Genomic DNA, 50,557 nt, shown 5'->3' with positions numbered 1-50,557 from the left:
CAAAAACGGTGGAAAGGTAAATACGAGCTTTAGAATTTCAATTTCAAGGGTTGCACCTCCGTTTTCCCATCCTTAAAGAATTCGTGCCACCACTGCCCGTCCTTTTTGTAAACCATACCCATGGGCGCATCGTCAATCGTGGCAATAAAAGTATCTTCCTGAGCGGTTTTAAGTAATTTCATGCGAACCCTGGGCGTGCTGTCTACGAGTTGGTAGCCATTCTCAGTGGGTTGTGCATACCAAATTTCCTCCCCGGCTTCACCCTGAACACCTACGGCAATCCCTGTAGCAGCAACCGCCCCGGTAGTAATCCCGGCAGCATTCCCATCCTGGGTGGGTTCCTGTACTGTTTCTTTTACTGCTGGTACGGCAGCAACCGCTGTAACTACAGTTTCTTCAGCAGGTTCAGGAGTCGCTTCCTGAGATTCCGTCGCTTTTGCCTCGGCAGCCTCCGATAGTTTATAAGCATAACCCAATTCCGTAAAGCTGAAAAATGCTTCGTTAATCGCCTGCCTGAAAGCAGTCTCGTATTCTTTTGATTTGCTTCGTCCCTCTGCCGATTCGTAAACGGTAACCCCATTACAGTCGCGCAGACCAAGGGTCACTTTGGTTGCAAGGAGCGATGAATTGTCAAGCAGTAAAACGCGAAGGCCCTTACAGGGATCTTCGGCCAGATCAGGGGTAATCTGATCGTCGTATATAGCCGTGAACCCGTTCTGTGTAAAGAGATGCTTGATCTGTGTACTGGTCCGGAATTGATTCTCATTTTTGAACCCATCGAACTTTTTGGGAACAACAATGTATTTGTATCCATCTAATTGAGCCTGCCCGGGAAGGGCAAACAGAACGATCAAACCAATAGTGCAAAAGAATTTTAACATGCTCTAAGTACCTTCATTAACGGGTCGAAGATAGTTCATTTAGCGCGAACCGTAAAGCGAAAAACCGGGTAGCAGGATGCCTATGCGGTTCGAATTCCCTGCCCAATACCCCACGAAAAGACCTGGCTTTTGAAAGCCGATGAGTGGGTTTGCCCCCGCATTATGAAAGAAATACTATAAGTAAATGCGTATTTGCTGAAGATTGAAAATCATTGGGCAGACCCCGTGCGAGGGTTCATCGTGAACATTAAAGTGAAGTGCCTGTAACCCCACGGCCCGGGCCCCTTGTATATCCGCTTCAAAATTATCCCCGATCATGACACCGGTTTCCGGTCTGATCCCGGTTACCTCAACCGCCATTTTAAAGATTCGCGGATCGGGTTTCTTTACACCCGCGCGGTCGGCATCGATAACCTCTGAAAAATAGTGATGGATTCCGCTGTTCTTAAGCTTACGAGCCTGTACTTCTTCAAAACCATTGGTAATGATGTGCATTTTATATGTCTTACTCAGGTATTGAAGGGTCTCCAGGCAATGGGGAATAAGGTGGGTATGGGTTGAAAGATTCTCGATATAAGCCAGCGACAGATGGTTGATTTGCGTATCGGATACCCCGATCCCCATCCGGTCAAAGACGGTTTTCAGGCGCTCATACCGCAGTTTTTCCTTGCTGATCCTTCCTTCCCGGTATGCCTTCCAGAACTCGAGGTTCAAAGGGGCATAAAACGCTAAAAATTCTTCAAGGGGGACCTTGACTTCAAAATCTTCAAACAACTGCTGGTACGTAAGCGCCGAATTCCTTTCAAAATCCCACAGCGTATGGTCCAGGTCGAAAAATATATCCGTAATGGGTCTTTTAAGCATGAAATCGTTTTAAAACCTTTTCGTAAAGCTTAAGCCAATCTATGGGCTGATCTCCTCCCAATAATTCATTTGAAAAAACTGCGATCATCCGTCCATTTACAGATTTCACCTTTTCGAATAAGGTATCCAGATCTTTTAAGATCTCTTGTACAGAGGAATACCGGGTCAGGGCATAATCGTGGAAAGCAAAGGGATAAATCTTTATGGGTTGCTGGGCTTCCAATGAAATATCATAGAAAAAGAATGGGAAACAGGTACTCGCTCTAAAACCGATCTCGTGGGTGTAGCCCAGGGAATAATCCCGGCTGAACTCCGCATCCACAAGGCTCCTGTATGTATTTGGAACCTCAACGCGATTGTAGCGCATCCTGGCGTAATTCACGGGACGGTGAATAACATCGGACAAGCGTCGTTTCTCATCTCTCAAGGTATCGGGTTCCTCAGCTGCGGCATAAGAAACACCCAAAGAAACGGTGCAATAGTCCGCCACCGATTTAATCAGATATTTGAATGCGTTGTTGTTGGGGGAAACGTTCTTATCGTACGTGGAATACTCCGCAAACTGAAAAAAGAACATGGTACGCGCTCCGTACTCCTGATCCAGGGCAAGGAGGCGGTCAAAATTATCGTAAGGGTCAAGGGCTGGATTTACCGATACCCTGAGTCGTTCCCAGATTCTTTTTAATTTCAATCGGGATACATCCAGAAGCAATCCGGCCATACCCCGGAAAACCCCCCGATGCGCATAACAGTGGGAAGTGGTCACATCAATGATGGGGGTGAATCGATACGGCTTCCGATCCGTTAGGATTTCAGGAAAACGCTCCCTGAGCTTCTCGAGCAGCTTATTGGCCCAGAGATCGACCAGAGGCAATCTCAGGAAATTCTTTTGAAAGGCCAGGCTTTCCGAGGGTGGAAAACGCCCATGCTGGTCGCGCACATGAGGCAGGTACTCTTCGTACCGGCTCAACAGGTAAAAAGACGCCGCAAGGATATCGAATGGAATAGTACTCCTGGGACCACTGGAAAAGAAACAGGGCAACTCATCCCAGGCCTCCAATTGGATGTCAATTTCTTCAATCCCTTTTTGAAAGAGCAAATCAGAACTCTGAATAAAAAACTCATTCTGAAGGGGTTGACGGGTATAGGTGATTTTCGGTCCCTTATGCTTGATAAAGTCCTCGACCTGTGTGGTATACCCAATCTCCACCCCGAGGATATGGGAAAATATTTGCCGGGTTATATAGGTAACCCTGGGTGTAATTTTATGGGTATAGATCAGCAGCACCTCAAAATGTGTTATAAGCGTTGTTCATCCGCAAAACTATAATATTCTGAGCCATGAACAATTAAATGATCGAGGAGCTTGATATCCATAAGGGCAGCTGCCTTCTCTGTCTTCCGGGTAATACTGATATCCGCCTTGCTCGGAAGCAGGTTGCCGGAAGGATGGTTATGCGCCAAAATAAGCCCCACCGCGCCGATTTCAAGGGCTTTCCTGAGAATGATCCGTACATCCACAAGGGTACTGGTCAATCCTCCTTTGCTGACCTGAAAGCGAAATTGGACCCGGTTCGCATTATTGAGATACAGGACCCAGAATTCTTCATGTGCCAAATCCGAAAAAAGCGGTTCTAACTGCGCAAAAGCGTCACCGCTCTGCCGAATGACCCGGGTTGCTGTCACCGGATTCTGGGTATACCTTCGTGCGAGTTCCAGAGCTGCGACAAGGGTGACGGCTTTCCCGGGACCTATTCCTTTATAGGTCATCAGCTGCTCAGCCGACATTCGGCCTATTGCCTTCAGGGGCTCAGCTGCCACTCCCAGAATGCGCCTTGCCAGAGAAAGCGCATCTTCCTTTTTTGAACCGGAACCCAACAGGATGGCCAGCAGTTCTGCATTGGAAAGACTTACCGCCCCTTTTTGAAGCAGACGCTCTCTGGGCCGTTCGGAAGCATTCCAGCTTTTAATCGATTTTGGCATTGTTCTGGGCGTCATATGTCATTTAGATACGAAAATTCCATGCAATTTTCCAGCGGGACTACTGCTGAAACCTTATTTTTATTGGAAATCGCCAAATTATGGAATCCCTTTTTGACACCGCAGCCTATACTCAAATCCTGGACCGCCTAGATAAACTTGAGGAAGGCATGACCCCCTTGTGGGGTAAGATGAGTGTTGGCCAGATGGCTTGGCATTGCCAGGTCCCACTGAGATTAGGAATAAAAAACAAGCTGTCCAAGAAGAAACCCAATCCCCTGATCAAACTGCTATTCAAAAAAAGCATGTACAGTGATAAACCCTGGCGTAAAAACCTGCCAACCTCCCCACTTGCGAAAGCAGAATCGCCCAAAGAACTCAATGCGGAATTGCCGGAACTGAGAAATCTTGTCAAGGAATTCCACTCCCTGAAAGATCGAAAAGAATGGAATCCCCATCCCTTGTTTGGGGCATTTACCCCTCAACAATGGGGACAAATGCAGTATAAACATCTGGACCACCACCTCTCGCAATTCGGGGTTTAATACCGGGGTTACCCGATTCGGGAAAGCAGTTTTTCCAGATCCAGCCCTCCGTAATTCCCGCTACTCATCAAGAGTAAGACCGTGGAATCCAGGGAAACCGCGTTTAAATGTGCTTCCAATTGATTTGCCCGGGTAAAGACCTGAAGTGTATCCCGCCCAAATGCCTCTTTAATATCATCTGGCTCAATTGGCTCCAGGCCTTTGACCGCCAGAGATTCCGGAACATAAAAGACGATGGCCTCATCTGCCCCCTTAAGACTGTCCCTGTATTGTGTTATAAAGGCGCTGTTCAGGCTACTGTAGGTGTGGAGTTCCAGACAGGCCACAAGTTTGTGATCCGGAAATTGCTCCCGAACCGCTGCCGTGGCCGCGCTTACTTTACTCGGTGCATGAGCGAAGTCTTTAAAGACAAAATTTCCTCCGCCCCGGGCGAGGAGTTCCAGACGCCTCGAGGCGCCCCTGAAACTACTCATAGCCTCATAAAAATCAATCTCGTCCACCCCCATTTGCTGACATATCCATTTGGCTCCGGCCATATTGCTCAGGTTATGGCGGCCAAATACCTGCAATGGCAATTCCCCCTCCGGGGTTTCCAGAAGCGTTATCCCATCAGCAAGGCGGTATTCGGGTGTTTTATAGGGAAATTTGCGGATTGGGGCATCCAATTCAGAAATCATTTTTTCAAGTACCTCATCCTCAGAATTATACGTAATGCTGCCTCCAGGGATAATGGTGTCCAGAAATATCTGGAATTGATCGGTATAGGCCTCAAAAGTCTTAAAGACATTGATATGATCCCAGGCGATACCACTCAGAAGGGCGATATTCGGCCTGTAGAGATGGAATTTTGGTCTCGGATCCAAAGCAGAAGAAAGGTATTCGTCTCCTTCCAGGACGATGAAATCGTTGGTTTCCGTAAGCTTTACCATCCGGTCAAAACCTTCGAGTTGTGCACCAACCATGAAATCCACGTCCCGATTCCAGTAATTCATCACATGGAGGATCATTGATGTAATGGTCGTCTTTCCGTGACTTCCTCCAATAACTACCCGGGTCTTTTCTTTTGCCTGTTCATAGATGAATTCGGGGTAGGAATACACCGGAAGATTTAATTCCCGTGCCCGCGCCAATTCGGGGTTATCTCCCTTGGCATGCATTCCCAGAATCACAGCATCCAGCTCGGGGCGAATCTTTTCGGGAAACCAGCCCTCAGAATCGGGCAACAGACCTGCAGTGTTCAGACGGGATTTTGACGGTTCAAAAATAACATCGTCACTCCCGGTGATTTGGTAGCCTTTATCGTGAAGTGCCAGGGCGAGGTTGTGCATCGCACTTCCTCCGATCGCAATAAAATGTAGTCGCATATGAAAAATAAAGTCAAAGATACACATCCTGAAACCCCAAAACCAGCGTCTCCCATTTGAGAAGTTTCCAGTACCTTAGACTACAGATAAAATTACACCTATGGATTATTCCCTCAATACGATTCCCGCTCGGGAAATTATTCCCGGGTTCCGGGGCAAACTGGTGCATGGGGCCGAAATGAGCCTGGTTTTCTGGGAGGTGGATTCAGGTTCTGAAGTACCTGAACACCATCATAAAAATGAACAGATCATGCATGTTATCGAAGGACGATTCGAATTTACACTGAACGGTGTGACCAGGGAATACACCCCTGGGGACATCGTCCTTATCCCAGCCAATGTCCCCCATAGCGGTAAGGCGCTGGAAGCGTGCCGGCTTATGGATGTTTTTAGCCCGGTTCGGGAAGAATACCGATAAAATCGTTTAAAATGCACGTATCATTAGAAGGAAAGCAAGCCCTGGTTGGAGGAAGCAGCAAGGGTATTGGGAGGGCAATAGCCCTTCAGTTGGCAGCCAGTGGCGCCAGCGTTACATTGGTAGCACGGAGTGAGACCCTTTTGAAAGAACTTAGCGATGAACTTCAGCAAAGTACAGGAAGAGTTCATCAGTATTTGGTGGCGGACTACACCGACCTGGCCGGGTACCAGACACTTATCGAAGGGTTTCTGGAGGAAAACCCCATGGACATCCTCATTAACAATACCCAGGGACCGCCGGCAGGCACGAGTCTGGAAATGACGATTGAGGACTATCAGCAGGCATTTGACCTGCTTTTTAAGACCGCTGTATTTACAACATTAAAAGCCCTTCCCCATATGCAAAAACAGGGCTGGGGGCGGATTATAAATATCGCTTCAGTTTCAGTTCGGGAACCCTTAAACTATCTGGCCCTCTCCAACAGTATCCGTTCGGGACTGGTAAGCTGGGCAAAAACCCTGGCCGGCGATGTAGGGCCTTTTGGAATTACCGTTAACTCAGTACTGACGGGGTATTTCAACACCGAACGCCTGCAGCAGCTCAACGATAAAAAAGCGGAAACTATGGGTGTTTCACCTGAGGAGGTTAGGGCGAAACTGATCGGGCAGGTCCCTGCCAGGCGCCTCGGCCGGCCCGAAGAATACGGGTATCTGGCGGCCTTCCTGGCATCGGATAAAGCGGCTTATCTCAATGGGGCTGCGATACCCCTGGATGGCGGACTTCTCCGCTCCTATTAAATCATTTGGTATTCAACATTTCCCAGAGCCGGTCTTTAAGTCCGGTCATTCCCAAACCTGAAACGGAAGAGATAAATACCGGGGTAACCCCAGGAAGTTCTTCCTTAAGCACGAGACTCATTTCGTCTATGAGCTCCTGATCGAGCATATCGGATTTGGAAATGGCGAGCAGTCGTTCCTTATCCATGAGTTCAGGATTGTATTTGCGTAACTCGTTCAGGAGGATATTGTATTCCTTCGAGACATCCTTGCTGTCTGCAGGCACCATAAAAAGCAATACGGCATTGCGCTCGATATGCCTCAGGAAATAATGGCCAAGCCCTTTGCCTTCAGCAGCCCCTTCGATGATACCGGGAATATCGGCGATTACAAAGCTGCGGAAATCGCGATATTTGACAATCCCCAAATTGGGTTTTAACGTTGTGAATTCATAATCGGCAATCTTGGGTTTTGCCGAGGTCAGGACCGAAAGCAGGGTAGATTTACCTGCATTTGGAAAGCCCACCAAACCGACGTCTGCAAGGAGCTTAAGTTCAAGGGTGACATTTGCCTCCACCCCCGGCAAACCAGGCTGGGCATATCGGGGTGTTTGGTTCGTGGAACTTTTGAAGTGCCAGTTGCCACGTCCGCCCAAACCACCGCGGGCCGGAATCTCCTGCTGCCCGTCCTCTGTAATTTCAAAAAGGATTTTACCGGATTCGGAATCGCGTACTACGGTGCCCAAGGGAACATCTATGATCACATCATCTCCATCGGCCCCGGTGCTGCGCTGCTTACCCCCATGACCCCCGTGTCCAGCATTAAAATGCCTTTTGAATTTAAAATTCAGCAGGGTCCAAAGGTTTTTGTCACCGCGAATGATTACATGTCCTCCGCGACCTCCGTCTCCACCATCCGGTCCCCCTTTGGCCACGAATTTCTCACGTCTGAGATGCGTAGAACCCGCTCCCCCATTTCCAGAAGAAATATGGATTTTGACATAATCGACAAAGTTACCTTCGGTCATGATCTGTCTTTAAACTGAATTTTATTCAGGGATTCAGAGTCCGTCAATCACCCGTCCAAGGCGATCGATAATCTCATGGATCTCCCCTACCCCATTGATACTATGGAATTTCCCCTGGTCCTGATAGAAAGATTTAAGGGGGGCTGTCTTCTGATTGTATTCCTCGAAGCGATTTCGGATTTTGGATTCGTCCTGGTCATCGGACCTTCCGCTGACCTTGCCACGCTCCAGCAAGCGCTGTATAAGGATTTCATCATCGGCTTCCAAAGCGATCGTGGCGTCGATCTGCATATCTCTCGAACTGAGAAACTGATCGAGGGCATCGGCCTGAGCTGTAGTTCGCGGAAAGCCGTCAAAAATAAAGCCTGGTGCATCACTGGCCTTTTCCACCTCGTCCTGCAACATCTTAATGGTCACCTCATCGGGCACCAAATCGCCCTTATCGATATATGACTTGGCAAGCTTTCCAAGAGGTGTATCGTTTTTAATATTGTACCGGAATACATCTCCTGTGGAAATGTGAATGAGTCCGTATTTCTCTTTAAGAAAAGCCGCCTGGGTACCTTTCCCAGCCCCGGGTTTTCCAAATAGCACTAAATTAATCATCAATGGTTTATTTATGTGATAGACATCCCTGAGGTTTCGACCGTGTTCTTTGTAATCCAAACCGTATCCGACGATGAAGGTATCCGGAATCTCCATCCCGAAATAATCGATCTGATACTCTCCATTGTAGACCTCTGATTTGTAAAAGAGCGTTGCAATCCGAAAGTCCTTTACATTTTTATTGGAAAACATATGGACGAGCTCCTGCAGGGTCCTCCCTGTATCTACAATGTCCTCCAGGATAATTACATGTTTTCCATCCACGTGGTCCGGAAGGTCGAGCAGGGTTTCCACGATCCCGGTTGAAGTGAGCCCCTTGTAAGAACCCAATTTGACAAAGGTGACCTCACAAGGATAAGGATAACACTTCAGGAAATCGGAAACGAACATAAAGGCCCCGTTCAGAACCCCTACAAAAACAGGAACCTCATCCTTGTAATCCCTGGCAATTTGGTCCGCTATATTCTGAACGGCCTGAAGAATTTCAGCTTCAGGTAAAAAGCGCTCAAACCGCCTTCCTAAAAGGCTTACCGATCTTTCCATAGTCACTTGAAGTGCGAATATAGTGTTTTGATTTTTCTTTTTGGACGGGGGCCTGTGCTTTCTGAGATTTAGCCGTATTTTTGCGTAAGCCATACTCCAAAGAACCCTTATGGCACCGTATTATGGAATATTTTTCGACCGACTTTACCCTAGGAATTCTGGGAGGTGGGCAGCTTGGTAAAATGCTGCTTTACGAAACGCGGAAATGGGACATTCGAACCCGGGTTTTGGACCCTTCTCCTGAGGCCCCGGCCAGACTTGCCTGCAATGAATTTGTCCAGGGGGACCTGATGGACTATCAAACCGTATTCGATTTTGCCAAGGATCTGGATCTGCTGACCATAGAAATTGAAAACGTAAATGTCGAGGCCCTGGAAGACCTGGAGAAAAAGGGCGTCCGGGTATATCCCTCTTCAGAAACTCTGAAAACCATACAGAATAAGGGGCGGCAAAAATTATTCTACCGGGATTCAGGCATTCCAACAGCCGGTTTCAGCAGGTTTGCATACACGAGTGAAATTCAGGACAGTGTTGAGAATGGAGGCATCACCTTTCCTTTTGTCTGGAAGAGCGCCCGGTTTGGATATGATGGACAGGGGGTAAAAATAGTCCGCAACAGGGAAGACCTCACTTCCCTGGCCAATGTGGAGTGTATTGCAGAGGAATTGATTCCGTTTGAAAACGAGCTTGCGGTTGTAGTCGCAAGGAATTCCGAAGGTGAAACCCGGACGTATCCGGTCGTGGAAATGGAATTCCACCCGGAAGCCAATCAGGTGGAATACGTTCTATGTCCCGCAAGAATACCCGAAGAAGTCGGGCTCAGGGCTCAGGAAGTTGCGCTTATGGTTTCTCAAAAGCTGGGTCATGTAGGTTTACTTGCCGTGGAACTGTTTCGTACCAGGGAGGACACCATTCTGGTAAACGAAGTTGCCCCAAGACCACACAATAGCGGTCATTACAGCATTGAAGGGAGTTATACAAACCAATTCGAGCAACACCTCAGGGCGATCCTCGGACTGCCACTTGGCAGAACAGACAGCAAGGTTTCCGCAGTCATGGTGAACCTTGTGGGCGCAGAAGGATTTGAAGGTCAGGTACATTATCGCGGGTTGGAAGACATTCTTAAGCTCCCCGGAGTTACCCCTCATATCTACGGTAAAAAACAGACTCGGCCTTTTCGGAAAATGGGGCACGTAACCATAGTGGACCCGAATATCGACATGGCCAGAGACCGGGCCAAATTGGTAAAAGAAAATATAGCAGTTGTATCAAAGCACAAAATATCATGAATAAAGTAGCCGTGGTAATGGGAAGTACCAGTGATCTTCCCGTCATGCAGGAGGCCATTGACATCCTGAAATCATTTGATATAGAAACCGTCGTGGACATCGTTTCTGCGCACAGAACACCAGACAAACTGGCTGATTTTGGAAAATCAGCCCACAAGGAAGGTATCGCCGTGATTATTGCGGGTGCTGGTGGCGCCGCCCATCTGCCCGGAATGCTCGCCGCCTATTCCCCCCTTCCCGTTATCGGGGTACCTGTAAAGAGCAGTAATTCCATCGATGGCTGGGATTCCGTGTTGTCGATTCTCCAAATGCCCGGAGGTGTTCCCGTGGCTACCGTAGCGCTCAATGGAGCCAAAAACGCAGGCATTCTCGCCGCCCAGATCCTGGGAAGTCAGCACGAACACATCCTCAAAAAGGTACAGGCCTACAAAAGCAACTTACAGGATAAAGTAACCCAGGGAGCCCGGGAAGTACAATCCCGCTTCAATTCCTGAAGGCACAACCGTTATCCGCACGACACGTTTATTCAAAGTATTCTACGATAATTCATGCCCAACATGCGCAATCCTTTACTGGAACCTTTTGATCTCACCCCTTTTGCAGAACTGAAAACCGAACACTTCAAACCTGCATTTGAGAAAGCCTTGCAGCAGGCGCGGGAAGAGATTGATGCTATTTCGAACAGTGAAACCCCTCCTACATTTGAGAATACGATAGAGGCCCTGGACTATGCCGGCTATCCCTTAGAACGGATTTCAAGTGTGTTTTTTAATCTTAATTCCGCGGAAACCAACCCGGAAATCCAGGCGTTAGCCCAGGAGATTTCCCCTATGCTGGCTGCTTTCAGCAACGACATCACCCTGAATGAGAATCTCTTTAAAAGGGTACAGGCTGTCCATGAAACTACGGACGCCAAACTTCTGAGCCCAGAACAGCAGATGCTGCTCACAAAAAAGTTTAAACATTTTCAGCGTAATGGAGCCCTGCTATCCGCCCCCGAAAAAGAGGAGCTTCGGGCTATCGACAATTCGCTCTCTAAACTAAAACTGACTTTCGGAGAGCACGTACTGGAGGAAACCCAGAAGTTCAAATTGCATCTTACCGACGCAGGAGATCTGGACGGTATTCCCGAACCGGCGAAAGAGGCTGCGCGCATGCTCGCAGAATCTGAGGGTAAAAAAGGTTGGATTTTCACACTGGACTATCCGAGCTACCTGCCTTTTATGAAATATGCTACGAACAGGGGGTTGCGAAAAAAAATGGCACTTGCTTTCGGAAGCCGGGCATTTCACGGAGATGAACTGGATAACCGGGAAGTCCTTATTAAAATCGCCTCCCTGAGACAACAGCGGGCTCGGTTGCTGGGGTATGAAAATCACGCGGAGTTCGTCCTGGAAGAACGGATGGCGAAATCTCCTCTGGCAGTACAGAAGTTTCTGGCCGATTTGCTCGAAAAAGCACTTCCTGCCGCGAGGCGCGAAATGGAGGAACTCACCGAATACGCCCGTAAAACGGATGAAATCAAAAGCCTTGAGAAATGGGATAGCGCTTTCTATTCCGAAAAACTCAAAAAGGAAAAGTTTGACCTGGACGAGTCCGAGCTCAAACCCTACTTTGAGTTAAACAGCGTGTTAAAGGGTATGTTTGAAATCGCTGGAAACCTCTTCGGACTTTACTTCAAAAAGGATACGGACATCGAGACGTACCACGAGGAAGTACAGGCATTCCGGGTTACCGATGAATCAGGAGCTCCCATGGCGATTTTTTATGCCGACTTCCACCCCCGGCCTGGAAAAAGAGCCGGGGCCTGGATGACCTCCTACAAACCGCAATTCCGGAAACATGAGAAAAATGAAAGACCTCATATTTCAATAGTGTGCAATTTTACCCGTCCGACAAAAAACACCCCTTCCCTGCTCACCTTTAACGAGGTGACCACATTATTCCACGAATTCGGGCATGCCCTGCACGGCATGCTTGCGGACAGCACCTATCCCAGTCTGTCGGGAACATCAGTGTACTGGGATTTTGTAGAACTCCCCAGTCAGGTGATGGAGAACTGGTGCTATGAGCCGGAGGCCCTTTCCCTCTTTGCGCGTCACCATGAGACCGGAGAAGTGATTCCGGAACTTCTCGTAGCGCGTATCCGGGCCAGTTCCAATTTCCTGGAAGGCATTGCCACCGTACGCCAGCTGAGTTTTGGAATGCTGGATATGGCCTGGCACGCAACGGATCCCAGCGAAATTTCTGACGTTAAGTCTTATGAAAATCAGGCGTTTGGAGATACCATGCTTTTTCCCGATCATCCAGAGACCTGTATGAGCACCTCTTTTTCGCATATCTTTCAAGGGGGCTATTCTGCAGGATACTACAGCTACAAATGGGCAGAAGTCCTCGATGCAGATGCGTTTTCGTATTTCTCGGAAAAAGGGATCTTCAATCGGGAGGTGGCAGATAAATTCAAGGAATTTATCCTTTCAAAAGGCGGCACGGAAGACCCCATGGATTTATACATCAGGTTCAGGGGTCGAAAACCTGATCCAGAGGCCCTCTTAAAAAGGGCAGGTCTTGTAGGCACTTCTTCATAAACACCTTTAGAAAGGCTCCAGAGCCAGCCCTATTCTGGCGTATCGCTGAGGGCATCCCAACCCCCGGTCAGATCAACTACGTTGTAACCCAGCGAATCAAGAACATGGGCAGCCATGGCACTCCGACCCCCTTTTTTGCAATAGAGGTATACCTTCCCCTTTTTTGGAATGGTATCCCAGGAACGGATAAAATCCTCTGACATCCAATCGATATTTACGGCATCTTCAAAATGCCCTTCTGAAAACTCCCCCGGAGTTCTCACATCGATCAGCAGGTCGCTGGCACTGAGATCCTGCTCCGAAAACTCAGTGATGTCCATTTGTTTTTTTTGTTCACAGGAAAAAATCAGGAAAGTAAAAATCAAGAGGTAAAGGATCTTTTTCATGACGACGTATCTATTGACCCTAAAGATAAATCTATTCTTCAAAAATCCCTTACTTTACAGATGTGGATTCAGAGGATAAAAAAACAAAGCTAAATCCGGAAAGCTGGGTAGACCGATACGCTGATTATCTCTTCAATTACACCATATCGCGGGTTGGATCGGAAGAAGCCGCCAAAGACATCCTCCAGGATACCTTTGTTGCCGCTTTGCAGGCTTCCGGGAGATTTAAAGGAGATGCTGCTGAACGCACCTGGCTGGTTGCCATCCTCAAACATAAGATTATCGACTACTATCGAAAATCCAACACCTTGAAAGCAAAGTCTGAAGTGCCGCTGGCCTACGATTATACGTCAGACGGAGAACTCCCGGAGCGACAAATCGCAGATCCGCTCAGCATTGGGGAAAACGACCAGATTGAGAATGTGGAGTTGGGTATGGCCATAGAAGAATGTTTATCCCAGATTCCTGAAAAGCACGCTCAGGTCTTCTCTCTGAAAACGATTGAAAACTGGAATACAGAAGACATTTGTAAAGAATTGAATATTTCACCGTCTAACTTATGGGTTATGGTACACAGGGCCCGTACTGCCCTAATGGATTGCCTGAATACCCAATGGTTTAAAAATCCCTGAGATGATATCTTGTGAAAAGGCCGCGTTAATCTGTAGTAAAACCCAGTATCGGGAGGCCGGACTGTGGGAGCAGTTTCAGCTTCGGATGCATTTATTCATCTGTAAGACCTGTACTGAATTCTCCAGGCGCAACGCGAAACTCACTGAACTTTGTTCAAAAGCTTCCGTGAAAACACTTACCCGGGAAGAAAAATACGATCTCAAAATTCGCCTGAAAAAAGAAGGCGACACGAAATCCTAGAGCTGAAAAAGAAGTAACAATCCAAGGGCGGCCAGCGGAATACCTTCCACCCAGAACGAAGCGTAATACGAAGGTTGTTTATCGGAAGCCCGGACTATGGATAGTGCCATCAGGAAGGCTATCGCAATCTTACAGGCGAATTCCCCTTTTGCCGGAGCATCCTTGAAGAAGGTGGCAAGTGCAAAAAGTGTTGCCGCTACCCAAGTAATCCGATATGTGTTACGAAGACCAAATCGCTGCGGGATAGACCGCATTTCGGGCGGATCCGCATGCATATCGCGAATTTCAAAGGGGATCATCAACAGAAAAACCCAGATCATGCGCTGAAGGCTCTCCACGCCCATGTCCCAGCTGAAATTATGCGTTTTGCTCCATAAAGGGGCCCAAACGCTGAGAATGGTCCACACCAGGGCCACAAGAAAAACCTTCAAGATTCCATAACTCCGCAGGTTCACCCCGCCGGGTCGCAAAGGGAAGGTGTACAAAGCAGTTATCAATACGGCAATGATCAACAAAACCCTGGTCTGAAGGGCAAGATGAATAAAAAAGTAGCCCGCCAGAAGAAGGCTCAGAAGACTCAGAAAGATCAGGATTTTTCCGCCCCCTGAAGCCCACATTCGTGTCGTTCCGGGATCAAAGCCATATTTAATGATATTATACCCGGCAATACTTCCAAATAAAAGGGCGAGAATGTAGTCCCCGGAAACTTCGACCTCAAAAATGAGACCGGTAAACCAGACCATGCCAAGAAGGCAGAGCGAAACGTGAATACTCGCTTTGATATACCACTTAAAAACCATCCTGAGCAACCCCACTCCGCAAAGGTAGCCAAAGTGTTAATAAGCCTTTGGATTCGTTAAAAAGTTTCGGGTTTTGCAGCTTTGAAAAAGCAGGAAGAATCCGAGAATAATAGTTAATTTTGTGCATCCTAAAAGCGCTAGACATTTTGCTATGAAAACAGATCAGTTTGCTTCCCGTCATCTGGGCATTCGAACCCGTGACCTTCCCTTAATGCTTGACACCATTGGAGTGGAAAGCCTGGACACGCTTATAGACGAAACCGTACCGGATGACATTCGCCTTAAGTCCCCAATGAATTTGGATGCGCCCCTTACCGAATTTGAATTTTTGGAGCACATTCGTGAACTCGCTTCTGAAAACCAGATTTATAAAACCTATATCGGCCTTGGGTACCATGCCTGCATTACACCTTCGGTGATAAAAAGGAACATCCTTGAGAACCCGGGATGGTATACGGCCTACACGCCATACCAGGCTGAAATCGCGCAAGGCAGGCTGGAAGCCCTGATTAATTTTCAAACAATGGTCAGTGACCTGACGGGTATGGAATTGGCCAATGCCTCCCTTTTGGATGAGAGCACCGCCGCAGCCGAGGCAATGACCATGTTATTCGACCTGAGAAGCCGGAATCAGAAAAAAAACAACTGCCTGAAGTTTTTTGTAGATCAAGGCGTTTTACCACAGAATCTGGCCTTGTTGCAGACCCGGTCCGAACCCCTGAAAATCGAGTTGGTCATTGGTGATCCTGAGGAAGCCAACCTGGATGAGTCCTTTTTCGGAGCAATACTCCAGTATCCGGGAGCAGACGGTGCAATCACGGATCATCGGGCATTTATAGAACGGGCACACGGCCTGGAGATGAAAGTAGCCGTTGCGGCAGACCTTATGAGCCTTTGCTTGCTTCGCCCTCCGGGTGAAATGGGAGCAGATGTCGTAGTGGGTACGACCCAGCGCTTTGGAATACCCCTGGGTTACGGGGGTCCCCATGCTGCTTATTTCGCTACCCGCGAAGATTACAAGCGGAGTATCCCGGGACGGATAATCGGGATGAGTAAGGATGTGGACGGGAAGCCCGCTATGAGGATGGCCTTACAAACCCGCGAACAACACATCAAAAGAGACAAAGCGACTTCGAATATATGCACGGCTCAGGTTTTACTCGCCGTTATGGCGGGGGCCTACGCGGTCTATCATGGTCCCGAAGGCCTGAAGGCCATTGCAACCCGAATTCACAAGGCTGCGATAACTCTGGCGGAGGGCCTCAGCGCATTGGGAATTGGCTTGCGCAATGATGCGTATTTCGACACACTTCACCTGGAGTTTCCGGCAATGGAGGTCCGTGCACTGGCCGAGGAAGCCGGCATCAATTTCTACTACAAAAACGACCAGGAAATCCTGATTTCCCTGAATGAAACTACAAGCCTGGCCGATGTAATGGATATCCTGCGGGTCTTTGCCAGGGCTTTAGATTCGGCGGCCGTTCCCATTGTGGAATGGAGCAAGAATACGGCCTTGCCCGAAGGTCTGATTCGGGAATCCGGATTTATGGAGCAGCAGGTTTTTAATCGCTATCATTCGGAAACTGAATTGATGCGCTACCTGAAAAAATTGGAGCGAAAGGACCTCGCCCTCAACCAATCGATGATATCTCTTGGGTCCTGTACCATGAAATTAAATGCGGCATCAGAGATGTTGCCCCTCAGCATGCCTGAGTGGAGCAATATACATCCCTTTGTTCCGGTAGAACAAGCCGCGGGATACCATCGGATGCTTCGGAAACTGGAAGAAGAACTAACTGAAATCACCGGGTTTGCAGCCACCTCCCTGCAACCAAATTCGGGAGCTCAGGGAGAATACTCAGGCCTAATGCTTATACGGGCCTATCACGAGTCGAGAGGTGAAGGCCACAGGGATATATGTATCATTCCAGCTTCTGCTCACGGAACGAACCCTGCCTCGGCCGTTATGGCTGGTATGAAGGTAGTCGTAACCAAGACAGACGAAAAAGGCAATATCGACCTCTCGGATCTGGAAGAGAAAGTGCAGGCGCATAGCGCGAACCTCGCCGCTCTTATGGTAACCTACCCTTCCACCCATGGTGTTTTTGAATCGGCGATCCGGCAGATTACGGAACTGATCCATAAACACGGGGGTCAGGTGTATATGGACGGAGCGAATATGAACGCCCAGGTAGGGCTTACCAATCCGGCTACTATCGGGGCAGATGTATGTCATTTAAACCTGCATAAAACATTTGCCATTCCCCATGGGGGTGGTGGCCCGGGGGTTGGTCCGATCTGTGTGGCCCCCCAGCTCGTGGAATTCCTGCCTGGAAACCCGGTGATCCGCACCGGTGGTGAAAATGCCATCCCGGCCATTTCTGCAGCCCCTTGGGGTAGTGCACTGGTTTGCCTGATCTCTTATGGCTATATAAGAATGCTCGGGAATGAAGGATTGACCAATGCCACCCGAATCGCTATCCTCAATGCCAACTACATTGCAGCGCGTCTCAAGGGTGCATATCCCATTCTCTATTCAGGGGAAAAAGGTCGGGCAGCACACGAAATGATTATCGATTGTCGTCCGTTTAAGAAACTGGGGATAGAGGTAACCGATATCGCCAAAAGGCTCATCGATTATGGTTTCCACGCCCCCACAGTTTCCTTTCCTGTGGCAGGTACGATGATGATTGAACCCACCGAAAGTGAGAATCTCGAAGAACTGGACCGTTTCTGTGATGCCCTCTTATCCATCCGGAAGGAGATCGAATCTTCTACAGAGGACAACCCTAATCTCGTTCTTAAAAATGCCCCGCATACGCTGGAGATGGTCACTTCGGATTCCTGGGAATTCCCATACAGCCGGAAAGAAGCAGCCTTCCCGCTATCCTACATAGGAGAGAACAAATTCTGGCCTGCAGTCAGAAGGGTTGATGACGCTTACGGCGACCGAAACCTCATCTGCAGCTGTGAACCTATTGAGGCATATGCAGAGATGGAACACTAAATCAAAGGCCTGTGAAAACAGGCCTTTTTAAATGCTAAAAAATGTACGCTCACTACCCTGAGAAGCGATATCGGCTCACCCTGGATTTCCTTAAAAAACACATTTCCACAGAGGAGAAAATACTGGATTTGGGTGTTCCCAATCCGTTTTCCGAAATTATGAAAGCGGAGGGATATCTGGTTGAAAACACCGGAGGTGAAGACCTGGATATCGAAATGGATGCCATAGGAAAGACAGACGCCTCGGTAGTTACGGCTTTTGAAATCCTGGAACACCTCGTGGCACCTTTCAACGTTCTCAGAGCGATTCCCTCCGATAAAATTCTGGCGAGTATTCCACTCAAACTCTGGTTTGCTTCCGCCTATCAGTCGAAAACAGATCCCTGGGACCGCCATTACCATGAATTCGAAGACTGGCAATTTGACTGGCTGTTGCAAAAAGCAGGCTGGGAAATTAAAGACAGCATGCAATGGGCACACCCCGTGGGTAAATTCGGACTGAGGCCATTGCTAAGGCGCTTCACGCCCAGGTATTATCTCGTCTATGCAGAGCGCTTACAAAACCCGGGGTCAGATCAAAAATAACAACCCAAAATCATGAAGCAGGAAACGACCCGATTGCTCATCGTAATGCCTGCCCATAACGAGGCTGAAAATATTATTTCCTGCCTCGAATCCTTTGTGCAACAAACCCGCACACCTGATGAACTTCGCATCGTCGATGACAATAGCACTGATAATACCGCTTCCCTGATTGCAGAATTTGCAAGGGCATATCCCTGGATAAAACTCATCAGGCGAACCTCTTCCGAAGCCCATATCCCCGGAGCGAAGGTAATCGGCGCCTTTACTTCCGGTCTGGGAGAAGACTGGGATTCCTTTGATTTTATCGGCAAATTCGACGCCGATATCATTTTACCGCCGACCTATTTTGAAGTCCTTCTCAATACACTGATGAAAAGCCCAAAAGTTGGGGTTTGTTCGGGGTTACTGTATGTTCAAAAACAGGGAGGCTGGGTTTATGAAGCCATTGCAAATACGGATCATGTGAGGGGTCCGATTAAACTTTATTCCAGGGCTTGTTTTGAGGCCATTGGAGGGCTCCGACCTTATATTGGCTGGGATTCGGCAGATGTCCTGCTCGCCAGATATCGGGGATTTGAAGTTGTGACATTGCCTGAATTGAAGGTAAAGCATCTTCGTCCTACAGGCACCGGGTACTCCGCCCAAAATGCCCGTTTTCAGGGCAAAGCTCTATACCATCTGAATCAAGGATGGCTCCTCAGTCTTATCGCCGCATCAAAAATGGGGATCAAAAGGCGAAAAGCCTCCCTGCCCTGGCACGCCATGAAGGCATACCTCCAGGAATTCAAACAAAGGGCTCCCAGAATGCTCAGTCAGGAGGAGGGCCGGTTTGCCCGAAACTACAGATGGAAACAGATCTTCAGCCGCCTATTTTAATACCTCCTCAATTGGGGTTCCCGTGGATCCGTTTGGAAATGCGATTCCAAGCATAACCGCCAGGGTGGGTGCAATATCACGGATATAGGTCGGCCGTGTAATACTGCCCTTTCTGAACCCTTTCCCATAGAAAATAAGGGGGACATGTGTATCGTAAATGAATGGGGAACCATGAGTTGTACCGGTTTTGGAATAATCGGTATGGGCTGGCATGGGGACGAGAATCACATCCCCGGAACGCTTCTGGTTGAATCCGTTTTGGAGGATGGCGGGAATCCCCTCTGTATATTCTGCACTCCGCATTTGCCCGGCGGTATAAACTCTGAAGACACCGTCATACCTCAGCAATTCCTCTGCCAGGCGTTCCCGGACCCGTTCCGGCTCAAGTTCCAGGTTGCGCATCAAGTTGTGATCCAGGAAGAGTTGGTTGTTCGAAAATGACTTGACCAAATCGCTGGTTCCGTAGGTGAAAGACAGGAACTCCGACAATTGTTTGTTCATTGCTGCCTTGTCCAAATATCCTGCAGGAATTCTTGAATCGGAGAGATAGGCGGGAACGGGCACCACCCCGTGATCCGCGGTGAGAAATACGGCATAGGCTCCTTCGCCAACCTTTCGATCCAATTCCTTTAGCAAACGCTCAATATCGGCATCCAAGCGGATATAGGTATCCTGAATTTCCTTCGAATTCACCCCGTATTTATGCCCGACATAGTCCGTACTCGAAAAACTGATCGCAAGAAAGTCTGTAATCTCGTCAGCCCCCAGGTCTTCCTGTTCTATAGCTTCAAGGGCAAAATCCGTAGTCAGGCTATTTCCAAAAGGTGTCGCTTTGATCAACTCATACATCCCGTTGGTCGCCCAAAGTGCCGGCAGGTCGTGTGGAAAAACAGGAGCTTTCTCTCCCTGAAAAAGACCTTCATAAGGGACGTTATCAGGCCCGCTTTCCACATATGTATCGGGTTTATGGCTTAGTTTCCATATTTTTTTGTAATTCTCGGCCGCATCCGAAGCATTGAATTCCTGTACCCAGGCCGGTAAATTTTCCATATAGTATGAACTGCTGATCCAATTCCCGGTATCCCCCCCTTCAAACCAGTAGGCTGCATTCGCCGTATGCCCCCCCGGAATGACAGAACCCCGGTCCTTTATGGCTACCGCGATCACTTTAGAACGCATATGGTAATGCAGGCGAAGCTGATCTGTAATGGTAGTGACCGTCATCCGATGGGGAGAATGCTGACCGGAACTCTTAGCTGTTCCAACGGATTTCTGGCTGGGATCCCCAACACAATACACCCCGGAATCCGCCTGTTTGTCATACCAGCTATTCCCGATAATCCCATGAACGCTGGGCGTGGTTCCCGTATACACAGAGGCGTGGCCCGGCCCTGTACTCGTAGGGGCATACCCAAAATGATGATTCCTGCTTAGAAACCCTTCTTCCACGAGTCGCTTAAATCCATTTTTTTTATAGTGCGGCCAGAATCGGGTCAGGTAGTCATAGCGCATCTGATCTACCACGATCCCAACGACAAGACGTGGTGGATCCTCAAAAACACTTTCGTTTGAAGTTGATTCACGCTCCCGGATACTCACCTGGGATTGCAGAGCCAGGAAGCAGCCCAGAAAGAAGACGGTCAACACACCTCTTAAGAAGTTCAATTTCGGACTCATAAATCGATATTTACATCCAAAAATACATATTAAACAAGATGATAAAAGCCTGTCGGGTCAAATGAGTGTGAATATTGTTATTTTTACGGGATAAGGGTTAAATCAATTAAATGAATTACCTCTCTTCGATTGGCAGTTATGCCATCATGGTCCGGGAAGTCTTCAAGAAACCTACAAAATGGAGGATCATGCGATCCCTCATTCTCAAGGAAATCGATGAACTGATATACGGGTCAATGGGGATCATCATCTTTATCTCCTTTTTTATCGGAGGCGTTGTGGCGATTCAGACCGCCCTGAATATCAGCAACCCGTTGATCCCCAGGAATCTCATCGGTTTTGCCACCCGTCAGTCTGTTATACTGGAATTTGCGCCGACCTTTACCTCCATCATTATGGCCGGGAAGGTCGGATCCTATATCACATCCAGCATTGGTACAATGCGGGTGACCGAACAGATCGATGCGCTGGAGGTCATGGGCGTTAATTCGCTGAATTTCCTGGTTTTTCCGAAAATTGTGGCCATGATGTTGTATCCCTTTGTCGTCGCCATTGCCATGTACGTGGGGATTTTTGGGGGTTGGATCGCCGGCGTCTTTGGCGGCTTTAGCTCCAGTGCAGACTTTGTAGAAGGGTTACAACTCGATTTTATTCCCTTTCACGTCACCTACTCCTTTATAAAATCCATCGTATTTGCCTTTATAATTGCCACGGTACCTTCTTATCACGGGTATTATATGAAAGGGGGCGCACTTGAAGTGGGGAAAGCAGCAACGGTATCTTTTGTCTGGACCAGTGTTGTAATCATTATCCTGAATTATGTACTCACCCAATTAATGCTCGGTTGATGTTATGATAGAGGTAATCGATCTTAAAAAATCCTTTAACGGCACCGAAGTCCTGAAAGGAATCAGTACGGTCTTCGAAAAGGGAAAAACCAACCTGATCATTGGACAAAGCGGATCGGGTAAAACCGTGTTTATGAAATGCCTGCTGGGGCTCATTACCCCGAGCAGTGGCTCAATCCGATACGAAGGAAGGGATTATGCGGAGTTCAGTTTGGAGGAGAAACGCGATCTCCGACAGGAAATGGGGATGGTTTTTCAGGGAAGTGCCCTATTTGATTCTAAAACCGTGGAGGGAAACGTCATGTTTCCCCTGGAGATGTTTACAAAACAAAGCCAGGAGGAGATGCAGGAACGGGTGGACTTTGTCCTCAAACGGGTAAACCTTGTAGATGCTCATACGAAATACCCGGCCGAGATTTCAGGCGGGATGCAAAAACGTGTCGCCATTGCCCGGGCTATTGTGATGAAACCCAAGTACCTCTTCTGCGATGAGCCCAATTCGGGATTGGACCCCAAGACAGCGATCCTCATTGACAACCTCATTCAGGAAATTACCGAGGAATACCAGATCACGACTGTAGTCAATACACACGACATGAACTCGGTGATGGAAATCGGTGAAAAAATCGTTTTCCTCAAGGATGGGCTCAAGGAGTGGGAAGGAAGCAGCAAAGATATTTTTAAGACGGACAACAAGGCCGTGAGCAACTTTGTGTATTCCTCTGAGTTATTCAAGAAGGTCAGGCAGATGTATCTCGAGGAGCGCGCATAGGGCTCTGCTAACGAACCTGTATCCGATCATTTTTTAACCGGATTTGCAACCATTCCCTGAGCTTATTCAACTCTTCCTCCTTCTGCTTCCGCTTTACTTTTTCCTTCCACCGGGCCACAAAAACCGGGATAGTATCCGTTTTGTTGAAATCCGTCCGCAGTGTATAGGCAAACTCAAGGCCCGCAAGCCCATCGTAGTTCACCCGGGCTTCAGCCGAAATCTCATCAAAAGGCAGCAACCCCTCGGCCAGACTACTCATTTGGGAAAGTTCTTCTTCGAGCAGGCGTATGCGCTCATCTTTATTGAACAATTCAGCCTTTTTTGACTCGTATAACTCACTCACATAGCGCAATCGATCCTCACTATCCGATTGCCCACCCTGTACTACCCTCAACTCTGTCTCTCGCAGTTCTGAATAATCCTTCATCTGCATCCTCCAGGTACTAATAATGGTTGCAGGGATTTGTTCATTACCCATACAAACCACCTCAATAAAATTTTCCCCTTTTCGGTCGTAGTGAAATTCAGTAAGTTCTTCTATAAAACGGCCATTTGCAGAAAACTGATAAACCGCTATGGTCTCCTGCACCAGGCGCTGGGCCTGGCTTCTGAACCTCGATTCCTTAAACTCGAGATAAAAAGCATATGTGGCCGGAATCATCACAAGGATGGCCACCACAGAAGCTATTCGCGCGATCATGGCCCTCCTTTTACTATTGGCGTAACGCACCATTGGGAACCTCAGGTACTTTAGAACCAGGAAGGTCGCCAGGGCGATAAAAATGGCATTGATAAAAAACAGATACAGGGCCCCGTAGGCGTATTCCCAGTTTCGAATGGCTAACCCGAACCCAACGGTACACAAAGGGGGCATAAGGGCTGTGGCAATGGCCACACCAAAAATAACACTGGCGATGGTTCCTTTACGTGCACGTGCGATTACAAGGGCAAGACCACCGAAAAATGCGATCAGCACATCCCTGATATCGGGCTCCGTCCGCGCTAGTAATTCAGAGGATTCGTCCCTGAGCGGAAAGAAATTAAAGAACAGGTAAGCCGTCAGGACACTCAATACCACCATTACGGCAAAATTCTTCAAAGACCGCCTCAGGGTGTCAATATCATTGGTTGCTATAGACATCCCGACACCCAGTATAGGTCCCATAAGGGGCGAAATTAACATCGCTCCGATTACAACAGCCGTAGAATTTGCATTGAGGCCTACAGAAGCAATAAAAATTGAACAAACCAAAATCCACGAAGTGTGCCCCTTAAAAGGAATGTCCTGTTCAATTGCTGCGCGGGTAGCTTCCTGATCCGTATTGTTACGAATGTTCAGCAAGTCGCTCATAAATGACCTTACGCTGCCCAGCAAGCCTTTAAAGTCCTTTTTGACTTCTTCCCCTTTTACCTCGGATTCGCGAGTACTCTCTTCGCGTTCCGCTTTCTGTCGGTTCAGCTCCTCCCTATCTGATGTTTCCATATACTGTTTATATAAAATCTGGTCCGAATGTGTCTTTGACTTTGGACACCCACTGTTTGATTTCCTGTTCTTTGCTTTTGGGAAGAATCAGTAATGCCTTTTCACTATCGACCACAATAAAATCTTTTAATCCTTCAAGCACACCCACCTTCCCTTCGGGAAGGCGTACCATTGTTCCCTCACAATCCTCGGTCAAAACGCGTTCCGCCACCCCGGCATTCCCCAGGGCGTCTTTGGGCAGTTTCTCGTAAAGGGAACCCCAGGTACCCAGGTCATTCCAATCAAAACCGGCTGGCAAGACGTAAACTGCTTCAGACTGTTCTAAAATAGCATAGTCTATGGAAATATTCTCCGCCCTGGGATAATTTGCTTCTATAAATCTTTGCTCTTCTAAGGTATTGTACAGGCCGATTCCCTTTTCAAACAGCGTATATGTTTCCGGTTGATAGGTTTGGAAGGCCTCGATTATGGCTGAGGCGCTCCACATAAATATTCCTGCATTCCAGAGGAAGTTTCCCTGACTGAGGAATTGTTTAGCAGTCTCGTAATCCGGCTTTTCCCGAAACTGCTTCACCTTTTTCAATCCAGGCTCATCTTTTTTGTCCTTGTCAAATTCTATATATCCAAATCCCGTGTTCGGAAAAGCAGGCGTAATTCCCAACGTACAGAGCACCTTAGATTTTAAGCAGAATTCAAAACAGCTCAGGACATCCTTTTCGAAGGCCTTCTCATCCTCAATCCAGTGGTCACTTGGGGCCACCACCATCAGGGCATCCGGATTCATTTTCTGAATCTTTAATGCGGCGTAAAGAATACAGGGGGCGGTATTGCGCATTGCAGGTTCTGCAACCACCTGGGATGGTTTGACCTCCGGAAGTTGCTTCATAACCAACCCGGTATACCGTTCGTTGGTGAGGATCAATATATTCTCAGAAGGAATGAATTGCGAAAGCCGGCCAAACGTTTTTTGGAGAAGCGAAACACCTGCACCTAACATGTCGTGAAACTGTTTCGGATATTCCGTTGTGCTGACGGGCCAAAAGCGTGACCCCACTCCTCCGGCCATCAGTATGGCATAGTAATTCGCGTTCATACGAGTTGTTTCATCGATTAGGGAAGTCACGGCCTGGCTAACCATTCCACTTCCGCCTGTGGTTGAAAAAGATACAATTTTCCCGTTGCAACTTCTACACACTGGTACCGTTTTATTTTCTTCGGCCCTTTGCGAAAAATTCGACCGTTGTAGAGCCTGAACGTGCTGCCTTCCGGTAACTCAAAAACATATTGGGTATCCCGCGTTGCCGTGTCGAATTCCCGCAAGGCTATTGAGAGGGCAGAATCTGTGCTGCTGCTGGCCTTAGGGTTTTTAAAATGACGCGCGAGTAAAGGCAATAGCTGATTCGGAAATACTTCCGGCCTTAAGAAAGGGAGCATCATTTGCTGAAAGGTGAGCTTCCATTCTTTACCATGTGGTTTTATCCGTCTGCCAAAGGTTTCAAAGGCGACCAGATGGGCACATTCGTGTATTAGGGTTATTAAGAATCGATACTTGTTGGTCATCGCATTTACCGTAATCATATGACCGCCCCCGGGCAGCCTTCGGTAGTCCCCATGACGTGTAACCCGTTCATTGACGATTTTAAGATGAATCTCATGGGATTTGATCAGCTCCAGACACGGATGGATGGCCCTTTCGGGAATATAGCGTTCCAACACCTCTTCCATAGCTGTAAAAATAGAAAAATATGCAGGCATGTTTAGCCTAAAACAGGCATCTTCGACCACGGCTATGCCAAACTTGCCGTATCTTTCTCAAAAAGACTGGAAATGAATCGTCTGCTGAGCATCCTTTCGTTGTTCGTTCTGCTTACCGCCTGCGAAACCGAATCCAATGATCCCCTTGATGGGAATTCGCTTTATGGGACCTGGCAGCTTTCAGATGTCCTTTTCGATCCCGGGGACGGAAGTGGCATTTTTATGCCAAGGGATTCCGGTGAGGAATTGACCTTACACCCCAATGGCACCTTAGTCGCCAACTGGGATCCATGCAGGCTCAATGGACCCGTGGGAGAAGAAAATAAGGGAAAATATCTGGAAACCGGTACCAGAAGGTTTGAACTCCTTTGTGCAACCCAGGAAAATCTATTTGCTGAAGGTGTACTTGAGGATGGCTTCCTGCTTCTGTATTACCCATGCACTGAACCCTGTGTTTACCGCTTCTATAAAACGGCAGATCTCAGGGAGTAGAATTGCTCACCGGAAGTATTTTCCCATTGTAATAGGCATGGCCTGTGAGCGCAAAATCTGTGATGTATTCTGCCATCTGGTAAGCCGTCAGGGGTGCCTGGTAGCCGGGGAATGCGGCTTCCAGCATCTCGGTTTGTACCGCACCAAGGGCCAGGACATTGAATGAAGGGCCAGTGTCCTTAAATTCTTCAGCCCAGAGTTCCACCAGGGTAATCACAGCCCCCTTGCTGGAACTGTAAGCCGCAAGGCCCGGGAACTTCGCACTTCCCTGAACCCCGCCCATTGAACTTATGGTGACCACATGGCCTGCCGTATCAATATAAGGCAAGAGCGCACGGGTAAGCTCAGCTACCCCGAAGACGTTGACCTCGTAAACCTCTCTGAAATCGGCAACCGACGATTCCCTGAAAGGACGGTTTAAAAGCATGCCGGCATTGTGGATCAGGATGTCTGCAGTTCCCCATTCCGTTTTAACCCATTCAGCAGCTTTATTAATATGATCCGGATCTGTGATGTCAAAGCACCAGGTGGTTACCTCTGGTAAGTTTAATTTTAAAACAGGGGCGTCATTCCGGGAAAGAGCGAGTACCTGATGCCCGGCAGCGGCAAGTTGCTTTACCATTTCAAAACCAATACCCCTGCTGGTACCCGTAATTATGATCTTGGACATCTCTAGTTGAGTTTGAGCTCTTGATCTGTGCTATTGCCCATCCCTTCTATAACCGGAATTATCCGGCCGACGATTTCAGCCATATGCCCGTAATCCATAAGGTCCGCCTCATCTCCCGGTTGATGGTAAAAGTTGTAATTCTCAAAATCAAAAGTTGAAAATGTATGGGAGGGGACTCCGTAAATTTCCCAGAAAGCATAATTATCCGATCGCTGGAACAAATTGTACTCCTTTGCCCTGGGAAGATACCCCACCAAATCTGATCCCCCGTAGGAATTAGCAACCTGCGCCAGGTTGGACATCTCATAACCGGTTAGATACAACAGGTAGTCCTTTCCCTGCATAGGGACTCCGGTCATTTCAAAGTTGAGCATGGCATAGAGGTTCACACCCGAGTCCTTTAAAGCCGTCGCCAGGTGTTTAGACCCCAACAAACCTTTTTCCTCAGCGCTGAAAAATGCAAAAATCAGACTGCGCCTGGTAGCTTTGTTTTTGCCAAAATATCTTGCGAGTTCCAGTACGGTCGAAGTTCCTGAGGCATTGTCATTTGCCCCGTTGGCAATTTCATCTCCATCCTTGGCGGGAACCACGCCGATATGGTCATAGTGCGCCCCGATAAGGATATATTCGTTTTTCAATTCAGGGTCTGTACCTTCGATAACCCCCACCACGTTGAAAGCTTCTGTCTTTGAATTGGACAGGCGATCCCGATAGCTCTCAAAAAGGGGATCAATACCATAGTCCGCCAGGGCATCTTCGAGAAAAACGGCCGCTTTTTCAATTCCCTCAGACCCTGTATCCCTTCCCATGAGATCATTCCCGGCCAGATAGGTAACCACACTGTTCATTTGCTTTGAACTGGGAACTTTACTCCCACAGGAATAGAGCACGATAGCCGAGAACAGCAGGATCGCAATCCGGTACATGGGTGTTGTTGGCATTCTTTTAGGTTAGATCCTGAAGGTTTTTGTTCCTGTATTATGCAAGCATAGTTACCGGGTGCTCCAGATATGCCCTAAGGGTCTGCAGAAATTGGGAACCTGTTGCTCCGTCCACAGTTCGATGATCACAGGCCAATGTAACTTTCATCGTATGTCCTACCTTTATTTCCCCATTGCGCACCACGGGTTTTTCAACAATAGCTCCAACAGATAAAATTGCTGAATTGGGCTGGTTGATGATTGAGGTGAACTCAAGGATACCAAACATCCCCAAATTAGAAACCGTAAAAGTGCTTCCCTCCATTTCTGCCGGGGCTATTTTTTTGATGCGTGCCCTTCCTGCAAGGTCTTTTACATTCGCCCCGATCTGAGTAAGACTCATCTGATCTGCGAATTTCAATACGGGAACGACCAGGCCTTCATCTACAGCAACAGCCACTCCAATATGGATGTGTTTATTGTACTTCATGGCATCTGCACTCCATGAGGTATTTACCTGTGGGTGCTTTCTGAGCGCCATCGCACAGGCTTTCACCACCATATCATTAAAAGACACCTTGGTGTCGGGCAGTGCATTAATGCTGGCCCGGGAAGCCATTGCCTGTTCCATATCCACCTCGATGGTGAGATAGTAATGCGGAGCAGAGAATTTTGATTCGCTAAGGCGTTTGGCAATCACCTTGCGCATTTGAGAATTCTTAACCTCTTCCACGGCCTCTTCCCCAGCGGGAACATACGTAGTAACAGGAGCAGCCTTTTGTTCGGACGCCTGTGATTTCTCGGCTGCCTCGGGCTTAGCCGAGGGCACGAAGTTTTCGATATCACGTTTTACAATCCGGCCTCCATCACCAGATCCCTTAACCTGGTTGAGGTCTATTCCTTTTTCAGCTGCAATCCTTCGCGCGAGGGGGGAAACGAAAATTCGATCTCCCTGTGGTGATTCCGGACTCTGGGGTGCCTGGGGAGTTTCAGAAACTGCGGTCTGAGTTTCTCCTGAAGCCTCAGGGGTATCCGTGACGGATTCCGGGGTTCCCGCAGTTGAATTCAATACTGCTGAGACATCTGTTCCAGAAGGCCCGATTACGGCAAGGACGGCATCTACCGGTGCGGATTCTCCTTCCTGAATTCCAATATGGAGCAGGGTTCCGGAATAGAAAGACTCAAACTCCATAGTGGCCTTGTCCGTTTCGATTTCCGCCAGAATATCGCCTTCCTCGACCGTGTCCCCTACTTTTTTCAGCCATGTGGCTACCGTACCTTCTTCCATGGTATCACTCAGGCGGGGCATTGTGATGATTTCCACCCCTTCCGGGACTTCAGCTGCCGGCGATGCTGTTGTTTTAGCATCGTCGGGAGTCGGTTTGGATGTGGTTTCCGCCTTATCTGAAGGATCAGCTGCAGGTGCAGCCGCTCCGTCCAGAAGCGCTGAAACATCCTCGCCTTCCGACCCGATAATGGCGAGCAGGGCATCTACCGGAGCCCCATCTCCTTCCTGAATTCCGATATGAAGCAGGGTACCTTCATGAAACGACTCAAATTCCATAGTGGCCTTGTCCGTTTCTATTTCAGCAAGGATATCGCCTTCCTCAACCTTATCTCCCACATTTTTGAGCCATTTTGCCACGGTTCCTTCCTCCATGGTATCGCTCAATCGGGGCATTGTGATAATCTCAGCCATCTGACTCTCTGTTATAATTTATGTTGCAGGAATGGATAGTCCTCCTGTTCGTACACCACATCGTATAATTGCTCTACGGGTGGGAAATCAGATTCTTCGGCAAATTTCTCGCACTCTTTTACCCGCTCCTTTACACGTGCGTCAATTTCCTTCAACTCTGCTTCCGTTGCGTACTTCTTCTCCAGAATAACATCTTTTACCTGGGTGATGGGGTCGATTTTTTTGTATTCCTCAACCTCATCTTTGGTTCGGTAATGCTGGGCATCCGACATGGAGTGCCCCCGGTACCGATATGTTTTGGCTTCAAGGAAAGTAGGACCGCCACCACTCCTGGCGCGTTCAATAGCCTTACTGACCTCTTCAGCAACAGCCACTGGGTTCATTCCATCTACAGGGCCACAAGGCATTTCATATCCAAGACCGAGTTTCCAGATATCCGTAGTATGGGCCGTTCTCGCTACGGAAGTCCCCATGGCATAGCCATTGTTCTCACAGATAAATACCACGGGTAACTGCCAGAGCATTGCCAGGTTAAACGCCTCGTGCAGGCTACCCTGCCGAACCGCCCCGTCACCCATATAGCACAGGGTTACGGAATCCCTTTCAAAATACTTATCGGCAAAGGCCAAACCTGCCCCCAGTGGAATCTGTCCACCTACGATCCCATGTCCCCCATAGAAATTATGGGCTTTGGAAAAAATATGCATTGAGCCTCCCATGCCTTTGGAGGTTCCGGTTACCTTTCCGTAGAGTTCAGCCATTACCCGTTTGGGGTCTTCCCCCATTCCTATGGGCTGCACATGGTTCCGGTAGGCCGTGATCATCCGGTCCTTACCGAGTTCCATAGCATGGAGTGACCCGGCCAACACTGCCTCCTGTCCGTTATAGAGGTGCAGGAATCCTCTTACTTTCTGTTGGATATAAACCGCGGCCAGCTTGTCTTCAAACTTCCGCCAGAACAACATTTCCTCATACCAGTTCAGGTATACCTCTTTGGTAACTTTTTTCATGAAGGCAATTTTCTATCGTATTTGAGGTCAGAAAACCGAGACAGCGTGCCTGTTTTCCCGACGTGGAGGAGCAAAAATACACATTAAATCAATTCGGAAAAAAAAATGGAACCCAAAGACTGGGCCTCCTGAAATCGAGGAGAATTCAAGCGTCGAGATAGGTCTTATCGAACCCCAGGGGAAGCAGGGCCGCTACGGAGGGACATTCGTAAATCAGCCCATGATCTGCCTGGAGCAGAATACGGATGGGTTTTTCCTGACGAACCTCGTATTCCAGGAGGGATTGCCTGCAGTTTCCACAAGGGGCGGCAGGCACTTTCAAGCCCTGACCCGGGGACATTGCCACCACCGCCAAAACCCCGATTACACCATCCGGAAAACGCGCACCTTTTTGAAAAACGGCCACGCGCTCGGCGCATAGACCGGAGGGGTATGAGGCATTTTCCTGGTTATTCCCGATGATCACTTCACCCGACTTAAGGCTAAGCGCAGCCCCAACTCTGAATCCGGAGTAGGGCGCATAGGCTCCCGAAGCTGCGTCCCTGGCGCGTGCCAACAAAGCGCGATCCCCGGCGGACAGCTCCATTTCGTCCTTATATACACAAACCTCAAAACCAAAATGTCGTTTTTCCATAGTTAAAGATACTGCCCACGATAAATAAAAGAAGCGCTAAGGGCATAAAAAAACCCGCTGGGTTTCCCCGCGGGTCTATAGGTAACGATAGAGTTGTTTAGTCGTTGTAGTACTCCTGTCCCAGGTAAAAGGTCAGGGAAAATCTCAGAGTGTTCTCCAGAGGATTCCTTACCTGTGCCGTTGAAAACAGATAGGAAAGGTCAATTTGTGCATTGTTATACCGGAACCCAGCACCCATACTGAAGAACTTGCGAAAACCCTTCTCTTCACTCTCGTTGAAATACCCGGCTCGGAGCATAAACGCCTCCCGAAAGACGTATTCTGCTCCGAGTGCCCAGGTAATCTCCTTTAATTCTTCGCTCAGGCCATCAGGGGCGTCCGTAAAGGATTTGAATACTCCTTCGAACCATCCGATCTCCTGGTATATGGCATTATCCTCCTGATCCAGAAAACCATTCCCGTTGAAATCCTGGGGGGTCGGCACCAGCAGTTTGTTGAACTCTCCCCTGAGGGACAAAGCGTTATCCATATCGAAAATAAAATCGAACCCACCGCCAAGGCCGAGGTTCGTAGGAATGAAGTTTTCCTGACCCCCTGCATCGTACTGGATTTTCGGTCCGAGGTTAGAGATATTGAATCCCCAAACCCATCTTCCGTCAAAATTATCGTATGCCCGCTCTCGTCCGTAGTAATACCCGGCAATATCCACCGCGAATGTCTTTCCCGACTGAACGGCATTACCCAATTGGGGGATTTCCAGGTTAGAACTTATAAAACGTCCTGCGACCGCCATGGAAAACTGCTCGCTTAATTTCAATGAATACGATCCGTCGATAGACAACTCGTTAGGCTTGACAAGGGTACCGATTTCCTCAAAGGAATTACGCAATTCGATCTCACCTAAAGTGAAATACCGTATGGATACCCCAAAAGCACTTTGATCGTTAATCTTATTAAAATAACTTCCGTTCAGCAGCGCGATATCCGTAATCAGACTCTCCAGGTAGGGGGTGTAACTAATTCCAATACCCATTTTTCGTTCTGCAAAGGCAAATTTAGCGGGATTCCATTGTTGCGAAAAGCCATCAATCGATGAGGATACTCCGATATCACCAATAGCCGAGGATCTGGCATCTGCGGCAATTCTCAGGAATGGCACTGCAGTTGTTATGACTCTTTCTTGCTGACCGAACCCTTCTAATGAAGCGGCAATCAGAATTACTAGCAAAATTTTTTTCATTATAACAATGTGCTTCTTAACTAAGAAACCCTTGTTGAAAAGGGCGTAAACCAGCTGTCTATACCTACGTGAAAAGCCGGCGTATTCTATGGTAACGGCAATTTTTTAATATTCTTATGTCAAACATACCTAAACCTTCGGGGTTTTTACGAAGTTTGAAATCGAATTTATACCTATTAATATATAGGGGCATGGAAATGACCGACATTCAATGATCTGTTCTACAGGCTCGTCAACCGGGTTTAAAAACCTCCGGGGCCTTATACTAGATTTGCGAATTACTCGTTATCAAAGCAAACAAGACAGGAAACTGAATGTTTTAGGCCAATTACAGATTTTGATAAAGATGTAAAATATATTGAACTTTTACCCGTTTAATTAGCCGAATAGCATTTAAAATTAGACCTAAGGCCACTAAAGGCCCGATCCGAAACCTAAGTTCGAAATACAGATGAAACAAACACGTACCAGCACATTCCTTTTGGCAGCCATTGTCGTCGGATCCCTGAGCATGCAAAGTTGCAAGAAGTCTTCAGGGTCCAAAGATATTTCTAGAGCCACCGGATGGAAAATCAACGATAAGGAAGGGGGATTTCAGTATAATTCTGATTTCAAAGAGCAGGAAACTGCCCCTGGACTCGTCTTCATTGAGGGAGGTACCTTCACAAAGGGGAAAGTTCAGGACGATGTTATGCACGACTGGAACAACACCCCTACAACGCAGCACGTTCAGTCCTTCTATATGGATGAGACCGAGGTGACCAATGTGATGTATCTGGAGTACCTGGATTATCTCAAGAGTGTTTATCCACCAGAAGATCCCAAGTATACCAATATCTATGTCGGTGCACTTCCGGATACCCTGGTATGGAGAAACAGGCTGGGATATAATGAAACCATGACCAATAACTACCTGCGGCATCCCGCTTATGCAGAGTATCCGGTCGTTGGTGTGAATTGGATCCAGGCTACCCAATTTGCCGAATGGCGTACGGACAGGGTAAATGAAGCCATGCTGGAACGCGAAGGCTATTTGGCGGAAGATGTTAAATACCGGGCGATGAACGGTGAAATTGAAGGAAATTTCAGTACGGAAACTTATCTGAACGCCCCCAAGTCCGTTTATGGTGGACAGATAGATACCCTGATGGGTAAGAACGTTAAGGATTCGGTGCCTTCGTTTGCAAAAAGAAGTAGCGGTATCCTGATGCCGGCCTATCGTCTCCCTACAGAAACAGAATGGGAGTATGCAGCGGCTGCCCTTGTGGGGACCCGTGAATACAACAATTACCGCGGAAGAAAGAAATATCCATGGGAAGGCGACTATACCCGTAACGGCCAGAGGGTCGGTAGAGGTGATCAGCTTGCCAACTTCAAGCAAGGTAAAGGGGATTACGGCGGAATTGCCGGATGGTCCGATGACGGAGCTGATATTACTGCTCCTGTAATGTCCTATAAGCCCAACGATCTTGGATTGTACGACATGGCCGGAAACGTTGCTGAATGGGTAGCTGATGTGTATCGTCCAATAGTAGATGATGAAATCAGTGACTTCAACTACTACAGGGGTAACATCTTTATGAAAAAAGCCATTGGAGAAGATGGTAAAGTAATGGTCCTGCCGGAAGGTGAAATCGTATACGATACGCTTCCCAACGGAAAAATCGTGGCTGTCAACCTTCCGGGAGAAGTTAAAATGGTCGCAGTTGATGAAGAAGACACCTATCTGAGAACAAACTTCTCAAAAAGTGATAACCGCGGATACCGGGACGGAGATCCGGGATCTTCCAGATTCTTTGATCGCTTCAGTGATGAAGAAGGCGAAGAGTCCGACAAACAAATGTACAATTCACCCATACATAAGGTTGAGCGTGATGAGGAAGGAAAACTTGTCCGGGAATACGACAAGAGTAACTACAGAACATCACTTATCAATGATGAAGTGCGGGTGTACAAAGGAGGATCATGGAGAGATCGCGCGTACTGGTTAGATCCTGCTCAAAGGAGATACATGCCACAATATATGGCCACCGACTATATCGGCTTCCGATGTGCGATGTCCAGAGTGGGAAGCAAATCCAAAGGAAAAAACAAGACGATCCGAGGGAAGAAAGTTAAAGGTTAAGATTCTCCCTGGAAGCTAAAAAAAAGCCCTGACTTTTCGGTCAGGGCTTTTTATATTTACGGCATGAGCCTGGAAGAAATTTACACGCGTTTTTGCAACCATCCGAGGATCAGTACCGACAGTAGGAATATCGTCCCGGATAGTTTATTTTTTGCCCTGAAAGGGCCTAACTTCAACGGAAATACCTATGCGGATGAAGCCCTGGAAAAAGGGGCTGCATTTGCTATAGTAGACGAAGCGGAATACGTCAGCGGGCCCAAAACCCTTTTGGTACCTGATGCCCTCAGCTGCTTACAGAAATTGGCCAGGCATCACCGGCGACAGTGCCAGGCTACCGTAATTGCACTTACGGGGAGCAATGGCAAAACCACTACAAAAGAACTTATTCTGAGTGTTTTGGAACGCTCTTATCGCACCCAGGCAACCCAAGGAAACCTCAACAACCATATCGGGGTTGCGCTTACCCTTTTGGGACTGCAAAAGCAAACCGAGATGATGATTGTGGAAATGGGGGCCAACCACCAGCGGGAAATTGCTTTTTTATGCGAGCTGGCAGAACCCGACTTCGGATATATTACAAACTATGGGAAAGCTCACCTGGAAGGATTCGGAGGGATAGAGGGCGTCATCAAAGGGAAGAGCGAAATGTACGATTACCTCCGGGCTACAGGGAAAACGATCTTTTTCAATGCAGATGATCCCATTCAGCGGGAGAAGCTTCAGGGATATGACAAAACAATAGGTTTCAGCACGACGGACCCGGCCCATACCATCATTAAAGATCTCGGGGCAGACCCTTATGTAAAACTCAAGGTCGATGGCAACTTGATTGAAACATCGCTTAGCGGGGCCTATAATTTCAGCAATTGTGCGATTGCCGTACTTATCGGCAACTATTTTAACGTCCCGTTCCCGGAGATACGCATGGGTATTGAATCTTATGTGCCCGAAAATAATCGTTCCCAACTCCTGGAGGTGGGAAAACTCCAGGTTTTGCTGGACGCCTACAACGCCAACCCCAGCAGCATGGCTGCGGCTCTGAAACATCTGTCCGGTCTTGAGCAAACAAAAAAGATTGCCATTTTGGGAGATATGTTTGAATTGGGTGAAGACGCGGCAATTGAGCATCAGTCAATAGCAGATTTGGCTTCCTCTTTGGATCTGGAATCCCTCATACTGGTCGGGAAGGCCTTTTCCAGAACTACCACCGATGCCCATCAATTCGAGTCTTTTGAAGAATTGGCTGATTATCTTAAATCGCATCCAATTTCAGGTCCGGCAACGGTATTGATAAAAGCCTCGAGGGGTATGGCGCTGGAGCGATTGCAGGATCACTTGTAAAATATCGTTTCGCATTTCTAAGTTTTGGCAACCAAAGCCGCTACCATCCGGATATTCCAACTCTGCTAATAGGGCCGAGTGCCCGATGTATTACAGCTAACGCTGTGATCCAGATACATCCCATACCTGCAAATAGAAAACTAAAACCCGCAGCCCCTTACGGGCCTGTTGTTTTTTTCCAATTCGTCCTCGCTAACGAGTAAACTCGCAGCGGTCCGAAATGGAAAAACCCTCGTCCTGTGGACGTGGGTTTTCTGAGTGATGTGGGATATACTGGATTCGAACCGGTGACCTCTGCCCTGTCAAGGCAGCGCTCTAAACCAACTGAGCTAATATCCCTTCTAAGATGGCGCAATTTCGTAAAAAATACGGGAGTGGAAAAACGGTGAGAGAGAAATCTTTGGAACAATTTTGTTTTCCCAAAAGTCGGCCTGCTGATCTGGATCATTTCAAAAAACAAACCTCCTTCCTAATTTGGGTTTGATATACCACAATTAGAAGTTTAACCTTAAAATTAGAAGTTATGGAACTGATGAAATTTAAAAAGAGACACCCTGGAAAACTTTTATCTGAGGACTTTTTCAACCTCGATAATTTTTTTGACGAGCGTATGTGGAAATCCGGCCTGATGAACGCCGATTTCTGGAATGGAAAAACCGTGGAACCCGCATTGAATATCAGGGAAACCAAAGACCATTTTGAAATCGAACTCGCTGCACCCGGATTTGCAAAAACAGACTTTACGATCACCATTGAAAACGGATGCCTGAATATCGCTGCGGAAAAAGAAGTAACTGAAGAAGATAAATCTGAAGATTACACCCGTCGGGAATTCAACTATTCGTCCTTTACTCGGTCTCTCCAACTGCCGGAATCTGTCCGGGAAGAAGACATCGAGGCTAAATACAATGATGGAATCCTTAATTTCAGATTGAACAAGAAGGAAATACCTCAGAAAAAGGCTGCAAAGGTGATTGAAGTTGGCTGAAAAAGCCTTTCAATTTACCTATCCCTGTGCTGCAAATTGTCCATAAGTGCGCGGTGCAGGGATGTTTTATATTTTATGATACAGGAAGACTGCCTGAAGCCTCTTCAATACTCTTTTTGGCTTCCTGATATCCGAGCTCGAATATCGTATCCAGATCATTTTCAAGAAAAGTGCTGAAACGACCCAGTTCTTTAGGGTAAACCAGCATATCGCACATATCAAACTTTCGAATGGAATCCGTAGCCGATTTAATTTTCAGGACGCGATCCAGAACGGAAATGGAGTGTCGTATTTTGGATTTTTCCGTAGGCCCGAAGGGGGTGACATAAACCCCAATCAGGAATTCAGCCTCCTCCCGTAGTAGGTCTACCGGAAAGTTATTGAGCACCCCGCCGTCTACGTAGTACCCCTTCCCTACCTCGACGGGAGCAAAAAATCCCGGGAATGCAGCAGAGGCCAAAAGCGCCTTGATCAGCGGGCCTTCACTGAATATTTTTAATTCCCCATTCAGGATATCCGTTGCGGTAACCTGAAGCGGGATTTTTAAGGCGGCGAAATCGTCAGCTGGAAATATTTTACGAAAACGATCATAAAAACTATCCGGATCTACCCATCCCGGTTTTCCGAAGGCTAAATTTCCAATACTGAACAGTTGAATGCTCTTAAAAAAATTGAGCATATCCCCGGTGGACATGCCGTTTGCATATAGTGCTCCAACCACAGCTCCGGCACTGGTCCCGGAGATCGCTTCGGGCTTAATTCCAGCCTCTTCTAGCGCTTTGAGAACACCGACATGTGCAATTCCACGATATCCGCCTCCTGACAGGGTTAGGGCTATTTTCATGTGCCTTAAATTGAATTCAAATATAGTTAGAAGCGTGACCTGTATGACCATTGTCATATAAATCTTCTCAATACGGTCCTACCTTTATAGTTAGAGGTCATCTGAACCTCCTATGGCGCTATCCGTACAGTCAACCAGGATAATGCCCTGATGGATCATTTGGGCTTTCTGAATCGAGGGGTGGCGCTCAGGCAGGCCATATCTGAAATTGATCTGATCATGAAGAAAACAGCACCGAATACCGGACTATTGGAAGCCTTACAAGGCAACAGGGCCGAGGCAATGTTTCTTCTGGGTATGAAGGGCTCCATCATCGGCTTTCCCCAAACGCATCTGGATACATTTCTCTCAACAGATCAAGATCCCTATGGCTGTAATATTACAGAATACCTGCCCGGGCATATCAGCATAGAACTCCTTCGGGCCATTGAGGGGGTCATTGAGAAACAGGAACCCGCCCAACTGGACTTTTCAACCAGGGGGAACCCGCGAATGCATTTCGAGATCAGCCTGTTCCCGCTGAACGATCAACGGATGGTTGCGATGATAAGAAACCTCACCAGCAGTGCGCGCAATGAAATGGATCTTCTTAAGGAGAAGAGCGTTTTGAGGAACTACCTCGACTCAGCCGGTTCCATGTTTATCGTACTGAGACCCGACTTCAGCATTGCACTTGTAAACCGCAAAGCGTGTGAAGTGCTTGGATACCCTATGGAATCTGTTTTGAACCAGAAGTGGCTGCCTTTTATAAGCGGGGAATCCGAACAAAAAAGGCTTAAAATCCTCTTTGAGCGAACTTTCAGGGTCGGAAGGGCACTATCCGATTATTTTGAAAGTCCGGTCACTTCTCAATCTGGTGAAACACGACTGATCCGATGGCAGAATGCACTTTTAAAAAATCCCGCAGGAAATCCCACGGGCCTGATTTGTTCCGGGGTAGACATCACAGAACAAAAACGGGCAGAAGATCAACTTCGCGAGAGTGAGGCCCGGAACCGCGCGATCCTGGAAGCTATTCCGGATGTTATTCTTCTTCACGACAACCGTGGCACCATCCTCAGGGTAAAAGAGTCCATCCACTCTCCTCATTGCTTTAAGGAGGACCGCATTAAAGGCAAGCTGGTCACGGATGTATTTCCCGGAAGCCAGGGTGAGGAAATGCTTAAGACCATACAAGAATCCTGTCAGACAGGACTGTCCAAAGTACTGGAATTCAATTTTAACACAGAGCAGGGCCTGCTTTCCTATGAAATGCGTTTTGTGTGCATGGATGATCAAAAGGTCCTTGCAGTCGCCCGCAATGTAACCCAGACCAAGGCTACACAACAAGTCCTGAACCTCCGAAACAGGGCCCTTGAAGCTGCAGGCAATGGGATAATAATTGCTGATGCGCTCCTGCCGGACATTCCGATCATTTATTGCAACGAAGCCTTTATCAATATTACCCAATACCCTGAAGCGGAGGCCCTCGGCAAAAATTGCCGCTTCCTGCAAGGGCCGGCAACGGATCCGGAAAAAGTCGCCCTAATCCGTGAAGCTCTGGATAAGGGAACATCCTGCAGGGTGGTATTGAGAAATTACCGAAAGGATGGTTCGCTATTCTGGAATGAACTCGCCATTACGCCGATTCGCGATGAGGCCGGGCGACTCACCCACTTTATCGGAGTGCAAAACGACATTAGCAAAAGGGTTATCGAGGTTGAGCGCAAAGACCATTCCCGGAAAATATTGGAAGCCATAACACAGGACAAACCCCTGGGTAAAATAGCGGGGATGGTCACCTCCTTTCTCAGGTTGCATTTTCCGGATTTCGGGTTACAGATCGCATTGTGGAAAGCGGAGCGTGAAGAGCTTGAAACCCTTTCTGAAGTTGGACTTCCCAAGGTCCTTACACAAAAACTCAGAAAAGTAGCCTTAAAAGAAGATCCGGTTTGCCCGTGCGCCCTGGCCGTAATCACCCGTAAACCTGCCCTGCTCCGGAATCTCAAAACCAATGAGTCTTCGAGTAAATTCCTCAAAACGATTAAGGAGGCTGGAATTAAAAGTAGCTGGTCCTTCCCTGTTCTTTCCTCGGATAAAAAGGTACTTGGCACCTGCACATTCTATGGCCGAAAACCCTTTGGAATTGATACGGAAGAAAAAGGAATCATCTCAGACGCCACCCAACTTATCGGACTTGCCATTGAGCGTCACCTGGCCCGAATCCATCTGGAGGAAAGCAATATTAAGCTCGAAAAATACGCCAAGAATCTTGAAAAAGATGTCGCCATACGTACCCGGGAAGTAGAGTCTACGCTCCAGAAGCTCATGGAAAGTAACGTCTCCCTTCAAACCCAAATAAATACAACCCGGGAAGCTGAAGAACGCGCGCAGGCCAATCAGGAATTATTTGCCGCCATTGCCAGGAACTTCCCAAAAGGGGTAATCATGGTTTTTAATACCAAGGGTGAGTATGTTCATCTGGAAGGGGAAGAACTCAGTCGTATGGATTTAAAGGACTGGGAATTTACGGGTAAAACCATACGGAAAACCCCGGCCCTCTCCAAGGGAGCGCTTCAGGACATCGAAGAAAAAGTAAACCTCACACTTAAGGGAAAACACCTCTCCTTTGAAATAAACATTAAAGAGAATTCCTATACGGTGAATTCCATGCCACTCTACGCAAAGAATACTCCCCGATGGGCTCTGCTGGTGTTCACCAATGTGACGGAGCAAAAGAGGTACGAAGAAGACCTTATGCGAGCCCTGCGGATTGAACAGGAACTCAATGATCTTAAATCCCGGTTTATCTCCATGGCGTCCCATGAGTTCCGCACCCCTCTTAGTGCGATCCACTCTTCTGCAATCCTGATCGGAAAGCAGAATACCCCCGGCATGGAGGATAAGCGTTTGCGGTACCTCAGGCAGATCAAAAACAACGTGCGGAACTTAGTGGTCATCCTTGACGATTTCCTCTCTCTGAGTTCCCTGGAAGAAGGAACGATGGAAGCCCAGCCCGAAACCTTTGATGCGCTGAACTTAATCCGGTCTGTTCTTGAAGAATTAGAAAGTAATTTAAAAGTTGGCCAGCACTTTGAAGAGGCCTTTGACATTTCGACCCTTGAGGTATATCAGGATCCTAAACTGCTCAGGCAAATCCTCGTAAACCTTTTGTCTAATGCCATAAAATACGCTCCTGAAAAAAGCGGTATTTTAATCAAGATCGTGAAGAAGGGATCCGATTTTACCATTGCAGTCCAGGACAGTGGAATGGGAATCCCAAAAGAAGAACACGATCAGTTATTCAATCGTTTCTTTCGCGCGAGGAATGCCATAAATATACCGGGAACCGGGCTGGGATTACATCTGGTTAAATTATATACAGAACTCATGGGCGGGACTATTCGTTTTAAAAGTGCACTGAATAAGGGGAGTACATTTACCCTGAGTCTGCCCATAAAATTTAAACCGAGCTGACATGAGAAAGATCCTGATCATTGAAGATAATGAAGACGTGCGCGAGAATACCGCGGACCTTCTGGAATTATCTCATTACACCGTGCAGACTAGTGCAGATGGTGCCTCCGGCATAGAAAAAGCAAAACACTTTTCTCCGGATCTCATCATCTGCGACATAATGATGCCCGGGATAGATGGGTACCAGGTTCTGGAAGCGCTTCAGGGGGATTCCAAAACAGCGGGGATCCCATTTATTTTCCTCAGCGCCAAAGCGGATAAAACCGATATCCGAAAAGGGATGAACCTCGGAGCTGATGATTATCTGACCAAGCCTTTCGAAGAACACGAACTTCTGGAGGCAATTCGGTCCAGACTCAAACGACACGATTTTCTGCATAAAGAATTCAGCCGGGATATCAGCGGTTTGCACGCTTTCCTGGAGGAGGCCGCAGCCTTCTTAAACCTGGATTACATCGAACGGAAGTACTTTTCCAAAAACTATGCGCATAAAGAACTCCTGTTTACGGAAGGGAATGGGGCAAATTTTCTTTACTATATCAAAAAGGGTCTTGTAAAGACCTTTAAATCTACAGAGGGTGGCAAGGAATTGATCACCGGAATTAGCCAGGAAGGCAATTTTGTAGGGGCTTTATCCCTCCTCAATCCAAGAAGCACCTATCTTGAGTCCGCCCTGATTCTGGAGGATTCGGAAATCTACCGCATACCAAAATCAGACTTTATACACCTTTTGGAGGAAAACAAAGAGGTATCAAAAAAATTCATAGCGCTTATTTCAACAGACCTGATCGACGCTCAGGAACAACTGGTCAACCTTGCCTATTCGCCTGTTCGCCAGAGGTTGGCCCTTATGCTGATTAAATTGCAACGAGCCGGGCTGATTCAGGATGCGAATCACGAAGGCATCGATATCGCCAGGGAAGACTTGGCGGGAATGGTGGGGACCGCAACGGAAACAGTCATCAGGGCGCTTTCAGATTTAAAAGACAAAGGGGTTATTCGAATTGGAAAGGCGCGAAGGATACTCATCGCCGATCCCACCCAGCTCCGGGCCATCGCAAACTTTGGCTAAGCGGCCGGGGGTAATTCGGGGCGCAGCGTCCTGCGCAGTCTGCGAAGCCTGTCCAAAGACCAGTCAATGACCAGATTCTTCAGGGATGGCAAGACGGCATGCCTGATCCCGGAGCGAACGATTTCCATCGGACCCTTTTCCAATTGACTTTTAAGGCGGTAAAGGCTCAGCTGGCGTTGGGTCCTTAAAATCTCAAGCTGTACGTCAATCTCTTCAAAAGAGGAAAATTTGGTTTTCATTTCATTGCTTATTTGTTCCAGTACATATCGGAAAAAGACTCTAATACCCATCGGTCAATCCGACTTCGCAACAGATAGGCCACAATACCGGCCAGGAAATAAAAAACACCCGTAAGGGTAAAGGCCAGTGGGTAGCTTTCCAACCATTCTCCAAGTGCCAGGGAGCCACCAACACTGAGAAACATGAGTCCCAATACGACCAAAACGCCCACGGATGATGACTTCGCAAATGAAGTTAATAATCGCATGAGCGTTTTGAACACATGTAGTCTAACGTAATCCGTACTGGACTCCATATAAGACTGTACAGATCCTACTACTTTCATAACCGGTTCCTGATATGCCGGGGAAGCCATATATTTTATTTCTGAAGTTGGGCGTTCTTTTTCCGCAGATCTTCGAGCTTGTGTTCCAGGCCGGCGATAATGTCATCGGCTTTGTAGCTCATCTGGCTCAGGGTATCCTCCAGACGATGCTCAAATATTTCGCGTTTTTCAGCGGCAGTACGGGCGAGTTCTTCCTGGGCATCTTTGATTCGATGAACCATTTCCTTGCTCGTTTCTGTGGCCTTTTTCTTAATCATTTTTCGGGTCTTTGACCCCTTCTCCGGAGCATAGAGAATACCAAATCCAGCTCCGATTGCAGCGCCTGTTAACAGGGCCAGTGCAACATTTCCACTATTCGTTTTCATGGCTACAGGTTTTAAAGTTTATGTATTGTTTCAGCCATAAATCTAAAAAACGCATGTCTTATCCGAAATGACGTACATCATTTCCAAGGAGTAATTGCGCGGTTTTAATCCGGGTATATAGGGAAATGCCCACCTTTCGGATCTTTCGAGCCGCAATACCTCAACTTCCAGGTCGGAGCGGAACTGATATAGATCATTTTATTTAGGGTGAGGAATACAGAACTTGAGGAAATAACCCCATAATGTAAGGCGAGATGAAAAACACACTGCATTACGACAAAAGACAGGCCGATTTCCATCGGTTTGTAAATGATAATTTTGAGTCCCTGCAAAGATTGAGGTTGGAAAATAAAGGGAAGGCGTTCAACGAACTACTCCTGACACTTCTACCTGATATCAAAAGGTACATAACCAGGGGCCTTAGAATTGCCCTGTCCAAAGGGGTGATTTCCCATAACAAATACAAACCCGATGATCTTTTCGATCAATTAATCATCGATGTCTGGGACAACCTGGATGAAGTCCACGATAAAGATGCCTTCCATGCCTGGCTCTTTAAAAGAGCGGAAAAACTCCTTGAAGACATGGAGGTGGAGGAGGAATTTACATCCTATTTCTACGACAATATAGCAGACTATTCCCGGGCAGAACGGGATCAGATGCTGGAAGAATTCAGCACAGACGGGGATGGTGACCTGGTGATGCTGGAAGAACTGGATGATATTTCCTATAAGAACCACCAATACCTGTTGAAGAATATTTTTCTGGACGATTCCCATGAAGATTTAATGGCCCTGCTGGAACGCAGTGATGACAAAGAAGAACCCAGCCGATTGATGGAAAGCGCACTTTTTAAACTTCCACCCAATATGCGCTCAGTCTTCGAACTCGCAACCGAACAACTCTTTACACTTGAGGATATCTCCCTTATCAAAGGGTTTCCGATTGAACACATAGAAAAAATGCTCGAGAGGGCCCGGGAATTGCTTCAGACCACCCTAAAGGATGAATTTTAAACCCTTAACAATGATATCATGAGTACCAAGAACCTCACCAGTACCTCTGACTACCTGCTTCCGGCAAGTCTGGCCGACCTGCATCAACAAAGCTCAGAATGGCTAGATACGGTTGCGTTCTGGAAAGATGAAACCCGCTTTTTTGCTTCGCTTTTGGAGGGCGGCGGAACCAAAGATACCAATGAAAAAGACCAGTCCGAAATGCTTCGAAATCTGGACCGCCTGCACGAAATGCTTTTCGAATACCTGGCTGATGAAATCAGGGAACACGAGCAATTGCTAAGTCAGATCGAAAAAGGCACCCAGGGTATCGCAGATGCACGCTATCGGGAAGCACATCGCTCCCTGAAAGACAAAATGGCCAAATTCACCCTGGATTTCAGAAAGTTCAAGTCTTTGGTATTTAGCTATGCGAAGGACCTGAAATCTTTCAGGTCCTCCTGACGCCTGGGGTATCTGCGTACAAGCTGTATGTCTGCCGCGCTATTTCAAGCTCTTCATCGGTGGGGATGACCCAGATCTCAACCCGGGATCCTTCTGCGTGAATCGCTCGGTTGCCCTTTGTGGAAAGCGAATTGAGATCATCGTCGAGCTCAATCCCAAAGGCATCCAACTCCGAGCATACCATCTTGCGCAGATCCGAAGAATGCTCCCCTATGCCCGCCGTAAAAATCAGGGCATCCAGACCGTTCATGGCCGCCGTGTAGGCCCCTATATATTTTCGGATTCGATAGGCCACCATCTCCATAGCCAGCCCACACTCCGGATTCCCCGAAGCTGCCCCTTTTTGAATGTCGCGCAAATCCGTATAACCCGTTAGTCCCAGAAGGCCGCTCTTCCGGTTCAGAATATCGTTGACCTCCTCCCGGGAATACCCCAGTGTCTCCATCATATAAAATACAATACCATGATCGATGTCCCCACTGCGCGTGCCCATGATGAGTCCGTTGGAGGGGGTAAATCCCAGACTGTGATCCACGCTTTTTCCGCCCCGGATAGCTGTTGCACTACATCCATTCCCCAAGTGCAAACTAATCACTTTGGCATCTTTATCAAGCCCTGGAGCGAGCTGTTCAAAAACATATTTATGGCTTGTACCGTGGAAGCCGTAAACCTGAATCCCCCCGGACTCGGAGAGCCCCCTTGGGATTGCATAATACCGCGCTTTTTCAGGAATACTCCTGTGAAAGGCCGTATCGAAAACCGCCACCTGGAAAGCCTGAGGAAAAAAGGTTTCGGACAAGACGATTCCCTCCAGGTTCCTGGGGTTGTGTAAGGGCGCAAGTGTCGAGAGTTCCCGGATTTGTTCTTTTACAGTATCGGTAATCTCTGTGGTGGATGAAAACCGTGCTCCTCCGTGTACAACCCGGTGCCCGATTGCACTGATCCCAGGACCTTCCTGACCTTCAGGTACATGCAGTTCGTTTAATATTTCCGCAATGCGCTTCAGGGCACTCTGATGATCCGAAGCCCTGAGTGCTTCCTCCCACTCAGCCTGAGATGTCTTTACCTTCAGCAGCGGATTTTCGGTCCCCAGGCGTTCGGCCATCCCCTTGCAGAGTGAGACTTCTTCCGGCATATTGAGTAAGTGAAACTTGAGGGAGGAACTCCCGGCATTCAATATTAGCACTCTCGCCTTCATGGTTTTTTATTGGATTGTTTCGGTTAGCGGTTCCGGGCTAGGCCCTTTGAGCCTGAATAGCTGTAATCACAACAGTATTAAAAACGTCTTCCTCTGTACATCCCCTGCTTAAATCATTTACCGGTTTATTCAAACCCTGCAAAACCGGACCAATAGCCAGGGCTCCTGTCTCCCGTTGTACGGCCTTATACGTATTATTTCCGGTGTTGAGATCTGGAAATACAAAAACCGTCGCCCGCCCTGCCACCTCGGAATCCGGAAGTTTGCTTCTGCCTACCTTAGGATCTACTGCAGCGTCGTATTGAATAGGGCCCTCTACCAAAAGATCGGGCCGTTCCTTTCTGACCAGGGCCGTTGCCTCCCGAACCCTGTCCACATCAGCACCTTGCCCTGAACTGCCAGAGGAATAAGAGAGCATGGCAATGCGGGCTTCAAGCCCAAAGGCGATTGTCGTATCTGCTGAAGTAATCGCAATAGCCGCGAGCTCCTCGGCTGTCGGATTGGGATTGATCGCACAATCTCCAAAAACAACAACCCGGTCTGCAAGCAACATAAAGAATACAGACGAAACAAGGGAAACCTCAGGCCTTGTCTTAACAAACTGCAGCGCGGGACGAATGGTGTGCTGTGTAGTATGCATGGCCCCGGATACCATGCCATCCGCATGGCCCTTATAAACCATCATGGTGCCATAATAGGAGACATCTTCCATTAGGTCCCTGGCCGTGGCCGGGTCCATATTTTTATGTTTCCGCAGTTCGTATAGGGTATTGGCGTAATCTTCCGCATCCGGCGAATTTCTAGGATCGATGATCTGTACCTTCTCAAGGTCCAGGTCAATACCCTTCAAGGCAACCATTTTACGAATCTCCCCCGCATTCCCCAGAAGGGTAATTTCCACTGCCTGAATTTGGATCAGGTCTCTGGTCGCCCTGAGGATACGTTCATCCGTCCCTTCCGGCAAGACAATTCGCTTAACTTGTGCCTGGGCCATTTTGAGCAGGTTGTACTGGAACATCCTGGGTGTTATCCCATTGGCCCTGAAGGTAACCAGGCGCTCTGCAAGCGAATCCTCGGGCATATAACGCGTGAAATCCTTAAGGGAACGCGCAATTTTCTTGTGATTTTCGGGGTAAATACGCGGTTTGACAGCAGCCACCTTGTTGGTTGCATTATAGGTGCCTTCCTGAACGGAAATAATGGGAACAACTTCCGAAAGCCCTTCGATGAGGCGGATGATGGAATCTTCCGGGATGAGTCCGCCGGTCAGAAATATTCCTGAAACGGACGGGTAGTTTTTAGAAATATGAGCCTGAAGCGCACCGAGAATGATATCCGCCCTGTCCCCCGGTGTAATGACAAGGGAATTCTCGCCCATATGTGTAAGGTAATTACGCAATTGCATCGCCCCTACCCCGAAATGACCTGCCTGATTATCCAGGTGCGCATCTCCGAATAAGACAGTGCCCTCAAGCGCAGAGACGATTTCCCGTATACTGGGGTTGGACAGGGCCGGATTATTCGGGATGGCCCCGATCAGGATATCTCCGGGAAGTTCCTTTTCCAGTCTTTCGATTACCAATTCCCGGTTTTCCGGCTGCACCTTATTCGCAACGACCATCAGCACCTTCACGCCCCTGTCGGCAAAGGAATCACAAGCAAGGACAAAGGAATTTTCGAATTCTTCAATCGTTTTACCACGTCCACTGGAAATAATGATGGCCGGAATGCCCAGGTTTTTGGCTATCAGCACATTGAAATCCCATTCGATGATCGCACCTTCACCGACAAAATCAGTGCCCTCGACCAAAACGAAGTCAAATTTGCTCTCGACAGCCTTGAATTTTGAGATAATCTTATCCAGTACCTGATCCTCCTGATTACGGCTGTTTTTCTGAACCACCTCACTTCGGGTACATGCATACGCTTCCTCGTATTGCATGGGGATTTTAAAATAGGAAAGGATGGTGGCGATGTGATTGTCCTGTTCTCCTTCCGGATAATCATTGATGATCGGCCTGAAATAACCCACCCGGGCCATCCGTCCTAAAAGGAGGTGCATCAGGCCGAGGGCGACAATTGACTTCCCACTATTGGCCTCAATAGTGGCTATGTATATGGCTTTATTTTGTTCCATCGTGGATAACTTACAATGTGGCAAAAGTAGGAGTTACGACAGTAACAGAGGTCCAGAATACCTTAAAATCTCCATTAAATACACCCTGATAAACCATAATCCCAGGCCGCGGACTGATGTAAATCATTTGGGTTCCCGGAGTACTGAACTACTTTTAGGTTTTAAATCCAATACTACCTATAAACTGTACAAAAATGAAATCTATACTCTACGCAACCGACTTTTCGATGGCCTCAGCCAGTGCGCTGAGATATGCCAACAACCTGAGCCAAATGCTTGGAATGCGACTTGTACTCACCCATGTTTACGATCTTCCAACCATTCTGGGGACTCAATTAGACACCCCTTTCCCCGATCTCAGAAAAGATACAGGAGGACATGAACGCAAACGGCTGATCGATTTTTATGAACGGGTGATTGGAGAAGAAGCACCCAGGCCGGAAGAAGTGGTTTTTGAACCCGTTGAAAATATGTCCGTATTGTCCGGCATCATTTCCAAAGCAACAGACTGGCATGTGAGAATGATAATTGTGGGCATGAAGGGTGAAAGCGCCCTTAAAGACCTGGTTATGGGAAGCACAGCTAAAAAACTAATAGACAAGGCCCCTTGCCCGGTACTCACAGTACCCACGAACCACCACTTCGAAAAACTCACAGACCTAGTCTATGCGACAGATTTTGAAGTTGAGGATTTAAAGGCGCTGGAAAAAGTAGTGGAACTTGCCAGGGTATGGCAGGCAAATATCAGGGTTGTTCATGTTACTGCTGACAAAAAATACGCTGGAATTCCACAGATGGAATGGTTCCGGGAAATGGTAGAAACTAAAATTGACTACGATCGGATTCACTTTGAAGTACTGGAATCGAAAAACATCACTTCCACCCTTGAAAAATACTCAGAAAATCAGCACGCGGGTATGATTGCAATGCTCGAACGAATCCACAAAGGAGCGGCTAAAAAACTGTTTCACAAGGGACACGTCAAAAAAATGGCATCACGAAACCAATTACCCCTGCTCAGCTTCAACGAGCGAAACCTTCAGGCATTGTTTTTCTAAAGCCGTTTGGGTAGTATAAAAAGTGGTATCTCAGTATCAAAAGCGATACGTTTTACCACTTTTTCTTTTGTAACGGCTTCAAGAAAACTATGTCGGTGTTGCATCAGGGCTATCATATCTGCTTCAATAGCACTTCCATATTGCCGGATACTATCGGAAACACTAGTCTCCAGTGGAATCTCAACAAATCTTGAATTCTCTGATTTGAGTCGGGTTTGCAGGAGTTTTTTATTGGATTCCTGGGTAGAATTGAGTTTGAACTCCTTTGCCGCATAGGCCACGCGAACCTCAGCCTCCCATGGTTCCATAAGATCGAGCAATGGCTGTAGTTCGAACGATTCGTAGTAGTGCATGAAATCTGTCGGCAACAACACTGTTTTGAGGGCCTGAAAATTATAACCCTCTGGAACTGCAAGGATGGGGCGGTTCGAAATGTGTTTTAAAATGCGCACTGCATTGCTTCCCATAAACACCCGGTCTGCACCGCTAGCCCCCTTCGTACCCATCACAATCATATCGATCCTTCCCTTTTTTACGAGTTTTTTGACTTCGGAAACAAGATCTCCGGGTGCACAACGTGTTTTAAACTCATTCCCGGGTCTGAGCGAATAGGTGGTTAATTCGTTAAGTACGTTTTTCATTTTTTCCCGGGACTCTGCCTCCAGGGACTCGTAAATAAGCCCAAGTCTTTTTTCACCCTGGTCTCCCAATACATTAATAAGATTCGGCTCGTAGGTATTGAGCAGCAGGAATCGGCAATCTTCATTTCGGAAAAGTTTGAGGGCCGTGAATAAGGCGTTCCATGCATTCTGAGAAAAATCGGTGGGAATCAGGATCGTTTTCATGACATTAAATTGCTCGGTTAAATTTCAATAGAATCCGGCACTACGACAAATGGTATTTGTACATGAAATCCAATTTTGTCAATATTCTGACGGATCATCAGGCGTTCAAAAAAAGAATGCTTCCGGTTCATCATCACCAGGAGGTCAACCGGATGCTCATCGATATAATTCAATACCGCATCGGGCATCAATTCCTTTTCCAGGGTGACGGCCTCATATTCGAGTTCCTCCATTTGGCGTTCCAGGTGGGCCTTATTCTCTTTCTGAGCCAGAGTTAACCCGGTTTCCTCAATGACGTGCAAAAATGTGATCCGGGCCTGGTGTATTCGAGCCATATGCAGGACGGGTTGCAGATCTTCAGGTGAATATCGGGTGAGATAATCACTGGGGAACAAGAGGTTTCGCACGGGATGGTATTTTACTTTCTCGGGTATGGCCATAACCGGAACCGTAGCCTTTCGTATTACGAAAACCGTATTGGAACCGAGAAACACCT

At 47.8% G+C, this 50,557-nt stretch carries 49 protein-coding genes and 1 tRNA gene (1 of these 50 running past the window's edge); 22 read left to right on the top strand and 28 right to left on the bottom strand.

What is annotated here, in order from left to right:
- Positions 1-29 precede the first annotated feature (29 nt).
- The 4 genes from QU605_RS12625 to radC form a co-directional block, all read right to left on the bottom strand.
- Positions 30-881, bottom strand: a complete 852-nt coding sequence (locus QU605_RS12625; RefSeq protein WP_289725685.1) for a hypothetical protein — start codon at positions 879-881, stop codon at positions 30-32.
- Between the two features lie 174 nt (positions 882-1,055).
- Positions 1,056-1,745 (bottom strand): YjjG family noncanonical pyrimidine nucleotidase, encoded by a 690-nt coding sequence (locus QU605_RS12620; RefSeq protein WP_289725684.1) that lies wholly within the window; start codon positions 1,743-1,745, stop codon positions 1,056-1,058.
- A complete protein-coding gene (locus QU605_RS12615) occupies positions 1,738-3,033 on the bottom strand; it encodes a polysaccharide deacetylase family protein (protein ID WP_289725683.1) in 1,296 nt (431 codons plus the stop codon). Before QU605_RS12615 ends, QU605_RS12620 begins: the two co-directional genes overlap by 8 nt.
- An 11-nt stretch (positions 3,034-3,044) precedes the next feature.
- On the bottom strand, positions 3,045-3,743 hold the full coding sequence (gene radC, locus QU605_RS12610) for a RadC family protein (protein ID WP_289725682.1): 699 nt from the start codon (positions 3,741-3,743) through the stop codon (positions 3,045-3,047).
- Positions 3,744-3,826: 83 nt separating this feature from the next.
- Between radC and QU605_RS12605 the strand changes: the two genes are divergently transcribed.
- Positions 3,827-4,270, top strand: coding sequence for a DUF1569 domain-containing protein (locus tag QU605_RS12605; protein ID WP_289725681.1), 444 nt, complete (start codon positions 3,827-3,829; stop codon positions 4,268-4,270).
- Between the two features lie 8 nt (positions 4,271-4,278).
- Here the strand turns inward: QU605_RS12605 and QU605_RS12600 are convergent, their stop codons facing one another.
- Positions 4,279-5,634, bottom strand: a complete 1,356-nt coding sequence (locus tag QU605_RS12600) for a UDP-N-acetylmuramate--L-alanine ligase (RefSeq protein ID WP_289725680.1) — start codon at positions 5,632-5,634, stop codon at positions 4,279-4,281.
- A gap of 100 nt (positions 5,635-5,734) precedes the next feature.
- Between QU605_RS12600 and QU605_RS12595 the strand changes: the two genes are divergently transcribed.
- The gene (locus tag QU605_RS12595; RefSeq protein ID WP_289725679.1) at positions 5,735-6,052 is read left to right on the top strand and encodes a cupin domain-containing protein; all 318 of its coding nucleotides are present in this window, start codon (positions 5,735-5,737) and stop codon (positions 6,050-6,052) included.
- 11 nt (positions 6,053-6,063) lie between these two features.
- The gene (locus tag QU605_RS12590; RefSeq protein WP_289725678.1) at positions 6,064-6,849 is read left to right on the top strand and encodes an SDR family oxidoreductase; all 786 of its coding nucleotides are present in this window, start codon (positions 6,064-6,066) and stop codon (positions 6,847-6,849) included.
- A 1-nt stretch (position 6,850) separates the two neighbouring features.
- Here QU605_RS12590 and obgE read toward each other — a convergent pair whose 3' ends face one another.
- Positions 6,851-7,855: a GTPase ObgE gene (gene obgE, locus QU605_RS12585; protein ID WP_289725677.1), complete on the bottom strand. Its 1,005-nt coding sequence runs from the start codon at positions 7,853-7,855 to the stop codon at positions 6,851-6,853.
- A gap of 33 nt (positions 7,856-7,888) precedes the next feature.
- Positions 7,889-9,004, bottom strand: a complete 1,116-nt coding sequence (locus QU605_RS12580; RefSeq protein ID WP_289725676.1) for an adenylate kinase — start codon at positions 9,002-9,004, stop codon at positions 7,889-7,891.
- 122 nt (positions 9,005-9,126) lie between these two features.
- On the opposite strand from QU605_RS12580, the gene QU605_RS12575 reads away from it, so the two are divergent.
- The 3 genes from QU605_RS12575 (at position 9,127) to QU605_RS12565 (ending at position 12,881) form a co-directional block, all read left to right on the top strand.
- The gene (locus tag QU605_RS12575) at positions 9,127-10,293 is read left to right on the top strand and encodes a 5-(carboxyamino)imidazole ribonucleotide synthase (RefSeq protein ID WP_289725675.1); all 1,167 of its coding nucleotides are present in this window, start codon (positions 9,127-9,129) and stop codon (positions 10,291-10,293) included.
- Positions 10,290-10,787 (top strand): 5-(carboxyamino)imidazole ribonucleotide mutase, encoded by a 498-nt coding sequence (gene purE / locus QU605_RS12570; protein ID WP_289725674.1) that lies wholly within the window; start codon positions 10,290-10,292, stop codon positions 10,785-10,787. Before QU605_RS12575 ends, purE begins: the two co-directional genes overlap by 4 nt.
- Positions 10,788-10,850: 63 nt before the next feature.
- On the top strand, positions 10,851-12,881 hold the full coding sequence (locus QU605_RS12565) for a M3 family metallopeptidase (RefSeq protein WP_289725673.1): 2,031 nt from the start codon (positions 10,851-10,853) through the stop codon (positions 12,879-12,881).
- A 29-nt stretch (positions 12,882-12,910) separates the two neighbouring features.
- On the opposite strand, the gene QU605_RS12560 is transcribed toward QU605_RS12565, so the two are convergent.
- Entirely contained in the window at positions 12,911-13,267 is a 357-nt protein-coding gene (locus QU605_RS12560; RefSeq protein WP_289725672.1) for a rhodanese-like domain-containing protein, read from the bottom strand.
- 62 nt (positions 13,268-13,329) lie between these two features.
- On the opposite strand from QU605_RS12560, the gene QU605_RS12555 reads away from it, so the two are divergent.
- Positions 13,330-13,899 (top strand): sigma-70 family RNA polymerase sigma factor, encoded by a 570-nt coding sequence (locus tag QU605_RS12555; RefSeq protein ID WP_289725671.1) that lies wholly within the window; start codon positions 13,330-13,332, stop codon positions 13,897-13,899.
- 1 nt (position 13,900) lies between these two features.
- The gene (locus tag QU605_RS12550) at positions 13,901-14,140 is read left to right on the top strand and encodes a hypothetical protein (RefSeq protein ID WP_289725670.1); all 240 of its coding nucleotides are present in this window, start codon (positions 13,901-13,903) and stop codon (positions 14,138-14,140) included.
- Here the strand turns inward: QU605_RS12550 and QU605_RS12545 are convergent.
- The gene (locus QU605_RS12545) at positions 14,137-14,955 is read right to left on the bottom strand and encodes a hypothetical protein (RefSeq protein ID WP_289725669.1); all 819 of its coding nucleotides are present in this window, start codon (positions 14,953-14,955) and stop codon (positions 14,137-14,139) included. The two genes, QU605_RS12550 and QU605_RS12545, sit on opposite strands and share 4 nt — an antisense overlap.
- 136 nt (positions 14,956-15,091) lie before the next feature.
- Between QU605_RS12545 and gcvP the strand changes: the two genes are divergently transcribed.
- The 3 genes from gcvP to QU605_RS12530 are packed head-to-tail and all read left to right on the top strand — an operon-like array spanning position 15,092 to position 19,407.
- Positions 15,092-17,947, top strand: a complete 2,856-nt coding sequence (gene gcvP / locus QU605_RS12540) for an aminomethyl-transferring glycine dehydrogenase (RefSeq protein WP_289725668.1) — start codon at positions 15,092-15,094, stop codon at positions 17,945-17,947.
- 41 nt (positions 17,948-17,988) lie between these two features.
- Entirely contained in the window at positions 17,989-18,531 is a 543-nt protein-coding gene (locus QU605_RS12535; RefSeq protein WP_289725667.1) for a methyltransferase, read from the top strand.
- Between the two features lie 12 nt (positions 18,532-18,543).
- Positions 18,544-19,407: a glycosyltransferase family 2 protein gene (locus QU605_RS12530; RefSeq protein ID WP_289725666.1), complete on the top strand. Its 864-nt coding sequence runs from the start codon at positions 18,544-18,546 to the stop codon at positions 19,405-19,407.
- Here the strand turns inward: QU605_RS12530 and pafA are convergent.
- Positions 19,399-21,084, bottom strand: a complete 1,686-nt coding sequence (gene pafA / locus QU605_RS12525) for an alkaline phosphatase PafA (RefSeq protein WP_289725665.1) — start codon at positions 21,082-21,084, stop codon at positions 19,399-19,401. The two genes, QU605_RS12530 and pafA, sit on opposite strands and share 9 nt — an antisense overlap.
- A gap of 110 nt (positions 21,085-21,194) precedes the next feature.
- Here pafA and QU605_RS12520 point away from each other — a divergent pair, with 110 nt between their 5' ends.
- Both QU605_RS12520 and QU605_RS12515 read left to right on the top strand, forming a co-directional pair.
- Complete coding sequence (locus QU605_RS12520) at positions 21,195-21,932, top strand: MlaE family ABC transporter permease (RefSeq protein WP_289725664.1); 738 nt, start codon at positions 21,195-21,197, stop codon at positions 21,930-21,932.
- A 4-nt stretch (positions 21,933-21,936) separates the two neighbouring features.
- A complete protein-coding gene (locus QU605_RS12515; RefSeq protein ID WP_289725663.1) occupies positions 21,937-22,704 on the top strand; it encodes an ABC transporter ATP-binding protein in 768 nt (255 codons plus the stop codon).
- Positions 22,705-22,711: 7 nt separating this feature from the next.
- Here the strand turns inward: QU605_RS12515 and QU605_RS12510 are convergent, their stop codons facing one another.
- Genes QU605_RS12510 through QU605_RS12500 form a run of 3 tightly spaced genes read right to left on the bottom strand, consistent with a single transcriptional unit; the run spans position 22,712 to position 25,912 of the window.
- Positions 22,712-24,187 (bottom strand): DUF389 domain-containing protein, encoded by a 1,476-nt coding sequence (locus QU605_RS12510; protein ID WP_289725662.1) that lies wholly within the window; start codon positions 24,185-24,187, stop codon positions 22,712-22,714.
- 7 nt (positions 24,188-24,194) lie between these two features.
- The gene (locus tag QU605_RS12505) at positions 24,195-25,280 is read right to left on the bottom strand and encodes a mannose-1-phosphate guanylyltransferase (RefSeq protein WP_289725661.1); all 1,086 of its coding nucleotides are present in this window, start codon (positions 25,278-25,280) and stop codon (positions 24,195-24,197) included.
- A 26-nt stretch (positions 25,281-25,306) separates the two neighbouring features.
- Complete coding sequence (locus tag QU605_RS12500) at positions 25,307-25,912, bottom strand: SprT-like domain-containing protein (RefSeq protein ID WP_289725687.1); 606 nt, start codon at positions 25,910-25,912, stop codon at positions 25,307-25,309.
- Positions 25,913-26,014: 102 nt separating this feature from the next.
- On the opposite strand from QU605_RS12500, the gene QU605_RS12495 reads away from it, so the two are divergent.
- The gene (locus tag QU605_RS12495) at positions 26,015-26,434 is read left to right on the top strand and encodes a hypothetical protein (RefSeq protein WP_289725660.1); all 420 of its coding nucleotides are present in this window, start codon (positions 26,015-26,017) and stop codon (positions 26,432-26,434) included.
- On the opposite strand, the gene QU605_RS12490 is transcribed toward QU605_RS12495, so the two are convergent.
- From QU605_RS12490 to porV, 6 genes are all read right to left on the bottom strand, one after another.
- Complete coding sequence (locus tag QU605_RS12490; RefSeq protein ID WP_289725659.1) at positions 26,424-27,104, bottom strand: SDR family NAD(P)-dependent oxidoreductase; 681 nt, start codon at positions 27,102-27,104, stop codon at positions 26,424-26,426. The genes QU605_RS12495 and QU605_RS12490 overlap by 11 nt on opposite strands.
- Positions 27,105-27,106: 2 nt before the next feature.
- Positions 27,107-28,045, bottom strand: a complete 939-nt coding sequence (locus QU605_RS12485; RefSeq protein ID WP_289725658.1) for a M28 family metallopeptidase — start codon at positions 28,043-28,045, stop codon at positions 27,107-27,109.
- Between the two features lie 37 nt (positions 28,046-28,082).
- Positions 28,083-29,723 carry a pyruvate dehydrogenase complex dihydrolipoamide acetyltransferase gene (locus QU605_RS12480; protein ID WP_289725657.1) on the bottom strand — a complete coding sequence of 547 codons (1,641 nt, stop codon included), beginning with the start codon at positions 29,721-29,723 and terminating at the stop codon, positions 28,083-28,085.
- 11 nt (positions 29,724-29,734) lie between these two features.
- Entirely contained in the window at positions 29,735-30,733 is a 999-nt protein-coding gene (gene pdhA, locus QU605_RS12475) for a pyruvate dehydrogenase (acetyl-transferring) E1 component subunit alpha (RefSeq protein WP_289725656.1), read from the bottom strand.
- 145 nt (positions 30,734-30,878) lie between these two features.
- On the bottom strand, positions 30,879-31,367 hold the full coding sequence (locus tag QU605_RS12470) for a cytidine deaminase (protein ID WP_289725655.1): 489 nt from the start codon (positions 31,365-31,367) through the stop codon (positions 30,879-30,881).
- A gap of 97 nt (positions 31,368-31,464) precedes the next feature.
- The gene (gene porV / locus QU605_RS12465) at positions 31,465-32,607 is read right to left on the bottom strand and encodes a type IX secretion system outer membrane channel protein PorV (protein ID WP_289725654.1); all 1,143 of its coding nucleotides are present in this window, start codon (positions 32,605-32,607) and stop codon (positions 31,465-31,467) included.
- Between the two features lie 451 nt (positions 32,608-33,058).
- On the opposite strand from porV, the gene gldJ reads away from it, so the two are divergent.
- Complete coding sequence (gene gldJ / locus QU605_RS12460; protein WP_289725653.1) at positions 33,059-34,732, top strand: gliding motility lipoprotein GldJ; 1,674 nt, start codon at positions 33,059-33,061, stop codon at positions 34,730-34,732.
- A gap of 63 nt (positions 34,733-34,795) precedes the next feature.
- Positions 34,796-36,073 carry a UDP-N-acetylmuramoyl-tripeptide--D-alanyl-D-alanine ligase gene (locus QU605_RS12455; protein WP_289725652.1) on the top strand — a complete coding sequence of 426 codons (1,278 nt, stop codon included), beginning with the start codon at positions 34,796-34,798 and terminating at the stop codon, positions 36,071-36,073.
- A 264-nt stretch (positions 36,074-36,337) separates the two neighbouring features.
- Here the strand turns inward: QU605_RS12455 and QU605_RS12450 are convergent.
- A tRNA-Val gene (locus tag QU605_RS12450) sits at positions 36,338-36,412 on the bottom strand.
- A 184-nt stretch (positions 36,413-36,596) separates the two neighbouring features.
- On the opposite strand from QU605_RS12450, the gene QU605_RS12445 reads away from it, so the two are divergent.
- Positions 36,597-37,061: an Hsp20/alpha crystallin family protein gene (locus QU605_RS12445; protein WP_289725651.1), complete on the top strand. Its 465-nt coding sequence runs from the start codon at positions 36,597-36,599 to the stop codon at positions 37,059-37,061.
- 73 nt (positions 37,062-37,134) lie between these two features.
- Here the strand turns inward: QU605_RS12445 and QU605_RS12440 are convergent, their stop codons facing one another.
- On the bottom strand, positions 37,135-37,905 hold the full coding sequence (locus QU605_RS12440; RefSeq protein ID WP_289725650.1) for a patatin-like phospholipase family protein: 771 nt from the start codon (positions 37,903-37,905) through the stop codon (positions 37,135-37,137).
- Between the two features lie 219 nt (positions 37,906-38,124).
- Here QU605_RS12440 and QU605_RS12435 point away from each other — a divergent pair, with 219 nt between their 5' ends.
- Both QU605_RS12435 and QU605_RS12430 read left to right on the top strand, forming a co-directional pair.
- Positions 38,125-41,361, top strand: coding sequence for a PAS domain S-box protein (locus QU605_RS12435; protein WP_289725649.1), 3,237 nt, complete (start codon positions 38,125-38,127; stop codon positions 41,359-41,361).
- A gap of 1 nt (position 41,362) precedes the next feature.
- Complete coding sequence (locus QU605_RS12430; RefSeq protein WP_289725648.1) at positions 41,363-42,433, top strand: response regulator; 1,071 nt, start codon at positions 41,363-41,365, stop codon at positions 42,431-42,433.
- Here QU605_RS12430 and QU605_RS12425 read toward each other — a convergent pair.
- Genes QU605_RS12425 through QU605_RS12415 form a run of 3 tightly spaced genes read right to left on the bottom strand, consistent with a single transcriptional unit; the run spans position 42,430 to position 43,363 of the window.
- Positions 42,430-42,672 (bottom strand): hypothetical protein, encoded by a 243-nt coding sequence (locus QU605_RS12425; protein WP_289725647.1) that lies wholly within the window; start codon positions 42,670-42,672, stop codon positions 42,430-42,432. The genes QU605_RS12430 and QU605_RS12425 overlap by 4 nt on opposite strands.
- Positions 42,673-42,680: 8 nt before the next feature.
- Positions 42,681-43,028 carry a phage holin family protein gene (locus QU605_RS12420; protein WP_289725646.1) on the bottom strand — a complete coding sequence of 116 codons (348 nt, stop codon included), beginning with the start codon at positions 43,026-43,028 and terminating at the stop codon, positions 42,681-42,683.
- Between the two features lie 5 nt (positions 43,029-43,033).
- A complete protein-coding gene (locus QU605_RS12415) occupies positions 43,034-43,363 on the bottom strand; it encodes a YtxH domain-containing protein (protein ID WP_289725645.1) in 330 nt (109 codons plus the stop codon).
- 254 nt (positions 43,364-43,617) lie between these two features.
- Between QU605_RS12415 and QU605_RS12410 the strand changes: the two genes are divergently transcribed.
- On the top strand, positions 43,618-44,379 hold the full coding sequence (locus QU605_RS12410; protein WP_289725644.1) for an RNA polymerase sigma factor: 762 nt from the start codon (positions 43,618-43,620) through the stop codon (positions 44,377-44,379).
- Between the two features lie 18 nt (positions 44,380-44,397).
- Positions 44,398-44,823 carry a hypothetical protein gene (locus tag QU605_RS12405; RefSeq protein WP_289725643.1) on the top strand — a complete coding sequence of 142 codons (426 nt, stop codon included), beginning with the start codon at positions 44,398-44,400 and terminating at the stop codon, positions 44,821-44,823.
- On the opposite strand, the gene QU605_RS12400 is transcribed toward QU605_RS12405, so the two are convergent.
- Both QU605_RS12400 and pta read right to left on the bottom strand, forming a co-directional pair.
- Positions 44,810-46,021, bottom strand: coding sequence for an acetate/propionate family kinase (locus tag QU605_RS12400; protein ID WP_289725641.1), 1,212 nt, complete (start codon positions 46,019-46,021; stop codon positions 44,810-44,812). The two genes, QU605_RS12405 and QU605_RS12400, sit on opposite strands and share 14 nt — an antisense overlap.
- Before the next feature lie 37 nt (positions 46,022-46,058).
- Positions 46,059-48,158: a phosphate acetyltransferase gene (gene pta, locus QU605_RS12395; protein ID WP_289725640.1), complete on the bottom strand. Its 2,100-nt coding sequence runs from the start codon at positions 48,156-48,158 to the stop codon at positions 46,059-46,061.
- 194 nt (positions 48,159-48,352) lie between these two features.
- Between pta and QU605_RS12390 the strand changes: the two genes are divergently transcribed.
- The gene (locus QU605_RS12390; protein WP_289725639.1) at positions 48,353-49,216 is read left to right on the top strand and encodes a universal stress protein; all 864 of its coding nucleotides are present in this window, start codon (positions 48,353-48,355) and stop codon (positions 49,214-49,216) included.
- On the opposite strand, the gene QU605_RS12385 is transcribed toward QU605_RS12390, so the two are convergent.
- Both QU605_RS12385 and QU605_RS12380 read right to left on the bottom strand, forming a co-directional pair.
- Positions 49,213-50,061, bottom strand: coding sequence for a universal stress protein (locus QU605_RS12385; protein ID WP_289725638.1), 849 nt, complete (start codon positions 50,059-50,061; stop codon positions 49,213-49,215). The genes QU605_RS12390 and QU605_RS12385 overlap by 4 nt on opposite strands.
- A 17-nt stretch (positions 50,062-50,078) precedes the next feature.
- Positions 50,079-50,557: the 3' portion of a universal stress protein gene (locus QU605_RS12380; protein ID WP_289725637.1), read on the bottom strand. It continues 370 nt past the right edge of the window; 479 of the gene's 849 nt are visible here — the last part of the coding sequence; its start codon lies beyond the right edge, outside the window; the stop codon is at positions 50,079-50,081.

This window comes from Robiginitalea aurantiaca (assembly GCF_030380815.1).
GTDB classification, from domain to species: Bacteria; Bacteroidota; Bacteroidia; order Flavobacteriales; family Flavobacteriaceae; genus Robiginitalea; species Robiginitalea aurantiaca.
The sequence above is the reverse complement of the archived record's forward strand: the minus strand, read 5'-3'. Positions and strand labels throughout refer to the sequence as shown.

Excerpts from the sequence above, each read along its gene's own strand:
- QU605_RS12625 (WP_289725685.1), bottom strand. The coding sequence starts at position 881 with ATGTTAAAATTCTTTTGCACTATTGGTTTGATCGTTCTGTTTGCCCTT.
- QU605_RS12620 (WP_289725684.1), bottom strand. The coding sequence starts at position 1,745 with ATGCTTAAAAGACCCATTACGGATATATTTTTCGACCTGGACCATACG.
- radC (WP_289725682.1), bottom strand. The coding sequence starts at position 3,743 with ATGACGCCCAGAACAATGCCAAAATCGATTAAAAGCTGGAATGCTTCC.
- QU605_RS12605 (WP_289725681.1), top strand. The coding sequence starts at position 3,827 with ATGGAATCCCTTTTTGACACCGCAGCCTATACTCAAATCCTGGACCGC.
- QU605_RS12600 (WP_289725680.1), bottom strand. The coding sequence starts at position 5,634 with ATGCGACTACATTTTATTGCGATCGGAGGAAGTGCGATGCACAACCTC.
- QU605_RS12595 (WP_289725679.1), top strand. The coding sequence starts at position 5,735 with ATGGATTATTCCCTCAATACGATTCCCGCTCGGGAAATTATTCCCGGG.
- QU605_RS12590 (WP_289725678.1), top strand. The coding sequence starts at position 6,064 with ATGCACGTATCATTAGAAGGAAAGCAAGCCCTGGTTGGAGGAAGCAGC.
- obgE (WP_289725677.1), bottom strand. The coding sequence starts at position 7,855 with ATGACCGAAGGTAACTTTGTCGATTATGTCAAAATCCATATTTCTTCT.
- QU605_RS12580 (WP_289725676.1), bottom strand. The coding sequence starts at position 9,004 with ATGGAAAGATCGGTAAGCCTTTTAGGAAGGCGGTTTGAGCGCTTTTTA.
- QU605_RS12575 (WP_289725675.1), top strand. The coding sequence starts at position 9,127 with ATGGAATATTTTTCGACCGACTTTACCCTAGGAATTCTGGGAGGTGGG.
- purE (WP_289725674.1), top strand. The coding sequence starts at position 10,290 with ATGAATAAAGTAGCCGTGGTAATGGGAAGTACCAGTGATCTTCCCGTC.
- QU605_RS12565 (WP_289725673.1), top strand. The coding sequence starts at position 10,851 with ATGCGCAATCCTTTACTGGAACCTTTTGATCTCACCCCTTTTGCAGAA.
- QU605_RS12560 (WP_289725672.1), bottom strand. The coding sequence starts at position 13,267 with ATGAAAAAGATCCTTTACCTCTTGATTTTTACTTTCCTGATTTTTTCC.
- QU605_RS12550 (WP_289725670.1), top strand. The coding sequence starts at position 13,901 with ATGATATCTTGTGAAAAGGCCGCGTTAATCTGTAGTAAAACCCAGTAT.
- gcvP (WP_289725668.1), top strand. The coding sequence starts at position 15,092 with ATGAAAACAGATCAGTTTGCTTCCCGTCATCTGGGCATTCGAACCCGT.
- QU605_RS12535 (WP_289725667.1), top strand. The coding sequence starts at position 17,989 with ATGTACGCTCACTACCCTGAGAAGCGATATCGGCTCACCCTGGATTTC.
- QU605_RS12530 (WP_289725666.1), top strand. The coding sequence starts at position 18,544 with ATGAAGCAGGAAACGACCCGATTGCTCATCGTAATGCCTGCCCATAAC.
- pafA (WP_289725665.1), bottom strand. The coding sequence starts at position 21,084 with ATGAGTCCGAAATTGAACTTCTTAAGAGGTGTGTTGACCGTCTTCTTT.
- QU605_RS12520 (WP_289725664.1), top strand. The coding sequence starts at position 21,195 with ATGAATTACCTCTCTTCGATTGGCAGTTATGCCATCATGGTCCGGGAA.
- QU605_RS12515 (WP_289725663.1), top strand. The coding sequence starts at position 21,937 with ATGATAGAGGTAATCGATCTTAAAAAATCCTTTAACGGCACCGAAGTC.
- QU605_RS12510 (WP_289725662.1), bottom strand. The coding sequence starts at position 24,187 with ATGGAAACATCAGATAGGGAGGAGCTGAACCGACAGAAAGCGGAACGC.
- QU605_RS12505 (WP_289725661.1), bottom strand. The coding sequence starts at position 25,280 with ATGAACGCGAATTACTATGCCATACTGATGGCCGGAGGAGTGGGGTCA.
- QU605_RS12500 (WP_289725687.1), bottom strand. The coding sequence starts at position 25,912 with ATGGAAGAGGTGTTGGAACGCTATATTCCCGAAAGGGCCATCCATCCG.
- QU605_RS12495 (WP_289725660.1), top strand. The coding sequence starts at position 26,015 with ATGAATCGTCTGCTGAGCATCCTTTCGTTGTTCGTTCTGCTTACCGCC.
- QU605_RS12490 (WP_289725659.1), bottom strand. The coding sequence starts at position 27,104 with ATGTCCAAGATCATAATTACGGGTACCAGCAGGGGTATTGGTTTTGAA.
- QU605_RS12485 (WP_289725658.1), bottom strand. The coding sequence starts at position 28,045 with ATGCCAACAACACCCATGTACCGGATTGCGATCCTGCTGTTCTCGGCT.
- QU605_RS12480 (WP_289725657.1), bottom strand. The coding sequence starts at position 29,723 with ATGGCTGAGATTATCACAATGCCCCGATTGAGCGATACCATGGAGGAA.
- pdhA (WP_289725656.1), bottom strand. The coding sequence starts at position 30,733 with ATGAAAAAAGTTACCAAAGAGGTATACCTGAACTGGTATGAGGAAATG.
- QU605_RS12470 (WP_289725655.1), bottom strand. The coding sequence starts at position 31,367 with ATGGAAAAACGACATTTTGGTTTTGAGGTTTGTGTATATAAGGACGAA.
- porV (WP_289725654.1), bottom strand. The coding sequence starts at position 32,607 with ATGAAAAAAATTTTGCTAGTAATTCTGATTGCCGCTTCATTAGAAGGG.
- gldJ (WP_289725653.1), top strand. The coding sequence starts at position 33,059 with ATGAAACAAACACGTACCAGCACATTCCTTTTGGCAGCCATTGTCGTC.
- QU605_RS12455 (WP_289725652.1), top strand. The coding sequence starts at position 34,796 with ATGAGCCTGGAAGAAATTTACACGCGTTTTTGCAACCATCCGAGGATC.
- QU605_RS12445 (WP_289725651.1), top strand. The coding sequence starts at position 36,597 with ATGGAACTGATGAAATTTAAAAAGAGACACCCTGGAAAACTTTTATCT.
- QU605_RS12440 (WP_289725650.1), bottom strand. The coding sequence starts at position 37,905 with ATGAAAATAGCCCTAACCCTGTCAGGAGGCGGATATCGTGGAATTGCA.
- QU605_RS12435 (WP_289725649.1), top strand. The coding sequence starts at position 38,125 with ATGAAGAAAACAGCACCGAATACCGGACTATTGGAAGCCTTACAAGGC.
- QU605_RS12430 (WP_289725648.1), top strand. The coding sequence starts at position 41,363 with ATGAGAAAGATCCTGATCATTGAAGATAATGAAGACGTGCGCGAGAAT.
- QU605_RS12425 (WP_289725647.1), bottom strand. The coding sequence starts at position 42,672 with ATGAAAACCAAATTTTCCTCTTTTGAAGAGATTGACGTACAGCTTGAG.
- QU605_RS12420 (WP_289725646.1), bottom strand. The coding sequence starts at position 43,028 with ATGGCTTCCCCGGCATATCAGGAACCGGTTATGAAAGTAGTAGGATCT.
- QU605_RS12415 (WP_289725645.1), bottom strand. The coding sequence starts at position 43,363 with ATGAAAACGAATAGTGGAAATGTTGCACTGGCCCTGTTAACAGGCGCT.
- QU605_RS12410 (WP_289725644.1), top strand. The coding sequence starts at position 43,618 with ATGAAAAACACACTGCATTACGACAAAAGACAGGCCGATTTCCATCGG.
- QU605_RS12405 (WP_289725643.1), top strand. The coding sequence starts at position 44,398 with ATGAGTACCAAGAACCTCACCAGTACCTCTGACTACCTGCTTCCGGCA.
- QU605_RS12400 (WP_289725641.1), bottom strand. The coding sequence starts at position 46,021 with ATGAAGGCGAGAGTGCTAATATTGAATGCCGGGAGTTCCTCCCTCAAG.
- pta (WP_289725640.1), bottom strand. The coding sequence starts at position 48,158 with ATGGAACAAAATAAAGCCATATACATAGCCACTATTGAGGCCAATAGT.
- QU605_RS12390 (WP_289725639.1), top strand. The coding sequence starts at position 48,353 with ATGAAATCTATACTCTACGCAACCGACTTTTCGATGGCCTCAGCCAGT.
- QU605_RS12385 (WP_289725638.1), bottom strand. The coding sequence starts at position 50,061 with ATGAAAACGATCCTGATTCCCACCGATTTTTCTCAGAATGCATGGAAC.